The sequence below is a fragment of the Larkinella ripae genome (genome assembly GCF_054780775.1).
Genome location: NZ_BAAGVR010000022.1, coordinates 806085 through 863755, shown reverse-complemented (window position 1 = coordinate 863755; position 57671 = coordinate 806085). Strand labels below are relative to the sequence as shown.

General features: G+C 55.1%; 50 protein-coding genes (2 of these 50 cut by a window edge). 33 read left to right on the top strand and 17 right to left on the bottom strand.

The window, feature by feature from the left end; translation table 11 throughout:
- From ACYVHX_RS16550 to ACYVHX_RS16535, 4 genes are all read left to right on the top strand, one after another.
- A protein-coding gene (locus tag ACYVHX_RS16550) for an MgtC/SapB family protein (protein WP_460672774.1) crosses the window boundary here: on the top strand, window positions 1-323 show its 3' portion. It extends 307 nt beyond the left edge of the window; the window shows 323 of its 630 coding nt (coding positions 308-630); its start codon lies beyond the left edge, outside the window; its stop codon occupies window positions 321-323.
- A 77-nt stretch (window positions 324-400) separates the two neighbouring features.
- The gene (locus ACYVHX_RS16545) at window positions 401-1042 is read left to right on the top strand and encodes a hypothetical protein (RefSeq protein WP_460672773.1); all 642 of its coding nucleotides are present in this window, start codon (window positions 401-403) and stop codon (window positions 1040-1042) included.
- 93 nt (window positions 1043-1135) lie between these two features.
- Window positions 1136-2155 (top strand): FecR domain-containing protein, encoded by a 1020-nt coding sequence (locus ACYVHX_RS16540; RefSeq protein WP_460672772.1) that lies wholly within the window; start codon window positions 1136-1138, stop codon window positions 2153-2155.
- A gap of 80 nt (window positions 2156-2235) precedes the next feature.
- Window positions 2236-3444: a sialidase family protein gene (locus tag ACYVHX_RS16535; RefSeq protein WP_460672771.1), complete on the top strand. Its 1209-nt coding sequence runs from the start codon at window positions 2236-2238 to the stop codon at window positions 3442-3444.
- On the opposite strand, the gene ACYVHX_RS16530 is transcribed toward ACYVHX_RS16535, so the two are convergent.
- Entirely contained in the window at window positions 3439-3810 is a 372-nt protein-coding gene (locus ACYVHX_RS16530) for a hypothetical protein (protein WP_460672770.1), read from the bottom strand. The genes ACYVHX_RS16535 and ACYVHX_RS16530 overlap by 6 nt on opposite strands.
- 120 nt (window positions 3811-3930) lie before the next feature.
- Here ACYVHX_RS16530 and ACYVHX_RS16525 point away from each other — a divergent pair, with 120 nt between their 5' ends.
- Complete coding sequence (locus ACYVHX_RS16525; RefSeq protein WP_460672769.1) at window positions 3931-4731, top strand: SMP-30/gluconolactonase/LRE family protein; 801 nt, start codon at window positions 3931-3933, stop codon at window positions 4729-4731.
- Window positions 4732-4763: 32 nt separating this feature from the next.
- On the opposite strand, the gene ACYVHX_RS16520 is transcribed toward ACYVHX_RS16525, so the two are convergent.
- Complete coding sequence (locus tag ACYVHX_RS16520; protein WP_460672768.1) at window positions 4764-5054, bottom strand: hypothetical protein; 291 nt, start codon at window positions 5052-5054, stop codon at window positions 4764-4766.
- Window positions 5055-5071: 17 nt separating this feature from the next.
- Window positions 5072-6307 (bottom strand): hypothetical protein, encoded by a 1236-nt coding sequence (locus ACYVHX_RS16515; RefSeq protein WP_460672767.1) that lies wholly within the window; start codon window positions 6305-6307, stop codon window positions 5072-5074.
- Window positions 6308-6604: 297 nt separating this feature from the next.
- Here ACYVHX_RS16515 and ACYVHX_RS16510 point away from each other — a divergent pair, with 297 nt between their 5' ends.
- From ACYVHX_RS16510 to ACYVHX_RS16480, 7 genes are all read left to right on the top strand, one after another.
- Entirely contained in the window at window positions 6605-7150 is a 546-nt protein-coding gene (locus ACYVHX_RS16510) for an RNA polymerase sigma factor (RefSeq protein ID WP_460672766.1), read from the top strand.
- 57 nt (window positions 7151-7207) lie between these two features.
- Window positions 7208-7810 carry a hypothetical protein gene (locus ACYVHX_RS16505; RefSeq protein ID WP_460672765.1) on the top strand — a complete coding sequence of 201 codons (603 nt, stop codon included), beginning with the start codon at window positions 7208-7210 and terminating at the stop codon, window positions 7808-7810.
- The gene (locus ACYVHX_RS16500; RefSeq protein WP_460672764.1) at window positions 7807-8703 is read left to right on the top strand and encodes a DUF4097 family beta strand repeat-containing protein; all 897 of its coding nucleotides are present in this window, start codon (window positions 7807-7809) and stop codon (window positions 8701-8703) included. Before ACYVHX_RS16505 ends, ACYVHX_RS16500 begins: the two co-directional genes overlap by 4 nt.
- A gap of 46 nt (window positions 8704-8749) precedes the next feature.
- Complete coding sequence (locus tag ACYVHX_RS16495; protein WP_460672763.1) at window positions 8750-9463, top strand: hypothetical protein; 714 nt, start codon at window positions 8750-8752, stop codon at window positions 9461-9463.
- Between the two features lie 34 nt (window positions 9464-9497).
- Entirely contained in the window at window positions 9498-10286 is a 789-nt protein-coding gene (locus ACYVHX_RS16490; RefSeq protein ID WP_460672762.1) for a hypothetical protein, read from the top strand.
- A gap of 113 nt (window positions 10287-10399) precedes the next feature.
- Entirely contained in the window at window positions 10400-10825 is a 426-nt protein-coding gene (locus ACYVHX_RS16485) for an ABA4-like family protein (RefSeq protein ID WP_460672761.1), read from the top strand.
- 16 nt (window positions 10826-10841) lie between these two features.
- A complete protein-coding gene (locus ACYVHX_RS16480) occupies window positions 10842-11696 on the top strand; it encodes a TraB/GumN family protein (RefSeq protein WP_460672760.1) in 855 nt (284 codons plus the stop codon).
- On the opposite strand, the gene ACYVHX_RS16475 is transcribed toward ACYVHX_RS16480, so the two are convergent.
- Complete coding sequence (locus ACYVHX_RS16475) at window positions 11697-12902, bottom strand: hypothetical protein (RefSeq protein ID WP_460672759.1); 1206 nt, start codon at window positions 12900-12902, stop codon at window positions 11697-11699.
- A gap of 210 nt (window positions 12903-13112) precedes the next feature.
- On the opposite strand from ACYVHX_RS16475, the gene ACYVHX_RS16470 reads away from it, so the two are divergent.
- The 4 genes from ACYVHX_RS16470 to ACYVHX_RS16455 are packed head-to-tail and all read left to right on the top strand — an operon-like array spanning window position 13113 to window position 17655.
- Complete coding sequence (locus ACYVHX_RS16470) at window positions 13113-13751, top strand: thymidine kinase (protein WP_460672758.1); 639 nt, start codon at window positions 13113-13115, stop codon at window positions 13749-13751.
- On the top strand, window positions 13748-16015 hold the full coding sequence (gene porZ, locus ACYVHX_RS16465) for a type IX secretion system anionic LPS delivery protein PorZ (RefSeq protein WP_460672757.1): 2268 nt from the start codon (window positions 13748-13750) through the stop codon (window positions 16013-16015). The genes ACYVHX_RS16470 and porZ overlap by 4 nt, the downstream gene beginning before the upstream one ends.
- A gap of 29 nt (window positions 16016-16044) precedes the next feature.
- Window positions 16045-16695 (top strand): uridine kinase family protein, encoded by a 651-nt coding sequence (locus ACYVHX_RS16460; RefSeq protein WP_460672756.1) that lies wholly within the window; start codon window positions 16045-16047, stop codon window positions 16693-16695.
- A 30-nt stretch (window positions 16696-16725) separates the two neighbouring features.
- Entirely contained in the window at window positions 16726-17655 is a 930-nt protein-coding gene (locus ACYVHX_RS16455) for an alpha/beta hydrolase (RefSeq protein ID WP_460672755.1), read from the top strand.
- Between the two features lie 115 nt (window positions 17656-17770).
- Here ACYVHX_RS16455 and ACYVHX_RS16450 read toward each other — a convergent pair whose 3' ends face one another.
- The 4 genes from ACYVHX_RS16450 to nuoL form a co-directional block, all read right to left on the bottom strand.
- Window positions 17771-18925: an acyltransferase family protein gene (locus ACYVHX_RS16450; RefSeq protein WP_460672754.1), complete on the bottom strand. Its 1155-nt coding sequence runs from the start codon at window positions 18923-18925 to the stop codon at window positions 17771-17773.
- Between the two features lie 88 nt (window positions 18926-19013).
- Window positions 19014-19919 (bottom strand): prohibitin family protein, encoded by a 906-nt coding sequence (locus tag ACYVHX_RS16445; RefSeq protein WP_460672753.1) that lies wholly within the window; start codon window positions 19917-19919, stop codon window positions 19014-19016.
- 213 nt (window positions 19920-20132) lie between these two features.
- Entirely contained in the window at window positions 20133-21794 is a 1662-nt protein-coding gene (locus tag ACYVHX_RS16440) for a complex I subunit 4 family protein (protein WP_460672752.1), read from the bottom strand.
- Window positions 21795-21825: 31 nt separating this feature from the next.
- A complete protein-coding gene (gene nuoL / locus ACYVHX_RS16435; protein WP_460672751.1) occupies window positions 21826-23739 on the bottom strand; it encodes an NADH-quinone oxidoreductase subunit L in 1914 nt (637 codons plus the stop codon).
- Between the two features lie 151 nt (window positions 23740-23890).
- Between nuoL and ACYVHX_RS16430 the strand changes: the two genes are divergently transcribed.
- From ACYVHX_RS16430 to ACYVHX_RS16410, 5 genes are all read left to right on the top strand, one after another.
- Window positions 23891-24874 (top strand): phytanoyl-CoA dioxygenase family protein, encoded by a 984-nt coding sequence (locus tag ACYVHX_RS16430; protein ID WP_460672750.1) that lies wholly within the window; start codon window positions 23891-23893, stop codon window positions 24872-24874.
- A 151-nt stretch (window positions 24875-25025) separates the two neighbouring features.
- Entirely contained in the window at window positions 25026-25628 is a 603-nt protein-coding gene (locus ACYVHX_RS16425; RefSeq protein WP_460672749.1) for an RNA polymerase sigma factor, read from the top strand.
- Between the two features lie 483 nt (window positions 25629-26111).
- Complete coding sequence (locus ACYVHX_RS16420) at window positions 26112-29228, top strand: SusC/RagA family TonB-linked outer membrane protein (protein ID WP_460672748.1); 3117 nt, start codon at window positions 26112-26114, stop codon at window positions 29226-29228.
- A gap of 24 nt (window positions 29229-29252) precedes the next feature.
- Entirely contained in the window at window positions 29253-30776 is a 1524-nt protein-coding gene (locus ACYVHX_RS16415) for a RagB/SusD family nutrient uptake outer membrane protein (protein WP_460672747.1), read from the top strand.
- A gap of 69 nt (window positions 30777-30845) precedes the next feature.
- Window positions 30846-32075 (top strand): sialidase family protein, encoded by a 1230-nt coding sequence (locus tag ACYVHX_RS16410; RefSeq protein ID WP_460672746.1) that lies wholly within the window; start codon window positions 30846-30848, stop codon window positions 32073-32075.
- 321 nt (window positions 32076-32396) lie between these two features.
- Here ACYVHX_RS16410 and ACYVHX_RS16405 read toward each other — a convergent pair whose 3' ends face one another.
- Window positions 32397-32891 carry an anthrone oxygenase family protein gene (locus ACYVHX_RS16405; RefSeq protein WP_460672745.1) on the bottom strand — a complete coding sequence of 165 codons (495 nt, stop codon included), beginning with the start codon at window positions 32889-32891 and terminating at the stop codon, window positions 32397-32399.
- A gap of 287 nt (window positions 32892-33178) precedes the next feature.
- Here ACYVHX_RS16405 and ACYVHX_RS16400 point away from each other — a divergent pair, with 287 nt between their 5' ends.
- From ACYVHX_RS16400 to ACYVHX_RS16350, 11 genes are all read left to right on the top strand, one after another.
- Complete coding sequence (locus tag ACYVHX_RS16400) at window positions 33179-34258, top strand: FecR family protein (RefSeq protein WP_460672744.1); 1080 nt, start codon at window positions 33179-33181, stop codon at window positions 34256-34258.
- A 34-nt stretch (window positions 34259-34292) separates the two neighbouring features.
- The gene (locus ACYVHX_RS16395; RefSeq protein WP_460672743.1) at window positions 34293-37781 is read left to right on the top strand and encodes a TonB-dependent receptor; all 3489 of its coding nucleotides are present in this window, start codon (window positions 34293-34295) and stop codon (window positions 37779-37781) included.
- A 15-nt stretch (window positions 37782-37796) separates the two neighbouring features.
- Entirely contained in the window at window positions 37797-39305 is a 1509-nt protein-coding gene (locus ACYVHX_RS16390) for a RagB/SusD family nutrient uptake outer membrane protein (RefSeq protein WP_460672742.1), read from the top strand.
- A 41-nt stretch (window positions 39306-39346) separates the two neighbouring features.
- Window positions 39347-40414, top strand: coding sequence for a LamG domain-containing protein (locus tag ACYVHX_RS16385; RefSeq protein WP_460672741.1), 1068 nt, complete (start codon window positions 39347-39349; stop codon window positions 40412-40414).
- Window positions 40415-40548: 134 nt separating this feature from the next.
- Window positions 40549-41844 carry an extracellular solute-binding protein gene (locus ACYVHX_RS16380; RefSeq protein WP_460672740.1) on the top strand — a complete coding sequence of 432 codons (1296 nt, stop codon included), beginning with the start codon at window positions 40549-40551 and terminating at the stop codon, window positions 41842-41844.
- Window positions 41845-41931: 87 nt separating this feature from the next.
- Window positions 41932-42792 carry a carbohydrate ABC transporter permease gene (locus ACYVHX_RS16375; RefSeq protein ID WP_460672739.1) on the top strand — a complete coding sequence of 287 codons (861 nt, stop codon included), beginning with the start codon at window positions 41932-41934 and terminating at the stop codon, window positions 42790-42792.
- Window positions 42793-42795: 3 nt separating this feature from the next.
- Complete coding sequence (locus tag ACYVHX_RS16370) at window positions 42796-43608, top strand: carbohydrate ABC transporter permease (protein WP_460672738.1); 813 nt, start codon at window positions 42796-42798, stop codon at window positions 43606-43608.
- A 33-nt stretch (window positions 43609-43641) separates the two neighbouring features.
- Entirely contained in the window at window positions 43642-44943 is a 1302-nt protein-coding gene (locus tag ACYVHX_RS16365) for a hypothetical protein (RefSeq protein WP_460672737.1), read from the top strand.
- A gap of 5 nt (window positions 44944-44948) precedes the next feature.
- Window positions 44949-46052 carry an ABC transporter ATP-binding protein gene (locus tag ACYVHX_RS16360; RefSeq protein WP_460672736.1) on the top strand — a complete coding sequence of 368 codons (1104 nt, stop codon included), beginning with the start codon at window positions 44949-44951 and terminating at the stop codon, window positions 46050-46052.
- A gap of 120 nt (window positions 46053-46172) precedes the next feature.
- Window positions 46173-46583 carry a type II RES/Xre toxin-antitoxin system antitoxin gene (gene parS / locus ACYVHX_RS16355; RefSeq protein WP_460672735.1) on the top strand — a complete coding sequence of 137 codons (411 nt, stop codon included), beginning with the start codon at window positions 46173-46175 and terminating at the stop codon, window positions 46581-46583.
- Between the two features lie 3 nt (window positions 46584-46586).
- Window positions 46587-47060, top strand: a complete 474-nt coding sequence (locus ACYVHX_RS16350; protein ID WP_460672734.1) for an RES family NAD+ phosphorylase — start codon at window positions 46587-46589, stop codon at window positions 47058-47060.
- Between the two features lie 17 nt (window positions 47061-47077).
- Here ACYVHX_RS16350 and ACYVHX_RS16345 read toward each other — a convergent pair whose 3' ends face one another.
- From ACYVHX_RS16345 to ACYVHX_RS16335, 3 genes are all read right to left on the bottom strand, one after another.
- Window positions 47078-47413: a hypothetical protein gene (locus ACYVHX_RS16345; protein WP_460672733.1), complete on the bottom strand. Its 336-nt coding sequence runs from the start codon at window positions 47411-47413 to the stop codon at window positions 47078-47080.
- 152 nt (window positions 47414-47565) lie between these two features.
- Window positions 47566-49038 carry an IMP dehydrogenase gene (gene guaB, locus ACYVHX_RS16340; protein ID WP_460672732.1) on the bottom strand — a complete coding sequence of 491 codons (1473 nt, stop codon included), beginning with the start codon at window positions 49036-49038 and terminating at the stop codon, window positions 47566-47568.
- A 57-nt stretch (window positions 49039-49095) separates the two neighbouring features.
- Window positions 49096-49506: a DUF2141 domain-containing protein gene (locus ACYVHX_RS16335; protein ID WP_460672731.1), complete on the bottom strand. Its 411-nt coding sequence runs from the start codon at window positions 49504-49506 to the stop codon at window positions 49096-49098.
- A 268-nt stretch (window positions 49507-49774) separates the two neighbouring features.
- Here ACYVHX_RS16335 and ACYVHX_RS16330 point away from each other — a divergent pair, with 268 nt between their 5' ends.
- Window positions 49775-50374, top strand: coding sequence for a Crp/Fnr family transcriptional regulator (locus tag ACYVHX_RS16330; RefSeq protein ID WP_460672730.1), 600 nt, complete (start codon window positions 49775-49777; stop codon window positions 50372-50374).
- Window positions 50375-50784: 410 nt separating this feature from the next.
- Here ACYVHX_RS16330 and ACYVHX_RS16325 read toward each other — a convergent pair whose 3' ends face one another.
- The 5 genes from ACYVHX_RS16325 to ACYVHX_RS16305 form a co-directional block, all read right to left on the bottom strand.
- Window positions 50785-53859 (bottom strand): efflux RND transporter permease subunit, encoded by a 3075-nt coding sequence (locus tag ACYVHX_RS16325; protein WP_460672729.1) that lies wholly within the window; start codon window positions 53857-53859, stop codon window positions 50785-50787.
- A gap of 111 nt (window positions 53860-53970) precedes the next feature.
- Window positions 53971-55047: an efflux RND transporter periplasmic adaptor subunit gene (locus tag ACYVHX_RS16320; RefSeq protein ID WP_460672728.1), complete on the bottom strand. Its 1077-nt coding sequence runs from the start codon at window positions 55045-55047 to the stop codon at window positions 53971-53973.
- A gap of 65 nt (window positions 55048-55112) precedes the next feature.
- On the bottom strand, window positions 55113-56498 hold the full coding sequence (locus tag ACYVHX_RS16315; protein ID WP_460672727.1) for a TolC family protein: 1386 nt from the start codon (window positions 56496-56498) through the stop codon (window positions 55113-55115).
- Window positions 56499-56539: 41 nt separating this feature from the next.
- Window positions 56540-57157, bottom strand: coding sequence for a TetR/AcrR family transcriptional regulator (locus tag ACYVHX_RS16310; RefSeq protein ID WP_460672726.1), 618 nt, complete (start codon window positions 57155-57157; stop codon window positions 56540-56542).
- Between the two features lie 206 nt (window positions 57158-57363).
- Window positions 57364-57671, bottom strand: the 3' portion of a protein-coding gene (locus ACYVHX_RS16305; RefSeq protein WP_460672725.1) for an adenylate/guanylate cyclase domain-containing protein. 739 nt of this gene lie beyond the right edge of the window; only the last 308 of its 1047 coding nucleotides appear in the window; the start codon falls outside the window, past its right edge; it ends in the stop codon at window positions 57364-57366.

Sequence of the window (57671 nt, the reverse complement as noted above, 5' to 3'; positions counted from 1 at the left end):
TCGGGGGCGGCTTTTATGACCTGGCCGTGGGCGGTTTTGGCGTTATTGGCACTACCTTGCTGGCCTTGCCGGTGCTGGCCTCGCGCATCGCCCGCGTCAACCAGGCCCGGCAGTACCGCATTGTGACGGCTTTTAAACACCAGACCCTGGCGGAGTACGAAAAACTTTTTGAAGAATGCGGTTTGCACCCGCAACGGCAGAATCAGCAGCGCATTGGCAGCAACATCATCGGACGCTGGCGGGTGAACGGGCCGGAAAAATGCCACGAGCACTGCATTCAGCGCTTGCTGAACGATCCGGACGTAAAAGAGGTTGAATTCTGAGCGGAATTGTACTTACTAAAATCCTTGTTTTTTCGTTAAATATACTGAGTATCCATTTTTGTTCATTAATCAACTCTATGAATCTCATACAGAAAGGCTTACTGGCAATCATGCTGGTGAGCAGCAGTGTCGCCTTCGGGCAGCTTACCGAAGATCCGGAAGACCGGCGCGGGGCGGGAAAAGATCCATTGAAAACCAAAACGCCGGAAGGCGATCCGCTGCCCTTCACGCAACGCCTGCGGTTTGGGGGCGGCATCAGCAATGTGTCCATCGGCAACCCGTTCAGCATCGGATTGTCGCCCGTGGTGGCCTACCAGGCTTCGGAACGCGCTATTTTAGGCGTCGGCGTCAACTACGTTTACTACCGGGCCAAGTTGTATTACCAGGGCGGAGCAACCGAAATCTACCGGGCGAATCAGTATGGCGGCCGGGTTTTCGGGATGTATGAAGTAATTCCCAGTGTTGTCAAGAACCTGTACCTGCACGGTGAATTTGAAAACACCAACGTGGGCTATACGAACTACAACATCATTCCGTACGAAACGCAGCGTCGCTGGGTCAGTGCCGGTTTGGTGGGTTTGACGTATTCGCAGCCGATCAGTCGTAGGTTTGGGATTAATTTAACCGCTCTGTACAACCTGAGTTACAAGGCCAACCCGATCTATTCGTCGTTTGTCTACGGCGGTAGCCCCTGGGTAATTCGGGTGTCGTTCTTCTAAACCAGTTCGGAACCGGGATTCCACGAATCCCGGTTCCGATTGGTATGAAATTTTTGCTTACTTCGGGTACGTTTCCCTAACCGAATCAAAGCCTTGCTGACTGAACGGCAACCCGACCCTGTTCTGTGGACCGCCCTGAAAAACGGCGACCGGCGGGCTTTTGCCGACCTTTACCAACGCTACTACCGCGCCCTCTACCAGGACGGCTATCAATTGCTGCCCGATGCGGTTTTGGTCGCGGATGCCATCCAGGATTTGTTCGTCGATCTCTGGCGAACCCGGCAAAACCTGGCCGACTCGGCATCGGCCAGGTTTTATTTGTTTCAGGCTTTGCACCGGGAAATTCACCGCCTGAGCGGGAAAGAAAACCGGTTTCGCTCCGTCGATGATGCGGCTTCCCCATTTCCGGTTGACACGAGGCCGGAGCAGCAACTCACAGACCCGCAGGGCATCCGGATGTGGGCCGCTATCGAGCAGCGAACCGCCGGACTTTTGGGCGACGACCAGCAACCGGAGGAAGAAACCGCCGGGCCGTGGAGCTGGCCGAAAGTCGAACGCCCAAACTGGTGGCAACTGGCCGCTGCGGTGGTGCTGCTGGCCGGAATTGGGTGGTGGTTTTCGCTGCGCACCAAACTCGCGGAGCGGCCGGAAACCTACGCGGCTCTGGTGGCCCGGTCGAAAATGGATCGGATCGAGAAAATCAACAATACCGTCCAGCCGCTGACGGTCCCCTTTGCCGACGGCAGTGCGGTGGTGCTGCAACCGAATAGCCGGGTGAGTTATCCGGCGGTTTTTGCCGACAAAAACCGGGACGTCTACCTGTCGGGGGAAGGCTTTTTTGAGGTGTCCAGAAATCCCGAAAAACCATTTCTGGTGTACGCCAATGGGCTGGTTGCCAAAGCCGTCGAGACCCGCTTTACGGTGAAGGCGCCGGAGAAAACCGGCCGGGTAACGGTCATCGTCCGGAGCGGGGAAGTAGCGGTTTTTTCGCTTAAATCGCTGGATGGGGCGCTATCCGAAACCGGGCTGCCGAAAGAAGCCTTCCTGCTGACGGCCAACCAGCGGGCTTTTTTTGATACCGGCAACGGCCGGCTAACCCGCCAAACGGAGTAAGCGCCTGGCCTGCGTAACGGAATATCCCCGAAACTACGCCGGTGTTGAGTAAATAAAAGGCGGTTTTTTCTTCCTGTCATATGACGTTCGGAAGCCTCAAATTCCTGTTTTTATACGGTATTCTTTTCCTTTCGTCGCTTGGGAACGGAGTGGGGCAAACGCCCGACTTCTCCCGGGTGCCGGGAGTGCTGGTTGCCCACAGCCCGGCCTCGTCGGGCCTGTACATCGGTTCGCCGAGCCTGTGCGTGTTGCCCAACGGCGATTACTTGGCGTCGCACGATTTGTTCGGACCGAAATCCAACGAGTTTGTGCGGCCCAACTCGCGCATTTACCGCTCCACCAACAAGGGCAAAACCTGGACGCAGATTGCCGAAATCAACGGGCAGTTCTGGTCGAAACTCTACGTTCACCGCAACGGACTGTATTTTTTCGGTACCGACAAACACCACGGCAACACAATCATCCGGAAATCCGACGATGGCGGTGTGACCTGGACCAACCCGGCCGATGGTGAAACCGGTTTACTGCTGGCGGGCGAATACCACTGCGCCCCGGTGCCCTTTCTCGAACACGACGGGCGGCTCTGGCGGGCGATGGAAGACGCGATGGGAACGGTCAAACAGTGGGGCAAGCGCTACGGTGCGTTTATGCTGTCGATGCCGCTCGACGCCGACCCGATGAAAGCCGCCAGCTGGACGAGCAGCAACGTGCTGCGGTACGATTCGACGTATTTGAACAACGGTTTTGGCGGCTGGATTGAAGGCAATGCGGTGTTGAGTCCAGGTGGCGAAATGCTGGACATTCTGCGCGTGGATCACAAGAAATCGCTGGACGAAAAAGCGGCTTTTGTGCGGATCAGTCCGGATGGAAAAACCGCCAGTTTCGACGTGAACACCGGTTTTGTGCCGTTTCCCGGGGGCAGCAAGAAGTTCACGATTCGCTACGATCCGAAGTCGAAACTTTACTGGACGCTGACCAATTACATCCCGCAGGCGTTTAAACAGGCGAATGCTGGCCGGAATCCGGCCAGTTTGCGAAACACGCAGGCCCTGTGCAGCTCCGCTGATCTCATCCACTGGGATTTGCGCCAGGTGGTGCTGCAACACCCCGACGTGGCCAAACACGGTTTTCAGTATGTGGATTGGTTGTTTGAAGGCAAGCACCTGATTCTGCTGTCCCGCACGGCCTACAACGACGGACTGGGGGGAGCGCACAACAACCACGACGCCAACTTCCTGACGTTTCACCGGATCAAAAATTTCCGCAAAAAACCGGTCCGCGACTTATAGCGACGCCACATTCTGAAGCGTCTTTCTGCGGCCGCTGAAAATCCGGCTGTCGAGCGTTTCGCCGTAAAACGTTTCCGTCACCGCAACCGCCTGGTTGTTCGCCACCGACGTTTGCATCGTTTCCTGCCGGCAGGTGATCACATTGCCCTCCGGAACGGCCTCCTGTTCCGTTTTGCTGTACAGGCGATAAACCCGGCCTTTTTTGTTGCGGTAGCCCCAGATTTCGTTCCGGGGCAGCTTCTCGCGGTGGCCGTCGGAATACCAAATCAGCGCATTCCGTTCATTGACTAGAATCGCTTCCACGGCTTTGATGGGCGCTCCGGACTCGATCTGTGAAATGACAAATGTTGACTGGAAAAGTATCATTTGCGCCAGCACTTTTACATTCGGTGTTTGTCATTTTACATTCGATATTTACTTTTTCCCTAACCGCCCTGCCTCTTTTCTTGTTTAGCAGCTACGAACTTCATGAACAAACGACCAATTATGAAAAACATCGATGTGATTGCAACGGATTTACGGTTTCCGGAAGGACCGGCTTTTACGTCGGATGGTACGCTCTGGTGCGTTGAGCAGGAGGGTGCCAGTTTGTTCTGGCTCAAACCCGACGGAACCAGCGGTCGCATTCACGTTGGCATTGGCAGCCGCCCCAACGGCCTTTGCATCGACGATCTCGACCGGCTCTGGTTCTGCGATTCGGGTATGCACGCCATTCGCTGCATCAGTTATCCCGATCAGGAACCCGAAACCATTGTCGATCACGTGGGCGATGAACCGCTTAGCTGGCCCAACGACCTGACGTTCGATTCGGAAGGAAACCTGCTTTTTACCTGTCCCGGTTCGCCGGACGAAGACGAACCGGGTTATGTTTGCGTGTGCAGCACCGTGGGTGAAGTGAAAAAAATTTCGGAAGGCCTGTTTTATCCCAACGGCATCACGTTTCTGCCGAATGCCCGCACCCTGCTCGTGGCCGAAACCCACCGCAAACGCATCTGGGCCGGGCGCTGGGATAGCACCGGCCTGAACTGGATCAGGCCGGCGGTTTGGGCCGAAACCGGAAAAGACGGTTTTGGTCCCGACGGCCTGACGCTCGGACCGGATAGCCGGATCTACGCGGCTATTTACGGCGGGAGTTGCCTGCAGGTATACAAGCCCACCGGAACGCTGTCGGACACGCTGAAACTGCCCGGCGAAAATCCCACCAACTGCGCCTTCGATCCCACGGGGCGGTTGGGGCTGGTCGTGACCGAAACTCAAAAAGGGCAGCTTCTTTCCTGGAAAGAATAGCCAATCCCTGAAACCGGGAACGGATCGACCGCTTACGGCGCTTCCTCCACCTTCCAGATCGCCAGGCCGTTCGCGCAGGCATCGTCGATCTGGGTCCAGGTGACGTCGGCTTTGCGCATCTTGTTCCGCTCCAGTCCGCATTCGGAACCGACGCTGCCGCTGGGCCCTTTTTTGAAATAGATAAACTTTTTTTTCTCTTCCAGGCTGTTGCAAAAAAAGAAAAAGCCCTGCGGAGCCGCACCCGCGCCCCGCGTCGCTTCCCGGGCTCCGGGTTTGAACAGCCGGGAGTTACGGAAGGTATAGTCACTTTTTGGAGGAGGCATCGTCTTGTCAATTGAGGTTATAGCGTATCCGGTTCTTCCCGCTGATCGAAAAAGGCGAAGGCAAAACCGACTTTAAAATGCCACAGGCTTTGGTTGAAATAGATGTTGTAGTTGTCGGAACCGTAATAACCGGCCTGCGCGAACAGGGCCGCGTGTTTCGACTGCCCCAGCACCCGGTATAAGGTAAGCCAGAGATTGAGCCGCCGTTTGGCGTTAAACGGCCCCACTTTCTCCCGATTCAGGGTGTTTCCCCGGTAATAGTTCCCGTCAAGAATGTAGTTGAGATTGGCGGTCAGCCGCCACTGTTCCGCGTTTCGCTCCGGAGCCACCGAACACCATTTGTTCTGGTCGCCGAGCAGGGTCCACAGGCGCGGCATCGCCAGCAACCCGGCCCGGACGTTGATGCGGTGCCGCCCCATCATGCGCAGCGAATCGAAAACCGCATTCGAGAATTTCCGGGGGTGCCATTCGTAGCTCAGTTTGTAATAAAAATCGCTCCGGTTGCCCATATTGAGCCGGATCTGCTTGCCTTGCTGGCGGTTGCTGACCTTCTTTTTGTTTCGGGAATTGAAGGGATTAAACGCAATGGTTCCGTTGTGCCGTTGCCCGAAAATGAACTCGAAAACGATGTCCTCGCTGAAGTTACCGTTGTAAATATTGACTTCACCCGGGTTGAGCGGGTCGATTTCGGGGCCGTCCTGTCCGTTGGAATGGTGATAGGCATACAGCCCGACAAAGGTGATCGATGAACCGTCGGCCGGCAGCAGGCGCCGGAAGGCGTGGTAATACGCAATGCCCGGCATCGCACTCGGGGTTCGGACGGGAAGCGACTGGTCGCCGTTTGGTCCGAACGGCACCCGCGGATCGTTCTGGAAAATGCGGAACTGGAAGCGCGGAATAACCTGAATTTCATTTAAACCAAACCGTTTTCCGCCAAACGAAATCGGAATCTGGAGATCGGCGTCGAGCACAAAATTCTTCTTGTCGAACCCCAGGTTGTTGAACGTCCAGGTCGCCAGGCTGGTCAGCGTGGAGGGTCCCTGAATGATCTGCATGGTGTTGTGAAAGTCGAAGTTTTGCTGCCTTCGGATCAATTGCGCCCTTAATTCCGACGAAATCGGGGCTTTTTCCGGGCAGCAGGATTCGATTCGCGCCGTTTGCAGCGGATTATCGTAGCACGTCACACACGGTTCGGTTTGGGCGAAACCAGCAACCGAAAGGCCGGTAAGCAGCAGCAGGAGAACGTGTTTCATGTTGGAACCGGAAAAACAGGCGTGGAGCGGGGCCGTCAAAAGTGCGCATCAACAGCGGTTTTCTGGCGGATGGAAAAGTAATCAGATTCTCCATTCAAGCGCGAAACTATTTCGTAAGCGGCTGTCTTTGAGTGATTAAGTTTGGTTTCGGGAAAAATCGGAAGCTGAAAACCGGCGGCTCGTACGGCGTTTCAGTGCGCGTCGAATCCAAGAGCGGTTTTTAAATTTTTCGCCTTTCTTCCAACCCTTCTTCCGCTTTTCTGCACTTTAGAGGGAACGTTCAACGAAGCCTTCCACTTGACCCTGACGCCCGATCTAACGGAACACGAACTGGTCGCCCGCTGTCTGCAGCCGGATCGGCCGGCGGATCGGCGCATGGCGCAGCGGCTGCTGTTTGAGCGGTATAAACGGGCCATGTTTTCGGTGGCTTTTCGGATGCTGAATGATTCCGATCACGCCAACGATGCGTTGCAGGATGCGTTTGTGGACGTGTTCCGGCAGCTGGATTCGTTCCGGTTTCAGTCGACGCTGGGCGTCTGGATCAAGACGATCGTGGTGCGGCAGGCGCTGCGGAAGCGACAACTGGAATGGCGGTTTGAAACCCTGGATGAGCAGCTTCATGACCGTTCGGTGGAGGTGCCGGACAACCTGACGGGCGAGATGCTGGATGCCGCCATTCGGTCCTTGCCCGACGGGGCGCGGACGGTTTTTGTGCTGGCCGAAGTGGAAGGCTACAAACACCAGGAAATTGCCGAAATGCTGAACATTTCGGAAGGAACGTCCAAATCGCAGGTTAGTTACGCCCGAAAATTACTGCGCAGGAAGCTGTCGGAACTGTCTTAAACCCGGATTACGCGGATCAAACCGGACCGCCGGAGCGGGATTAAAAGAATTTACCGAATGGATTTTACGAAGGCCATACACCAGTTACCCGAACACGAACCCCGGGCTGATCTCTGGGACCGGATCGAGGCCGATCTGCGGGCCGATGATGCCATCGACCGGCTGCTGCCGGACGACCTGCCGGTCTTGGAACCGAAGACCGATGCCTGGGAGCAGCTTGCCGGACGGTTGGAAAAACCGGTCGTTCGCCCTTTGTGGCGGTCTTCGGTCCGGTGGGGGGCTGCGGCTGCCGTCGCGGTGCTGGTGGGTGGCGTTTGGCTGGTCTGGCAACCGGTTTCGAACGAAAAAGTGACGATTGCCTACGCCACCGAAACCGTGGAAGCGGAGACGCTGGGCGCCGAAAAACCGGGTTTGTCGGTGGCGGATCGGAAAGCCGAAATTTTTATTGAGGAACAATGCGGGCAGCAAACCGTGGTGTGTCAGAAACCGGAAATAAAGGAATTGAAACAGCAACTCGATCAACTGAATAACCGAAAAGCCAATCTGGAAGAAGAACTGGCGGTATTTGGCAACGATCCGGGCCTGGTGCAGGCGCAAATCAAAATTGAAAACGAACGGGCTGAGGTGACCAAAGAACTCGTCCGGATTTTAACGATATGAAACCACTGCTTTTTCTACTGACGTTCGTGACGATTTCCGCCATCGGCCAGACCCGGCTTCAGGTGGTCACGAAAACCGTGGAAAAAGAGCTGGCGTACAGTGGAGGCCAGCGCCTGAGTCTGACGGCCCAGAAAGCCGATATTACAATCAAAGGCTGGAATAAATCAACGGTGCTGGTGCGCCTGAAACTGATTGCCAAACATCCGGAGCGCGAAACCGCCGAGCGCGAACTGGAATTTCTGAAACATGACATTCAGGTACAAAACAACGTCATCGAACTGTCGAATCGGTTCACCATTCCGCAGCGGGCGGGGGCGGTCAAAGGCAACCTGAAGGCGGTGTATGAAGTCTGGCTGCCCACGCGCTGCCCGGTTTCGGTCAACAACACGTTCGGCGATGTCAGCCTGAGTGATCTGGCGGCTGAAACGACGGTGAACCTGGAATTCGGGAAGCTGTCGCTGGTGAACCTGAGCGGAAAAACCGCCGTCACCTCGGACTACGGCGACATCGACGCCAGCGAATTAGGCGGTACGTTCACGATCAAGGCCGAAAAAGCCGAAATTGTGCTCCGCGAACTGGTCGGAAACGGGCTTATTCAAAGCCACTACGGTAAACTGTCCGTCCTGCCAGCGGCCAGCCTGACGGCTCTGACCGTGCAGGCCGTCCGTACGGAAGTCTTGCTGCATCCCAAACGCCTGGAAGATTTTCAGTATGCGATCGAGACCCCCTATTCGACCATTCACGTGCCGGAGGGCTATGGCGACTACCTGAAACCCAATAAACGCCGGTTTCGTTACCAGGCCGCGTCGCAAAAACCGGCTATTTCGGTCACGAATCAGTATAGTCCGGTGGTGATTCAACCGATCGCACACGGTGTAACACTGGCGAAATAAGCGGTTTTTTGCAGTTATTCTGTGTTCCTAAATCAGTAAAATACCTATGAATCGCTTGTCTTTTTTCGGTTTTGTGTGGCTCTGTTCGTCCGGCGTGCTGGCTCAGAGCCGTGATTCCGTCCGAATCGAGTATTCGGTTGAAAACCCGGATACGACCCGGCGAAAGATCAAGGAAGCGTTCCGGTATCTGACGCGGGCCACGGTGGAGGAAAAAACGCTCGTAAAACTGGGCGTCGTTGTTCCGCTTCCCCTGCTGGGCGGTTATTATGCTTCCTACGGCTACGGAATCGGGGTGGGTGTGGAGCAAAAGATAACCGCCGGTTTTTCCATCCAGGCCCACCTCATCGGAAGGTATTACCGGACCGGGACCATCATTAACACGAAAGTGCTGGAAATGCCGGTTTCGGGCCGGTACTATTATTCCCTGAAAAAGCGAATGCGGAAAGGCTTGAGTGCCAATAATTTCTCCAATAATTACGTCGGTATCCGGATCGAAAACACGCTTTACGGCACCGGCCGCTATTACTCCACCGTCACCTCGGGCAGCCAGACGGTCATTTATTCCGAAAGAAACGTGAACCGCCGTTTTGCCATGGGGCAGGCGATTTCTGTGCAATGGGGCATTCAGCGCCGACTCGGCACGAAAGGCTACCTGGATTCCAGCCTGTCCTTGGCCGCTCTTCCGGTATTGACGAAAAACCGGGTGCCGGATTTTGTAGCGCCCATTCAAATTAATTTTAACCTGGGTTTGGGCTGGTAATGTCAACTAAAAAGCAGTTAAGGGTATGAAAAGCATGGTTATACTTGTCGGATTCCTGGTGGTGGCATCGTCGCTTCACGCTCAGCAAACGACCTATTCGCAGGAAGACAGCTCGGTGACGACCAGCGAGCTAAAGCGGGTTTACCGGTACATTACGCGGGCGAATGTGGAAGAAAAAACACTTTTTAAACTGGGCTTCTGGCCCAACGCCGGGGATCGGGACTATACAGGACGGCCTAATTTCCGAATCGGTTTGAACGCGGATGTGTCGGTTGAACGAAAAATTACGCCCTCCTTTTCGGTGCTGGCCGGTTTTGATTTGATGCTTCGGTATAACCGGTATAACCAATTCAAGGTACCCTTCAATAGCCACGGTAATAGCTATGAAGACACTGACAAAATTTTTCGGGGATTCGTTTACGCGAAAATAGGCACCCGGTTTTACTATGGTATGACGAAACAGATTCGGCAGGGCAAATCGGCCAACAATTTTTCGGGGAATTATGTCGGGCTTCAAGTTACCAAAGCGATTTCCGTTCGGATGATTCAGCATATTTATGATACCAAAACCGGCCAGTCTGTGCGTACGGAAGACTATGATGTTGCAGGTGCGTATAACGCTCCGCTGGTTTCGGCCCTGTGGGGTCTGCAACGGCGGTTGGGCCGTCGGGGTTTTGTTGATATTAATGCCGGGCCGGAAGTGGCCATTCCAAGACGAGTAAAAGAGCCGTTTCTTTTAGGATCCTATTTCGAGTTTTACAAGAATAACTACCAGCCCAGCCTAACCCTGCGCGTCAACGCGGTCATTGGTTTGGGCTGGTAAGCAGCCCAGACAATAGCTTGGCTAAATAACGACAAGGCCGGGTGGCCGATGGTGCGGGTTTTTGTTGCGAATCAATTACTTTGTGGTACTTTGTTCTACGCAACGCTCTAACCATGACCCCCGACACCGCTTTTCAAGTCCTTAACGCGCTTGTGCTGCCGCAGTGGCTGCTGATGATTGTGGCGCCCCGCTGGAAGCCGACCGAATTTCTCGCCAAATCCCTCCTGATTCCGGCCGTTCTGGCGCTTTTTTACATTTACTACCTTTTTTTCGGCAAGGGTGGCCTGGATATGCAATCGTTCAGTACGCTGGCGGGTGTAAAAACGTTATTTAGTCAGAGCGATGCGCTACTGGCGGGCTGGATTCACTACCTGGCGTTCGATCTGGCGGTGGGAAGCTGGCTGCTACGCAACGGCCAACGCCGGAATGTGCCGCACCTCTGGCTGGTTCCCTGTCTGATCGGGTCCTTTCTGTTCGGTCCGGTGGGCCTGTTGTTGTACCTGCTGGGCCGGTCCGTGAAGCAGCAGAAAATTTACTAAGATGCCTTTTGTCGCAATGAAAAATCTTTCCTTTTTACTTCTCCTCGTTTCGATCCCGGCTTTTTCGCAGTCGCTGCTGTGGAAAGTATCGGGCAACGGCCTGAAACAACCGTCGTATCTGTTTGGTACCTACCACATTCTGCGCGACAGTTACCTGAACCAGCACCCCAACATCAAAACCGCCTACGAAGCCGCCGAGGGCGTGGTGGTCGAAACCGAAATCGATTCGTCGGCGATGCTGTCGATGATGATGCGCGGCATGATGCTCGACAACAGCCTGACCAAACTGCTCTCCGAACCGGATTACAAGCTGGTGGCTGAGGAGTTTAAACGGGCCACGGGTTTTGATCTGGGCATGTTCAATCAGATGAAGCCGATCATTACGGCCACGATGCTCGGCCTGTCGTACGCCCAGAAAGAATCCGATACGCTCAGCAGTTTTACGGGGATGCCCATCGACCTGTATTTTGCCAGCGATGGCCGGAAACGCCAGAAAAAGGTCAATTCGCTCGAGACCATGGAAGAGCAGATCTCGTTTCTGTATGACCACGACCCCGTCGAAAAACAGGCCCAGCAACTCGTGGAAATGGTCAAGGGGAAAGCCGATATGCACGAATTGGGCAAGTCGGTGACCCAGCTTTACCTGAAACAGGATTTGCAGGGCATGTGGAAACTAAACGAAAAATACGGCAGCTCCTTCGGCGATATGAGCTACCTGATCGACGAGCGTAACCACAACTGGATGAAACGCTTACCCGGTTTAATGGCGGTCCGGCCCACGTTTGTGGCCGTCGGGGCGCTCCATTTGCCGGGGCCCAACGGACTGATTGAGTTACTGAAAAAAGAAGGTTACAAGGTTGAGCCGCAGTAGTTACGAAAACCGCCGTTTCAGAATGTCGATGAGCATGGCCACTTCATCGCTGCTCATGTCCCACAAATACTGAGCGGCATAGCGGTACGACACCAGATCGCGGGCCTGATCGTAGCTCGTCGCCCGGTTGAGTTCTTCAATGGCTTCGTTGTAGGAAGCCGCATTGCCGTTGAACAACTGGTTGATAAACATGAACTTCTGGTTGAGCGAAATGCTTTTGCTGATGCTCTCGATGGGCGCGCGGTAAAACGTTTCGCCAATGGTGATCGGGCCGGTGGCATCTTCCTCGGTTTTCGGACTGATTTCGACCATCGAGACGTCGCTGGCGTGCGCCGTTGCCTGGCTGGGCTGCATCGACGGCGCCGTTGGCTCGGATGACGGTCCCGAATCATCCAGAAAGAGCGGCCGCACGGAGGTGTCCGCATCCGGTACGGGGCTGCCATCCACCTCGGGTTCGGCCTCGTGGGCGATTGGGGCCGCCAGCGGAGGAGCCGGCGTCATCGTGTTGTCGACTTCGGTATCAAAAAACGATTTGTTGGGTGTCGAAACCGGTTGCGGGGGCGAAAAGTCGTACGACGATTTGCGCAGCAGAATGCCCGGGTCGAGGAGCACTTTTTCCGAAAACAACGGAATGTATTTCTCCGGTTTTTCCAGTTCGCGGTTTCGCTGCATCAGCGTCTCGTCGAGCCAGTTCAGCGCCTGATTCACGTAAACCGCACTTTTTCCTTTCATGCGTTCCTCCAGCGCCACCGGAACGAATTTATTGATCTGCGTATACCGGGTGATCTGGTGAGCCGCATCGGCCGACAGGGAGAAATCGGGTTGATTCCGCAGCGCTTCGTCGAAATAATGCCGGGGATCGAACAGCAGGATCAGCGTTCGGCGGGTGGCTTCGGCCAGCAGCGGTTCCAGGTGCTCCCGGCGCACCGAAATATGCTGCGAGACGGTATTCATAAACACCTGCATGGCCTGGCGGACATCCGGGTGCTCAAAGTCAAAAAACGGGCTGCGAAACCGCTCGGCGTCGCTGCGCCATTTTTCGGATAAACTGCTGACGACGAACAAATTAACCTGACTGACGGCGCTTAGTTTCAACAAGTCCTGCCCCCCAATGACGGTGTGATGGGCAAAAAAATCACCCGCCACTTTTCGGGCATAGGATTTACAATATTCGGTGAGCGAAGAGGCATTGAACTTGTTCGACATATCAAAATATCTTTGCTTTGTAAAGATATGGGTTTCGCTTAGAAAATTCCGTTCAGACATTGGTGAAATTATTGGACAGCCGCTTTTTTGCCAGTACAAGAAGAATGCCAGATTGTGAAACGGAGGATGCGGCCAGATGACCGGGCAAACGGCGTCTGACTTTTCCCGGTATCCACGGACAATTATTCGTTAATTCAACGTTACGAACGCATGTTTATTGAACCAACCCGCCGACGTGAACCGCCCCATCAGCGTACGGGTTGGATTGAAGTGATTTGCGGCTCGATGTTTTCCGGAAAAACCGAAGAGCTGATCCGGCGCATCAACCGGGCCGTCATCGCCCGGCTTAAGGTTGTCATTTTCAAACCCTTGATCGATACGCGCTACCACGAAGAGAACATTGTGTCGCACAATGCCAACGCGATTCATTCGCAGCCCGTGCAGTCGGCCCGGGAGATTCTGGACCACGCCGGCGACAGCGAAGTGGTGGGGATTGACGAAGCGCAGTTTTTCGACGACAAAGAGCTGCTCGAAGTCTGCAACCAGCTGGCCAACGAAGGCAAGCGGGTGATTCTGGCCGGGCTCGACATGGATTTTGAAGGAAAACCGTTCGGCTGCATGCCGCAGCTGATGGCGATTGCCGAATACGTGACGAAAGTACACGCCATCTGCGTGATTTGTGGCGACATTGCCAGCTATTCCTACCGACTGGTTCGTTCCAGAGAAAAAGTGCTGCTCGGCGAAACCGACAGCTACGAAGCCCGCTGCCGCCGGTGCTACAACCTGGGCAGCGAAGTCGTGAGCAAAGAGTGGGTGTATGAGACGGTGGAGCGGAACGATGAATTATGAATGATGCAGTAAGGCCGGTATGCCTAACGGTGAAAAGATGGAGCCGGGCTTTTTGGGGAAAAAGACTCTGTTTCTTTCTTTTTTTAATTCATCACGCATCGTTCATCACGCATCCTTCTCTCGCCCAACCCGGCACCTGGCGGCTGCATCCGAGTTATCGGTCGGCCCAAACCGTAGCGGCTGTGCAAAACCGGATCTACTGCGCGTCGGAGAACGGTTTTTTCGCCTACGACCCCGCGGCCAATGAAGCCACGCGCCTGAGTCCCGGCGACGGTTTTAGCGAAACCGGGGTCAGCCAGCTGGCGTACTTCGCCGACCAGAAACGCCTGCTGATCGGGTACCGCAGCGGCACCATTGACTTCCTTTCCGTCACCGATACCGGCGAACCGGCCAGCCTGAGCACGATCACCCTTATACGCGATGCGGCCCAGATTCCGGGCAGCAAACGGATCAACCACCTTTCCCGCGTGGGCAACGACGCCTACCTGGCCTGCGATTTTGGCATTGTCGTGCTGGATCTGGCGCGCTCCGAAATCCGCGACACCTACCGCAACATCGGCCCCAACGGCACGCCCGTAGTCGTTTATGCCACCGCTTTGGCCAACGATTCCATCTATGCCGCCACCTCGCGGGGATTGTTGGCAGCCCGGTTTGCGCCAACCGTCAATCTGGCTTTTTTCGGCAACTGGAAAACCGTACCGCTGCCCGACCGCGGATCGGTGCGCTCGGTCGTGGGGGTTGAAAACCGGCTTTATGCCGCTCTGCCGGGACAGGGCGTTGCGGAGCGGCAGGGTGGCCGCTGGGTCGTTGTCAAACCGCTGCCCACCATTACCGGCTTGCTGGCGACGGCCACGGAATGGATTGCCATGGCGCCCGATCAGTTGCAGCGGTCGTCGGGTGTTTTGCTGCAAAACGCGCTGATCGGTGAACCCCGCGAAATCGTGGAAGCCGCCGGAAATTTCTGGGTGGCCGATTCGCTGTCCGGTTTGCTGCGGATCAGCGGCACCGTGGTGCAATCCGTTAGTCCCGATGGTCCCGCTTCGGATGTGTTTCAGCGGCTGGTGGCGGCCGGCCCGGCCGGTTCGATTCTGGCCTTGCCGGGCGGTTTTTCGGATGATTTCAAGCCCTTACGCCGTCGGCGCGGTTTTGACCAGTTTCAGCAGAACCGCTGGCAAACGTTTCTGGCGTCGTCTCTCCCGACGGATTTCGTCACGGCGGCTTACAATCCGGCCGATCAGCGCACGTATCTGGGCAGTTTTGGCGGAGGGCTCTGGGCCGCCGGTGAACAAACCGCCCCGGAGGTGGTCAACCGGGTGCTGGCGAACATCAGCAGTGTCGCCGTTGATCCGAACGGCGAAACCTGGCTGGCGACACCAAATCTGAATTTGGGCCAGACGACGTTCCAGGTTCGGCGGAAAAACGGCCAGTTTGAGTCGTTTACCCCGGTTTGGGGAAATGCCGAGCAATTCGTCATTGACGACAGCGGTTTTTTGTGGATGACCCTGAATTTCTTCACCGGCGGGGGCATGCAGGTGTTCGATCCGGCCACGAACCGTGCCCGCTTCCTGCAGGAACAGTTGGGCGAAGGCGGTTTGCCGCACCGGAGCGTTCGGGCGCTGGCGAAAGACCGCGACGGGCTGATCTGGGTCGGAACCGACAACGGGGTGGCGGTTTTTGATAATCCGTCGGCGGTTTTTACGGGAACCGTGAATGCCTACCGGCCGGTTTTTGAGCGGCAGCGGCTGTTGAGTGGCGAGGTGGTCACGGCGCTGGCCGTCGATGGCGGCAACCGGAAATGGATCGGGACCACCAACGGCTTGTACCTGTTCAACGAGGACGGCACGGTTTTGATCGACCAGTTTACGAATCAGAACAGTCCCCTGCCTGCCGCGTCCATCACCGCCCTGGCCATTGAACCCGCGAGTGGCGAAGTGTTTGTTGCGACCGCAAACGGACTGGTTTCCTACGGCGGTTCGGCCAGCGAACCTGCCCCGGTTTTTGCCGGAATCACGATTTTTCCGAACCCGGTGCGGCCCGATTTCGGCGGTCTGGTGAGCATCAAAGGGCTGGTCGAAAATACCGTGGTGAAAATCATGGATGCGGGCGGCCAACTCGTTTACGAAACCCGCTCGCAGGGCGGCACCGCCACCTGGAACCTGCGCGATTACCGGGGCCGGTTGGCCGAAACCGGCATTTACGTGGTGTTTGCGGTTACGGCGGACGGCAAAGAAGGAATGGCCGGGAAATTGGCGGTGGTGCGGTAATTGTGCTTTCAATGGTTTATTTTTGTACCATGAAACCATACATTGTCGGCATCACGGGCGGGAGTGCCTCCGGAAAAACATCGTTTTTGAAAGGATTGATTTCTGCTTTTTCGGAGAATGAAATCTGTCTGATTTCGCAGGATATGTACTACAAACCGCTCGATCAGATTCCGCGCGACGACATTGGTGTTCACAACTTCGATTTGCCCCAGACCATCGATCACCTCCGGTTTGCCGAGCACATCCGGCAACTGCACGAAGGTGAAACCATTGAGATGAAGGAATACACCTTTAATAACCCCAGCGTGGTGCCTAAGATGCTGACTTTCAGGCCAACGCCCATCATGGTGGTCGAAGGTATTTTTGCCTTTCATTTTGAAGAAGTGGCCGGGCAGCTTGATTTGAAGATTTTTATCGACGCTAAAAACAAGATTAAATACGAACGACGAATGGTGCGCGATCAGGCCGAACGGGCCCTTTCGCCGGAGATGATCAAGCACCAGTGGGATTACCACGTTCGCCCGACGTACGAGGAGTTTATCAAACCCCACAAAGCCATCGCGGACATTGTCATTCCCAATAACGTTCATTACCAGAAAGGGCTGGACGTGGTGATTGGGTTTTTGAAAGGAAAAGTCGCTAATTTGGCCGCACACGAACAAAAACCGGCTGCCGACTGATTCGGCGGCATTTTATCTCCTGAACCCTCTATGAACGTTACCCTCCCCCTGCTTGCTGCCGCTTTGCTGCTGGCAACTTCCCTTATGGCTCAAAAACCGGAAACCCTGGATCTGTGGCCCGCCAACCAAATTCCGAACGCCGTTGTGAACGAGGCCGTTCAGGAAAAATCGGAGCTGGGCAAAGACGGTATTTTACGCATCAGTGATGTGAAGGTGCCTACGTTAACGGCTTTTCTGCCGCCCAAAAACAAAGCGACCGGAGCCGCGATTCTGGTGATTCCCGGCGGTGGGTACAGCATTCTGGCCTACGGACACGAAGGCGAAGAAATGGCCAAATGGTTTAACGAGCGCGGCATTGCGGCTTTTATTCTGAAACACCGCCTGCCCGACGACCGGACGCAGACGAACAAACACGAGGTGCCGCTGGCCGACGCCATGCAGGGCATGAAGCTGATTCGCCAGAACGCGGCCAAATGGAACGTGGACGGGAACCGGCTGGGGGTCATCGGTTTCTCGGCGGGCGGTCACCTGGCTTCGACCTTATCGACGCACTACCACCGGGGCGCGGGGGCCAGCGAGGAAGCCAAACCGAACTTTGCGATTTTGATGTATCCGGTCGTGACGTTTGGGGCGAAAGCGCACAGCGGTTCCCGCGACAAGCTGCTGGGCAAAGACGCCAGTCCGGAGCAGGTGGCCTATTATTCCAACGAGTTGCAGGTGGATGCCAAAACGCCACCGACTTTTCTGGTCCACGCCGAAGACGACAAGGGCGTACCGGTGGAAAACAGCATTGATTATTACCTGGCGCTGAAGAAGTTCAATATTCCGGCCGAAATGCACCTGTATCCGACGGGCGGCCACGGCTACGCGCTCCGGGTCCAGGGCAAAGGCTCGCTCGAAGGCTGGCCTGCTGCCTGTGAAAACTGGCTGAAGTCGCTGGGGCTTCTGGAGAAGAAATGAGTTAAGAACGTTGTTTCGCAGCGTTAAGCAGAGTAAAAAAGAGTTAAGCGGAGGAATTTACTTTCTCTGCGTAACTCCCTTTCCTCCGCTTAACGCTGCGAAATACCTTAACTCGCTACACCCGCAGGAACACCTTCTTCTTGTACAGAAAATACAGAAACGCCCATTTCACGGCCAGGAGGGCCAAAACCGCCCCGGTCGCCCGGACGGGTTCGGAAAAGAAGCTCAGCAGACCACCGAAGAAAAATTTAGCGGCATAGTCGAAGTCGATAAACTCCCCGGCAATGTAAATCAGGATGGAGTTCATGCCGATCACGGTAAAGAAAAACGCCCAGCCGCCCGCCTTTTTGACGTCGATAATCCAGTAGAACAGGGCCAGCATCAACACGCTCCAGCCACCCGCCACCAGCACGAACGAGCTGGTCCAGAGGTTTTTGTTGATCGGGAAAATCCAGCCCCAGCTATATCCCAGAATCAGGCAGGAAATACCGCCCAGCACCAGCCACAGCGTTTTCTGATCGCGGTGGGCCATGCGTCCGTCGCTGCGCAGCAATTGCCCCGAAAAAATACCGAGTAAAGCCGTGCCGATGGCCGGCAGGGTGGAGAACAAGCCTTCCGGATCGTGCACTTTCAGGTATAAACGGCCCGGCATAACCGAGCGGTCGATGTAGCCCGCCAGGCTGCAATCCAGCGTTAAGACGCCCGCTCCGCAACCCGGCACCGGAATGAGGGTCATCAGCGCCCAGTAGCCCAGCAATAAACCGGCAAACCAGCCGTACTGCGCTTTCGGATTCGGGAAATAAAGGTAGATCAACTGCCCGAACATGCCCGCCAGCCCGATGCGGCCCAGGACGCTGCCGAACCGCATATCGCTGATGGGCTTGGTAAACAGGCCGTTGTTGTAAATGATGCCCAGCAAAACCAGAATCAAACCGCGCGTGATGATCTTCCGGGCCAGCTCGCTTTTCGAAATTCCGCGTTCCAGGCGACTCCCCACCGCAAACGGGGTCGAAACGCCCGCCATGAACAGGAAAAGCGGGAAAATGCAATCGTAAGGCCGAAAACCGTTCCATTCGACGTGGGTGAATTGCTCGGCCATGAAGAACGCCCACGCCCAGCCGGTGGTTTTGGCCAGCACATGGAAAATTTCTTCCCCGCCCGCGATCCAGAACATATCGAAACCCCGCAACGCATCCAGCGACATCAGGCGTCGGACGGGGGCGGGTTGGGCCAGCGCGGGCTCGGTAGTAGCTGTAGAAGTTGATTGCATACCGGTTCGTAGTAATGACTGGGTATAGTACTATTTCGGGATGGAAACGGGCTATCGGTTTTTGAATAGTATTTCCAGTTGTACCCCTTTATTTATCCGTCAGCATCAGCGGGACGTTGCTGCGACCACCCAGCACCACAATCTTGGTGTTGGGCGAAGCCGCCAGTTCGCGCTGGGCCTTGATTTGTTCGTACTGCAACTGCCGATCCGACAAACCGGTGGCCAGAATTTTCTGGTAATCCGCAATCCCCTGCGCTTCGACGCGCTTCCGTTCGGCTTCCTGCCGTTCTTTTTGCAGCACAAACTGCATTTTCTGGGCTTCCTGCTCGGCATTGATTTTTGATTCGATGGTAGTCTTGACCGAAGCGGGCAGGTTGATGTTCCGGATCAGCAACTGTTCGAGCATAATGCCGCGCTTGCGCAAATCCGATTCGATGGTCTTGTAAATCCGGTTTTGAAACTCGTCGCGTTTGGTGGAATAAAGCGAAACCGCATCGTAGTAAACCGCATTGTCGCGGATGCGCGTGCGGGTAATGGGCCGAACCACCTTGTTGGAGTAATCGGACCCGATGCTGCGGTAGATGTTGGGCGTTGCGGTCGGGATGACGCTGTACAAAACCGTCAGGTCGATCACCACCTCGAGTCCGTCGGCGGTCAACACCCGGATGGCGTCGTCGCCCAGCTGCCCGCTTTCGTCGTGGGCGCCCGACATGGTGTAGTTCTGGGTTTTGATGTCAAATTCCGTGACGGCCACCAGCGGATTGACCCAGTTCAGGCCGCTTTCCAGAATGTTCTCCTGAACGCTGCCGAACAGGCTCTGGACCCCCACCGTTCCGGCGTCGATCTGGCGAATGGAGGACGATGCCAGCCCAAAAATAATCAGAATAAGGCCGACAACCTTCAACGGCCGGGAGAAGCGGGAGAAGGCTAACGAGGGCGTATTGGTGGCAAAACCGATGATCAGCGCCAGAATGCCAAGGACCAGGAAGAACATTTTATGGGGTGTGAGTTTAGTGGGTTTGTCGGCAAACCGCCGGAAGCAGCGTTTGCCACAGGTAATAATACAAACTTTTACCCACAGACCCAATCGGCCAACCAAGCAAGTTCAACAAAGCGTCGACGGCTCACTCCGCTACTCCACAGCGAATGCCCTGGATAACTCCGTACGCAGTGCGGGGCCTGGAGAGATCGGGCGGAACGGGCCTGCTTACTCGACCGTAAACCGCTGAATCCATTCCGCCACGGTCGCGTTGGTCAGGTTGAACAGCAGGTTGGGAAACAGCCCGAGCAGCAGGGCCAGGGCCGCCAGCGGAATGAGCATGAGCCGTTCGCGGGCGTCGAGGTCGGGGAGAGGTCCGATGGTTTCCGTGCGGGTCCAGAGCGGGCCGAAAAACATGCGCTGAAGCGTCCAGAGAAAATACGCAGCCGCCAGAATGATGCCCAGCGTGGCCACCGCCGTCATCCAGCCGGGCAGCCAGAGGGATTGAAAACTGCCCATCAGCGTAAACAGTTCGCCGACAAAACCGGAAAAACCGGGTAGCCCCAGCGAAGCAAAAAAGGCAATGGCGGTCAGGGCCGTATAACCCGGCATGGCGCTGGCGAGTCCGCGGTAATTGTCGATGCGCCGGTCGTGGGTGCGGTCGTAGATAACCCCGGTCAGCAAAAACAGCATGGCCGACAAAACGCCGTGACTAGCCATCTGATACACCGCGCCGTTGATGCCTTCCGAGGTCAGCGAGGCAATGCCCAGCAAGACAAACCCCATGTGCGAAACCGACGAATAAGCGATCATTTTTTTCAAATCCACCTGCGCCAGGGCGTTAAAACCGCCGTAGACAATCGAAATGACGCCCAGGGCGGCCAGCAGCAACGCGTATTCGGCGGCCCCGTCGGGAAACAGGCCCCAGCCGATCCGCAGAAAACCGTATCCGCCAATTTTCAGCAAAACGCCCGCCAGCACCACCGAGACCGGCGTTGGCGCTTCGACGTGGGCGTCGGGGAGCCAGGTATGCACGGGCACGACGGGTAATTTGATGGCAAAACCCAGGAAAACGCAAAGGAAAGCCAGCATCCGCGACGGAATCCCAAACAGCACGACTTCACCCGCCGGGCCTAAAAACGAATTCGGCAGGTAATTGCCCCCGTGGGCCATGTAACGCAGATCGAACGTGTGGACGATCTGCTGCGCCGGAAGTTTGTAGTCGGCCAGTAAGTACTGAACCTGCCGAATCAGTTCGTCGGTAGCCTCGGACCGGTCGCTGATCAGGCCGGCCTGGAGGGCGGTTTCGACCGGATCCATCACCGACAGATACAGGCTGATCATCACCAGCAGAATAAAGACCGAGCCGGCCAGCGTATACAGAAAAAACTTGATGGACGCGTATTCCCGGCGCGGACCACCCCATAAACCGATGAGAAAATACATCGGCAGCAGCATGAATTCAAAGAACAGGAAAAACAGGAAAAAGTCGAGCGCCAGGAAACAGCCGATGACGGTGGCCGTCAGCAGCAGATACAGCGCGTGGTAGGCCTTCAGTCGTTGGTCAATTGTCCAGGAAGAAATGGCGCCGACCAGCATCACCGCCCCCGACAACAGCACCAGCGGCAGACTGATTCCGTCGATACCGACCAGGTAATCAATCGAAACCCGGCCGAGCGACCCCAGCGACAGGCTGATCCAATCGGCGCGTTCGAGCAGTTGGTAACCGGCCTGCGTGGGGTCAAAAGCCGCATAAACCGCCCCGCAGACCAGCAATTCGAAACCGCAAACCGCCAGCGTAATCCATTTATAACTCTTTTTCAGGCTGTCGGGTAACAGAACCACCAGCAGCGAACCCAGCAATGGAAAAAAAATGAGTGATGACAGCATAGTAGGGTGTCGGTGCCGGCAAGGGCACCAACTAGATCAAAAACCAAAGAATTAATAACAAACCGACCACCGCGCTGGCTATGTACGACTGCACCCGCCCATTCTGCACCGAACGGGTCAGGTTGCCCAGCCGCCGGGCGAGCCACGACGCCCCGTTGACCAGCCCATCGATCAATGCCCGATCGACCCAGGCGATGATGTGGGCCAGCACCACGTTTCCCATCGCCATCCGGTCCACCTGCTTGTCGATAACGTTCCGGTCGAAGCGGTAGGAAAACCGGGAAAACTGCACGAACGGCCAGACAATGAACCGCTTGTAAAAACCGTCGAGGTACCAGTTATACACCGATAACCGGCTCAGGGAAGTTGATTCCGTTAAAACCGGCAGACGCCAGCCCAGCCCGATGCCGACCGCAGCGACGCTGACGGACAAAACCGCAATCCAGAGGTGTTCTTCGGGTTCGCCCGGCGGAGGGAAGACGCGGAAAAACCAGCTATGCCCGGCGGAAAACGGATTGCCGGCAAACACAAAACCGATGGACAAAACCGCCAGCAGCAAAATGGGGCCAGTCATCAGTCCGCCGGATTCGTGGACGGCCGGGTGCGCGGGCTCAGTCGTGCGGGGGTCGCCGAAGAAAACCAGCTTTCCCTGCCGGGCCATGTAACAGGCCGTCAGACCGGACGATAAAACCGCCAGAACCGGGATCAGATACGCCCAACCGCCCTGTTGTCCGGCCCAGCCGAACGCACCGGTCAGGATGGCTTCTTTGGACAGAAAACCGGAGAACAGGGGCAAACCCGCCAGCGCAGCCGCGCAGACCGCCCAGCCCGCAAACGTCAGCGGCATGGCTTTTCGCAAACCGCCCATCCGGCGCATGTCCTGCGTATGGACGCCGTGAATGACCGAACCGGCCGCCAGAAACAAACCGGCTTTGAAAAACGCGTGGGTCGTCAGGTGAAAAAGCGCGCCGGTTGCGTTGCCGGTTCCCATGCCCACCACCATCAGGCCGAGCTGCGAAACCGTCGAATACGCCAGCACTTTTTTGATATCCGTTTGAAACAAGGCCGAATAAGCCGCCATCCCCATCGTGACGGTGCCGATGAGCGTAATGATCAGCAGGGCGTCGGGGGTCAGCAGGAAGTGGATGCGGGCCAGCAGGAAAATCCCGGCCGCTACCATCGTGGCGGCATGAATCAGGGCCGAAACCGGGGTGGGGCCTTCCATCGCGTCGGGAAGCCAGGTCGTGAGCGGAAACTGCGCCGATTTGCCGATGCAGCCGCAAAACAGGCAGAAACCGGTCAGCGTGGCCAGCGGGCCGTTGGCTACAAACAAGTCCGGGAGTTCGGAAAAGTCGGTCGTTCCGGATTGAAAGAGCAGGAGAAAAATGCCGAGCAGAAAACCGGCGTCGCCGATGCGATTCATGATGAACGCCTTTTTGGCGGCCGCGGCCGCTTCCGGTTTTCGGAACCAGAAACCAATCAGCAGGTAGGACGACAGCCCTACCAGTTCCCAGAACGCGTACAGGATAATGAGGTTTCCGGCCAGCACAATGCCGAGCATGGAGCCGATGAACAGACTCAGAAAACCGAAATACCGGTAGCGGTCGCGTTCGTCGTGGAGGTAAGAAATCGAGTAAAGCTGCACCAGCAGGGCGATGAAATGCACAATGACGAGCATCAGCACCGTCAGGGCGTCGATGCGGAACGTGACGGGCACCGAGCGCCCCGGAATCACGAGCCATTCCGTGCGGAAGGTCAGGATTTCGGAGCCGGTTTGGGCGGCCAGCCAGCCCGACACACCCAGCCCGACCAGCGTCAAAACCGCGGCCGCTCCCCCCACCCAGCCGTTGCTGCGCCGACCGGCCAACAGCCACGCACTGCCGCTTAAAAAAGGCAGCAGCAGGAGAAGCCAGAGGAGGTTTTGGACGGTATTTTCGTCAAGCATCGCGCAAGATACGTGTGGATGGTCGGCGGGGCAAATATCCTGAATAAACCGGCCAATAAAAATAATTGGTTACTTTTATGGGTCGTTAGTCGAGCTACTAATGGTCAGGTTTTTATAAATTTGATTCGGTTTCACTTACTCTCATATTCCCATGGCTGTTGCAACCACCCAATCAACTGAAAATTACAGCATGAATCTTCCGTGGACGGAGTCGCCTTTTTTTCGTCAGGAATTGAAAAAAGCGAATTTAAACCCGGAGTTGGAACGCATCGTTACGCAGTTTGCCGAAAATGGGTTTGTCGTCTTCAATCCCGAAATCGACGGAGCGGTTCTGGACAAGGCGCTGGAACTGCTGGAGCCGAAGCACGTAGCCGTGAAGGACGACCGCATTCAGGATGCCTGGAAAGAAATTGAGGCCGTAAAGCATATTGCCACTGCTCCAAGGGTGCTGGAGGTGCTGCGCGTTCTTTACCGCCGGGAACCGATTCCGTTTCAGACGCTGAATTTTAAGTTGGGAACCCAGCAGCGAACGCACAGTGATTCGATGCACTTTCACTCGATTCCGCAACGGTTTATGTGTGGGGTGTGGGTGGCGCTGGAAGACGTCCGCAACGACAACGGCCCGCTGCATTATTTCCCCGGAAGCCACAAACTGCCTTTCTATGACTTGTCGGACATCGGCATCCGGGCAACCTCGGCCAAAAGCCTGAACGAAGCGTACGATAAAACGTATCCGAAATACGCTGATTTTCTGGAAGATCTGATTGAAGCGCAGAGTCTGAAAAAAGAGATTCTGAACATGAAAAAAGGCATGGCGCTCATCTGGGCCGCGAATTTGCTGCACGGGGGCGAAAAAATCCTGACGGCCGGCTCGACCCGCTACAGCCAAGTGTCCCACTACTTTTTTGAAGACTGCGTCTACTACACGCCCCTGCAATCGGATATGCCGCTGGACAAATTGTACCTGCGCCAGATCACAAACATCCGGACCGGTGAGAAGGTCGTCAATAAATACATCGACGAATACATCAACCAGGAGAGCGAAGGCTACGCGATGCGCGTGACCATTCCTTCGGCCGTCCGGCGGATTGGCGGAATGCTGCTGAAGCCGTTCCGGAAATTGCTGGGAAAATAAGGCGGTTTTTGTAACCGTTCTTTTCCGGTAAAAACATCCGGCTGGAAGCGGCCGGTTTTTGTCGCGATTGTGTGCAAAATATTAAAACTATTTTCATAGAATATTGTAGTTTTAATACGTTTTATAAAGAGTACCGCACACACCATCAACATTGGAAGATCGCTTCACGCATACCGACGAAATTTACTGGCAAGCGATTCGGATGGGGGATAAGGCCGCACTGGGAGCGCTTGCGACCCGGCACTATCGCCCGTTGTTCCATTATTGTACCCGGTTTACCACCAATCACGCGCTGATCGAAGACTGCCTGCAGGATCTGTTTCTGGATTTGTGGGAAAAGAAAAGCACGCTGACGGCCGTCCGCTCGGTCAAGGCCTATCTTTTCACGGCCATCCGGCACAACATGCTCCACCGCGTCCGGCGCGACCATCTCTTTACGACGCTCGAAGAAACGAACGAATCCGAAGACCCGGTTTTTAATCCCGAAAACCGGCTGCTGACCCACGAATACGAACAAACGCAGAACGACCTCCTGAAACAGTCGCTGGACCGGCTGCCCCGCCGGCAACGCGAAGCCATTTACCTGCGCTATTACGAAGAACTTTCCTACGAGGAGATCGCGTCCGTGATGGGCCTGACCCGGCAAGTCGTTGCCAATTACCTCCAGCACGCTCTGGAGACGCTCCGAAAATACTGCCGGAATGTATTGCTAACGGGTCTAACCGGTATGCTGATGGCGGTTTTGGTCAACTGAAACCGCTTCGTTTGTCGGCCCCCGTTCGCGGTTTTGGGCCTGCCGGCCAAAATTCATTTTATGGAAATAGAAATCGACTGAGCGGGCGTTCGCCTGATCGTTCAGCCTTTTCGGTTCTATAAATGCAAATATGATTTATTTTTTATAATTCTCTTCTGCTGTACCAAAGTATTGAACTACAGGGATTTAAACTAGATTTTTGGCGCTATTAAGCCTCTTGTTCCGGCCGCTGCCTCTTCATTTTGAACAATCCCAAGACATTTTCGTACTAAAACCGTTTAAGGCAGACAGCCCGGACTGTTGCCCGGCGAATGCTGCTCCCTGCGCCTGAATCCGAGCTTTAAATTTTCCTTAACCAGTCGCCTATGACAAAAAACCGCATGTGAAAAAGAAAGGCCGGTTGACGCTGGGTGCCCCTGCAAATCAGCGCAGCAAGGTGTGAAAACCGGTCGGGCTGTTGAAAATCATTTATCCGATTTCCCTATGAAGACTACTTTATGGATTTGTCGCCGTCGGCGGACCCCTGTGTCGGCTCTGCGGTTCGTAAGCCAGCCTTTTCTGGCTATTTTACTCTTTTTTGCCGCGCTACCATTCGGCGTAACCGCCCAGTCGCAAGCCGTCACCGGGCGGGTTCTTGATGAAAAGGGCCAATCGTTGCCAGGTGTAACGGTTTTACTAAAAGGCACCAGTACCGGCGCCACTACCAACGCGGAGGGCAACTACACGATCAGCGTGCCCGGCGGAGATGCGGTTTTGACGTTCTCCTTTATTGGGTATGCCTCGCAGGACGTGGCCGTCAACAACCGCAGCACGGTCGACGTTACGCTGGCGCCAACGGCAACGGCCCTGGACGAGGTGGTGGTCATTGGTTACCAAACCGTGCGGAGACGTGATGTAACCGGAGCCAATGCCGTGGTGAATCCAACCGACGCCAGCAAAGTGACGGCCCAGTCGCTGGCCGAATCGATTCAGGGCCTGTCGCCGGGCGTAACCGTGCGCAACACCGGCGTGCCGGGTCAGCAGGCTTCCATCCAGATCCGGGGCGTTGCCAGTTTTCTCAATACCGACCCGCTTTACGTCATCGACGGAATGATTGCCGATGCGAACCCGACCATCAACACCGACGACATCGAATCGATTCAGGTGTTGAAAGATGCCTCGGCTGCGGCCATTTACGGCTCGCGGGCGGCCAACGGCGTCATTATCATAACCACCAAACAGGGCAAGGAAGGTCCCATCCGGGTTTCATTTTCGGGAAAATACGGGGTGCAGCAGGTTTATAAACGCTGGGATGTGATGGATGCCGCCGGTTTTGCCGCGCTCCAGCGGCTGCAATACCAGAATTCGGGCAAGACGCCCCCGGCCAGCGTGGCAACCGGCACGTTCAACCCGAATATCGACACCGACTGGCAGGATCAGGTGCTGCGTACCGGCAATTTGCAGGACTACAACCTGACGCTTTCGGGCGGCACCAAAGCCGGAACCTACCTGATTTCGGGCAGTTATTTCAACAACGCCGGCTTCGTCCGGGGCAGTGATTTCAGCCGGGCCAGTCTGCGGATCAACACCCGCAGCGAGTTCGGGCGGTTTACGTTCGGCGAAAACCTGGTGCTGACCAACTCGAACGGCAACAACATTCCGGGCGGCATCAACCCGATTTACGACATGGCGAGCAATCTGCCCGTTATTCCGGTGCAGGACCCCCGGTTTGTGAGTGCGGCCAATCCCGGCGGCTACGGCATCGGGACCTACCCCGACGCGGTTACGTACGCTTTCAATCCGGTGGCGGCCCGCAATCTGGCCACCAACAAATCGAATTTTGCCAAGCTAGTCGGGAACGGTTTTCTGGATTTCAAATTCACCGACTGGCTGACCTACCGCTTCAATGCCGGGCTCGAAGTCAGCTTCGATTACATTCAGAACCTGCGCCGGATCGGCACCTTCCAATACAATTCGGCGCCGGTGCCCAGCTCGGTTTCCGAAGATCGTTCCCGGTATCTGAGTCTGCTGTTCGAACACACCCTGAATTTTAACCGGACGTTCGGGTTACACAACCTCAACGGGGTGCTGGGAATCAGCCAGCAGACGACCCGGCGCGACGTAACGACGGGCGGACGCACCAATCTGGCTTTTGCGGGTGGTCAGTATTTCAACACAATCAGCTCGGCAACGGGCGTTTCGACCTCGGCCGGCGGCACGCCCGACGATTACCGGATTCTGGGCTACCTAGGGCGGATCAATTACACCTACAACGACAAATACCTGGTGACGCTGACGGGCCGGGTGGATCAGGATTCGCGGTTTGGGGCCAACTACCGAACCGGTTTTTTTCCGTCAGTGGCGGCTGCCTGGCGGATCAATCAGGAGGAATTTTTTCAGGCCGACTGGGTGAGCGAACTCAAACTGAGTGCGTCGTACGGAAAGCTGGGCATTGTGGTGCCGGCCCTGGGTTCGTTTCCCTACACGGCGTTTATCAACACCAACCCGCGCGCCATTTTTGGCGTCGACCAGACCGAAAGTGTGGGGGCGTATCAGGCCCAGCTGGCCAATCCCGACCTGCGCTGGGAAGAACGCGTTCAGCAGAACTACGGGCTGACGGCCGGTTTTTTCCGCAACCGCCTGACGGCCGAGATCAACGTGTACAACTCGCTGTCGTCGGATGCCATCCTGAACCTGACGGTGCCGGGTTACCTGGGCAACCTGCGCGGCAACCCCTACGTCAACACGGCCTCGATCCGCAACCGGGGCATCGAGTTTTCGGCCACCTACCGCAACAGCGAAAACGCGCTGAAGTGGGATGTGTCCGGGAATTTCACGACCATCAAAAACCGGGTTGAAAACGTCGGCAATCAGGGCCAGAGCATCAACTACATCATCAGCGGCAACACCCGTTCGCAGGTTGGCAATCCGGTTGGGCAGTGGTTTTTGCTGAAAACGAACGGGTTGTTCCAGAGTCAGGAAGAAATCAATAATTACAAGGGTCCGGACGGGAAGCTGGTTCAACCCGACGCCAAACCGGGTGATATTCGGTACGAAGACATCAACAACGACGGGCGCATCGACGCCAACGACCGCCAGTTTGTTTCGTCGCCCTGGCCAACGCTGCAGGCGGGTGCGCAGTTCAACGCGTCCTACAAACAGTTTACGCTGAACATCCAGTTGGTGGGCGTCTTTGGCTATACGGTTTACAACGACGTTCGGCGCGGGCTGGACAGCTACCAGTTGACCAACTTCCGGGCCGATGTTAATCCGTGGTCGACGACCAATACCGGCACGGACGATCCGCGCATCGGGGTGGCCGAGGGTGATCAGGGTATTATTTCCAATAACCTGGGCTACAGCGATCGCTGGCTGGAAGATGCTTCTTACGCCCGCGTGCGGAACGTGGAAATCGGCTATACGCTGCCGCGGGCGCTGCTCAGCCGGGCCAAAATCCGGAGCGCACGGGTGTATGTCAGCGGCCAGAACCTGTTCACGGTGACGAACTACTCGGGCCTGGACCCCGATATAACCGGCGCAAACATTCAGGAACGGGGTGTCGATAACGGCCACTGGCCGACGCCCCGCGTGGTATCGGTCGGTGTGAACCTCGATTTTTAAGCCAGCCCCATGAAGAAACGTATCATGAAAAATAGCCTTATTTCCTTCGCCGTGGTTGCGGCTCTGACGCTGGCTGGTTGCAGCCGGAATCTGGACATTGTCAATCCCAATCAGGTCACGACCGAATCGTTCTGGAAAACCGCCGACGATGCGCTGGCGGGTGTCAATGCGGTGTATAGCACGACCCACCGGGGCGGTATTTCGCGCTGGATGCCGTTTTATTACATCATTCGCTCCGACGAAGGCCGGAGCCTGAGCCCCGCAACGGACATTGTCAATAACATGGATCAGTTTCTGATCACGGACTACAATTACGGCAACGCCTACGGGGTCTGGAACGACAATTACATCGGCATCAACCGCGCTAATCAGATGATTGCCAACGTGCCGGGCATCGCGATGGATGAAACCCTGAAACAGCGGTACCTGGGCGAAGCCAAGTTCCTGCGGGCCATGTATTATTTTCACCTGGCGACCTTGTGGGGCAATGTGCCCCTGGTTTTAGAACCGGCGGTGGTGGGCGACCGGCCCGCCAGTGCGACGCTGGCGCAGGTTTGGGCGCAGATTGAAAAGGACCTGACCGAAGCCGCGACCGGTTTGCCAACCACCTACGGCCCGGCGGATCTGGGTCGGGCAACGAAAGGAGCCGCGTATGCTTTACTGGCCCGGGCTCAGCTGCAACAGCGGAAATACACCGAAGCGCTGGTGCCCCTGCAGTGGCTGACCGAAGGCGAAGGCAAGGGCATCTACGCCCTGGTGCCGAATTACCGCGACAATTTCCTGATCACCACGGAAAACAACAGGGAGTCGGTTTTTGAGTGGCAGTTTGAACTGAATCCGGCCGAATATACCGACGACGATACCGAAACGCCCAACCAGAATTACGGTACCTCGCTCGCGCAGTTTTTCGGTCCCAGCGGCATCGGCTGGTCCGACGGCGAAGCCCAGCGCTGGGTGACGCGGGAGTTTAATGAGAAAACAACCGCCGGAGCGCGTGATCCGCGGCTGGAAGCCTCGTTCCTGTACGATTCCACCGACGTGCGCGGGCCGGCTTTTACGGCGATTTACGGACAAACCTTTTTGCAGCGCTACGGGACCAACAACCAGCGCGTGTGGTTTCGCAAGTTTCAGAACGATCACTGGAAAGACGAAGAAGGCTACCGCTCGCCCAACAACTGGCGCTACATCCGGTACGCCGATGTGTTGCTGATGTATGCCGAAGCCCTGAACGCGACCGGAAAAACCGCCCAGGCCTATCCCTTCGTCGATCAGGTGCGGCAGCGGGCGGGACTGGCCCGGCTTTCCACCGCAAAACCGGGTCTGACGCAGGAACAGTTTCTGGCGCAACTCAAGCACGAGCGGATTACCGAACTGGCGGGCGAAGGCCACCGCTGGAACGACCTGGCCCGCTGGGGCGACCTCGGTCCGCAGCTGGCCCCCCGCGATCAGGCTTTTTCGACCTTTGTCAAAGGCAAGAGCGAGCTGCTGCCGATTCCGCAGACCGACCGGGATCTGAATCCCAACCTGACGCAAAATCCCAATTATTAAGCAAGCGTTCGATGGAAACCACCGGTTTTTTCGTTTTAAAAAAACCGGTGGTTTCTGACTTGACGGGTTATGGAAAAACAACGATTTCGCCTTTTAAACCCAAACCGCCTGCTCTGGCTGGCTGGGTTGCTGCTTTTTTTTCAGTGCAAAAATGAACCCGGCGGTTCGCCCGCGCCCGTCGATCCGGTCGATTCCACCACCGTAGCGGCCAACGACCAACCGCCCGCCGATCCAACCGTTCCGGCGCTTTCCATTACCTGGGACAACACCGCCCGGAAGCTTTCGCACGATGTTCCTTTTGCCGAGTACGGCCGGGTTCACCGCGTCAAAGGCGATACGCTGCTGCTGACGTACCACTGCGGAGATCGGGAAAACTACTGGGACAACATCGCCATCCGGCGCAGCACCGACGGCGGCACCACCTGGTCGGCGGCCGAAATTCTGATGGCCGACACCGATCCGAATTACTACGGTTTTGCCAATCCGGAACTGCTGGTGTTGCAAAACGGCGATGTGATGCTGGCCTTTACGGGCCGGGGAAAACCGGACGACAACGCCCACGGCAACATTCAGATCCGGATGAGCACCGACCGGGGCTGGACCTTCGGCGCCCCGCGCATCGTCGCCACGGGTCGTTCCTGGGAACCCGCCATGGTGCAGTTGCCCGACGGAGAAATTGAGCTGTTCTATTCGAGCGAAGCCGCCTGGTGGCCCAGCGCGAATCCGCAGCAGGAAATTCTGATGGTGCACTCCACCAACAACGGCCAGTCGTGGACGGCTCCGGCGCATGTGGCCTATACCGAGGGCATGCGGGATGGAATGCCGGTGCCGCTGGTGCTGAAAGAGAACAAAGGAATTGTGTTTGCCATCGAGTCGGTCAACAACACGCAGTCGCCCTGGGTGATCTGGTCGTCGGTGGCCGCTAAATGGAAGTACGCGGGCTTCGGCACGGTTGCCAACAACCGCCGTTGGCTGGCGACATCCGGGCGGATTTGGGGGGGCGCTCCGTACCTGGTCCAGTTGTCAAACGGCTTGACGTTGCTTTCCACGCAGGATGCGGGCGGACGAACCATCAGCAGCGACTGGCGGAAAAACACGATGCTGGTGCTGGTGGGCAACAGCGTGGCCAAAAATTTCACCGCCGTTTCGTATCCCTGGCCGAACCTGCCGGTTACTGAGGGGGCGTATTATAGCGCCCTGTTCCTGAAAAATGAAACCACGCCGGTGCTGATCACCACCCGCAACTTTGCCGACGGCCACAGTGAGATTTACTGGAAAGAAGGGCATATTACAAACTAAGGCAGGAGCTTTGTTCATCCATAAAAAACGCCGGTTTTGCCGGCGTTTTTTATGCGTCGGTTGTTTGATTTGCAACCCAATTGATGAGGTTTTCGGCTTCCTGAAGACCGTCCATTGCCACACGGGCTAACGGATTTCCATCGAAGGACATTGACAGATGGCTTCCTCTACCGTGCTCATGCCTCATTAACACTGGCTGATCCTTTTAATTCCACTTGCTGCATCCGAAAGGCGGATTTCTCTAGCGGAATGCAAGCAGTTTACAAAGTTGCCTATACCCATAAAAATAAAAAATTTCAGGTAGGGGATTTGAACAGTTTACTAATCGGCCGGGCTCAGGAACGCCAGCATCACCAGCACAACGGCCAGCGTGGACGCCAGGGTGCGAACGGTATTCAGCCGGTTCCACGGAGCTTCAAACTGCGTCCGGTGCCGGGCAATTTCGTCGGCGGAAGCGGACAGCATCTGCACCGAATCGAGTTGGTTGTTCAGCGGAATATTGCCAAAAACCGTCACCCCGAACGTGCCCACGAGATACACCAGCGAAGCCGCCACCAGCCACCAGAACCGCATCGAGCGGGCTTGGTTGTAGTGCAGCCCGGCGCTGAGAGGCAGCAACAGGGGCGCGCCAAAGAACGCCAGGAAAAAAACCGGGTTCTGAATGGCCCGGTTGATGGACTGAAAAGCGGCTACGTATGCGGCATCGGACAAGCGGCCCAGTCCCAGATTGACCGAGCACGAATACGCGTAGAAAAGTCCGGCCATCAACGCCGTCGAGGTGCCGGCCAGGACCAGAATCAGGTTTGCCAGTTTCATTGGTTTTGCGGTTTGTTCGTGACAAAACTAGGGCGGTTTTTCAGCGCGAAATAGAACGAAACCGACAACCGCCTACGAAACGTGCGGTTTTGCTGATTAAAACCGGGATCAAATGACGGTTTGCTGGATCAGTGTAATGCGCTATGGATCAGTATTTTATTGTCCGCTTTAAATTTTATCACTTTTTTCTGAAAAAATTTTACAAAACCACGGTTACTTTTTCCTGACTTCTTCCTCATCGTCGTAACAACGGCCTACCGCCGGTTTTTCAGACCAATCGCAACGACGTGCAACCGCAGGATTTAATCGAAAATGAATCATTTCGACGCTGGGTTTTCCGCCCTACCGAAACCGATGCGGTTTATTGGGGCACCTGGATTACGGCGCATCCTGATAATGGGGTGAACGCCGATCTGGCCCGCCAGTTTCTGCTGAGCGCCCGGGGCGATTTGCCCGGCTTGTCCGACCAAACCGTCGCGAATAACGTGCGCTGGATGCTGTCGGCGGTCCTCAAACAGGAAGAAGAAAGTGGAATTGCGCCGTTGGCTCCGCCGTTTTGGAACCGGCGCTGGGTGCTAACGGGCGCAGCGGCTTCGGTGCTGCTGGCGCTGCTGGGCGGTTTCTGGTATATGAAAAATGCCAATCGATTAACAACCGAAGCCGAAACCGTAGTGCAGCGACCGGTGGTTCGCATGATCGAAATCGTCAATGAAAAACCGCAGGACCGGCTGGTGCGGCTCTCCGATGGGAGTCTGGTGCGGCTGCAACCCCAGGCCCGGATTCGGTTTCCAGAAGTGTTTGCGGCCCAAAACCGGGAAGTGGCGTTGAGCGGAACCGCTTTTTTCGAGGTTGTGAAAAATCCGGCAAAACCGTTTCTGGTTCACGCTAACGCGTTGACTACCCGCGTGGTGGGCACCAGTTTTACGATCTACGCGCCGAAGCAGGGAACCGCCACCCGCGTCGTGGTCCGAACGGGCCGCGTGGCGGTTTATCCGCGTCAACCGGCAGCCGCTCCGCAGACGCCCACGGCATCGACGGTTTTGCTGACGGCCAACCAGCAGGCGGTTTATCACCCGGGCGACGCCCGACCCGCCAGGGAAGAAGTTGCCCGGGCCGAACGGATTGCCGTCAGCCGGTTTTCGTTTCGGCGCACACCATTGGTTCGGGTATTTCAAAACCTGGAGCAAACGTACGGAATCCGCGTGCAATACGATGCCAGTGCCCTGGCGCACTGCACGTTGACCGCGCAACTCGACGACCAGTCGCTCTTTGAGAAACTGGATGTTATTACGGCCAGTACGGGAACCCGCTATGAATTGACGCCCGACGGAACGATCCGGATTCGGTCCGGCAGCGGCTGTCAGTAACGGAAAACGATTGCCTACAACCACACAGGATACCATGAAAAAAAGGATACTTCCCGTACGCAGATTTCCGGAACAATGGCTGAAAACCGGGCTGACGGCCCTTTTTCTGCTGATGCTGGTCCATACCGGAATGAGCCGCCCCGCGACCCGCGAAAATCCGCTGAAACGCCCGATTACGCTGGCGATTTCGAATCAGTCGATGGAAACCGTGTTGCAGCAGGTGGAAAAAGCGGCCGACGTCACGTTTGCCTACAGCTACGAAATCATCCGCGCCGACCGGCGGGTGAGCCTGACCGTTCGGAATGAGCGGCTGGGAACCATTCTGAGTACGCTGCTCGATCCGATCAACATCAGCTACGAAGTGGTGGGGAACCGAATGATCGTGCTTAAAAAGAAACTGGCCGAACCGGAAGGCGTCAAATCCGGCAGTGCCAACACGGCGCTGGACCGGCCGGAACCGCTGCCCACCGAACCGGCGGAACCGCAGGCCGTCGACAAAACGGTTTCGGGTCAGGTTGTCGATGAAAAAAACGAGCCCATGCCGGGCGTTAACGTGGTGCTGAAAGGCACGACCTCCGGCGGCACCACCGACGGCGACGGCAACTACCGGGTCACGGTGCCCGACAACGGCGGTACGCTGCAATTTTCGTTTATCGGGTATCTGACGCAGGAAACCGTCATCGGCAACCGCACCACGGTGAACATCAAGCTGGTGGTGGACGACAAAACGCTGTCGGAAGTGGTGGTTGTGGGGTACGGTACGCAGAAAAAAACCGACCTGACGGGGGCGGTTTCGACCATTTCGTCCAAAGACATCGACCGTCTGCCGGTGGCCGGGATCGACCAGGCTTTGCAGGGAAAAGCGGCCGGTGTGCGCGTAACCCAATCGACCGGGGCGCCGGGCGAGGGCGTGGCCGTCCGGATTCGCGGGGTCGGGACCATCAACGACAACTCTCCGCTGTTCATCATCGACGGGGTTCCGACCAAAGATGCCTTCAACGTCCTGAATCCGACGGATATTGAAAGCATGTCGGTGTTGAAAGACGCTTCCTCCTCGGCGATTTACGGCGCGCGGGCGGCCAACGGCGTGATTGTTGTGACGACCAAACGCGGTAAGAGCGGAGCGCCCCGCATTGCGTTCAACAGCTACACGGGGGTTCAGCAACACGGCCGGCTGATTCCGATGGCGAATACGGCCGATTACGTCCGGATTTTTAACGAATCGGTGGTCAATGACAACGTGGGGGTGGATAACCCCAGCCTGCAACGACGGCCAATTCCGGCGGATGCGCAACTGGCCGATACGGATTGGCAGGAAGCCATTTTTCGGCCGGCCATGATCCAGAATTACCAGTTGTCGATCAGCGGGGGTAACGAAAAGTCGCGCTACCTGTTGTCGGGCAATTACTTCGACCAAAAAGGGATTGTTCTCAATTCGGCGTACAAGCGCTACGGGTTGCGCACCAGCGTCGATACCGATATAGCGGGAAAGGTAAAAGTCGGCACCAACCTGAACCTGACCTTCTCGGATCGCGACATCATCGGCAGTTCGGGCGACGGCTACGGCGGCAACGGCGGGAGCATTGTCCGGTACGCGCTGTTTCGCTCACCCGCCATTCCGGTTTACGACCCAAACGGTAATTATTCGGATTTGCCGTCCAATCCGGCGCTCTACGGCGATGGCTACAACCCGGTGGGACTGGCGGAAAAACAGGACAACAAAGAACGCCAGTACAGGGCGTTTGGGAATCTGTACGGCGAGTGGCAGGTGCTCAAAAATCTACGGTTTCGGTCGGATGGCGGAATGGACATCAACATCATCAACCGGAAAACCTTCAACGAGAACTGGGGGACCAACAACCGCATCAACAGCCCGGCTTCGCTGGTGAATCAGGTCGCCCTGATCAGTACGCTGAACTGGAACAACACGTTGACCTACAACCGCATCTTCAGCGATGTGCACGATCTGTCGGTGTTGGTCGGAACGGAAGCCATTCGCAACGTCAGCCGGACGATCGGCGGCTCCGACCGCAACTACATCGATCAGGTCGAAAACCTGCGCTACCTCGGCCGGGGCATCGACCCGACGGGCAAAACCAGTTTTGAAGGCGACTCGCGCTGGGCCTTGTTCTCGCTCTTCGGGCGGGTCAATTACACCTACAACAGCAAATACCTGTTCTCGGCCAACATCCGGCGCGATGGTTCGTCCCGGTTTTCGGCGCAAAACCGCTACGGTACCTTTTTCTCCGGTTCGGCGGGCTGGAACATCGACCAGGAGGAGTTTTTCAAGCCTTTATCTGATGTGGTTTCCCAGTTGAAACTGCGGGCCAGCATCGGACAGCTGGGCAACCAGGACATTGGTAATTACCCCTTTGCTTCGATTGTGGCGGGTGGGTATAACTATCCGCTGGGCGATCCGGCCCTGACCCAGCCGGGCTACACGATCGTCAGCCGGGGGAACACGAACGTGAAATGGGAGTCGTCGACGCAAACCGACATTGGGCTCGAAGCCGGTTTCTGGTCGAACAAGATTCAGTTGAACGCTGATTATTTCGTCAAAACAACTTCCGATATGCTGATTCCGGTGCCGGTTCCGAAGTCGGGCGGGGCCGCCGGAGCGCCTTATGTCAACGCCGGGAAAGTAGAAAACCGGGGCGTCGAGCTGGACCTGACCTACCAGGACAAAAAGGGGGCTTTCAATTATGATTTCACGGCCAACGTTTCGTTCATCCGAAACAAACTGCTCTCGCTCAGCGACGGGCGGCCCATTCCGGGCGGGCGGATCGACAACGGCGTGTTTGCCACGCTGACCGAGCCGGGTTATCCGATCGGCTCGTTTTACCTGCTGCAACAGGAGGGAATCTTTCAGTCGGAAGCCGACATTTTTACCAGTGCCTACCAGGGCAATACGATTCGTCCCGGCGACGTGAAATTCAAAGACATCAACGGCGACGGCATCATTAACCAGCAGGATCGTTCGCACGTTGGCAGCCCGATTCCGACCCTGCTATACGGTTTGACGGCCAATCTGGAGTGGAAAGGTTTTGATTTGACGGCGTTCTTTCAGGGCGTTTCGGGCAACAAGATTTACTACCAGGTGGCCACCGACACCGAAGGCTTTTACCGGGCATTCAACATCACCCAGCGCGTGGTCGACGACCATTGGACCGGACCGGGCACCAGCAACACCCAGCCGCGCGTGTCGTGGAAGGGCTCGGCCAACAACAAACAACCGTCGACCCGGTTTTTGGAAGACGGCGCCTACACCCGGCTGAAAAACCTGCAAATTGGCTACACGCTGCCCGCCAAAGTCAGCAAGCGGTTTGGCTCATCCAGCGCGCGGGTGTATCTGAGCGGCCAGAACCTGCTGACGTTCACGAAGTATCCCGGTCTGGACCCCGAAATGCAGACGAGCAACAACGTGAACAACGAAGCCTTCAAGGGCGACATAGCCGTCGGCATCGACTGGGGAACGTACCCCTCGGCCAAAATTTACATGATCGGTTTAAACGTAAACTTTTAACGACCGGAAAACCGTATGAAACGCATTCAAATTCTGATCATAGCGGCTGTTTTTCTGGGGGTTACCAGCAGTTGCCGCGATTTCCTGAACGAAGAAGTCCGGGCGGATTATCCCGAATCGGCGTTCTACCAGACGCAGGCCCAGGCGGTTCTGGCGATCAATGCCGCTTACGTGCCGCTGACCTTTTCGAGCGACCGGAACCGGCTCTGGGTCTTTGGTGACGTAGCCTCCGACGATGCCGCCAAGGGCGGTGATCCGGGTGATCAGGCCGACATTGGGCTGGTCGATGAGTTCCAGATTTTTCCGAGCAACGGGCCGGTCGAATCGCAGTGGGGTGAGTGGTACGAGGGCATCAGCCGGTGCAACATCGTATTGCAGAAAGTGCCCCCCATCAATATGAGCGCGGATATTAAAACCCGGATTCTGGGCGAAGCGCGGTTTTTGCGGGCTTTGTATTATTTCTACCTGGTCAATACGTACGGGCCGGTGCCGGTTTTGCTCGAACCGAAAAATCCGGACGAACTCCAGATTGCGCAGTCGCCGGTAGAGGACATTTACACCCGCGTCATTGAAGCCGACCTGGCCGAAGCCATCAAGAATCTACCAGCCACCCATTCGGGTTCGGACATCGGCCGGGCCACGAAAGGAGCGGCTACGGCCTTGCTGGCGAAAGCGTATCTGTACCAGAAAAAATGGCAGCAGGCTGCCGAAACAGCCGCCCAGGTGAAAACCGTCGGCGGCTATGAACTGCTGCCGGTTTACAGTCAGAACTTCGATCAGGATTTCAAGAACAACAAGGAATCCATTTTCTCCGTTCAGCACCTGACCAACCAGGTGCCGTTTGCGGGCAACCGCCTGAACCAGTGGTTTGCGCCCCGGCAGACCGAGAACGGTTATTTTTTCGACGCGCCAACCCCCGGTTTTGTGGCCGAATTTGAGAAAACCAGCGCGGGCGTGGTCGATCCGCGGCTGGACTATACCGTGGCCCGCGAAGGCAAACCGTGGCTTGACGGAACGCCCTACGACCCCACCTGGTCGTCGACGGGGTACCTCAACAAAAAACACCTGCAACCGCTGTCGGAAGTGGCCAAAAGCACGAAAGCCGACGGCAACCTGAACTACGTGATGATTCGCTACGCCGACGTGCTGCTGTGGCAGGCCGAAGCCCTGAACGAACTGGGCCGCTCCGCCGAAGCGCTGACGTTTCTGAATCAGGTGCGAAAACGGGCGCGGGAAAGCTATCTGCACGATTCGACGCTGGATTCGGCGGCCACCGCAGCGGTTCCGGCGGGTTTGCTGCCGAACATAGCCATCACCAACCAGTCGGCCCTGCGCGAAGCCATTTACCACGAACGGCGCGTCGAGCTGGGCTTTGAGTTTCACCGGTTTTATGACCTGATGCGCTGGGGAAAGACCTACGCCGAAACCGCCCTGAAAGATAAAACCTCGTTTAAATACGAAACCAACCGGTATTTCCCGATTCCGCAGAGCGAGCGGGATACCAACAAGGCCCTAAAACTTTAGCTTTTACCTGTTTATTAAACCAAATCAGTAACCTATTTCTTATGAAAAAGAACGCATTTTCAATCAGCAAGTTACTCTGGGGGCTGGCCGCTCTCCTAATGGTACTTACCTTAGCCCAATCCTGTACGAAAGACGATGAGCCCGATGCCATTCCGGTGGACAAAACCAGGTTGAAAGCCCGACTCGACAGTGCGAATGCCGGGTATGCCCTGGCCGTTGAGGGAACCGCCGTCGGTCAGTTTGAAGCCGGTTCCAAAGCCACCTTTAAAACCGCCATCGATGCGGCTACGACGGTGAATAATGATGCGGCTGCCACGCAAACGGCGGTGAACAATGCCTACGTGAATCTGGGACAAGCCGCGACCACCTTCCTGGGCAAAATGGTGCAGGAAATCGCCCCCGCGAACCTGGTGGCCTACTACAAGTTTGACGGAAACGCGAACGATGCGTCCGGCAAGAACAACAACGGTACTATAAAAACCGGTGGCGCTCAATGGGGGGCCGGCACGGTTACACCCGCGAAAGACCGGTTTGGGGCGGATGCCAAGGCGTACCACTTCGACAAAGGGGGCAATATTGAAGTGCCGTATAATCCCGTTCTGAATCCGTCGAAAGAGATTGCCATCAGCATGTGGATTAAGTACGATTCCTCGCGCGCCAGTAACTACCTGCTGGCTCTGAACCGCTGGAACGGCTATAAAGTCCAGTTGCAGGAAGCCAACAAGGTGTTCTTTACGGTAAAAACGACCGCCGGTGCCAAAGACAAGGATGACGAAACCGTCACGCTCGACAAAGGCAAGTGGTACCACATTGCGGTGACCTACAAATCGGGCGATATGAGTTTCTACATCGACGGAACGCTGGTGAAAAGCTGGACGGATGTGACGGGTGATCTGGCTCCGGTTAAAAACACCATTAATATGACCATCGGGCAGGATCTGCCGACCAGTCTCTACAACAAAAACGAGAAAGATGATGCCGACGGCAACAACTTTAACGGGCCCTGGGGTGGCTATTTCACCGGCGACATGGACGACATCCGGATGTATAACGTAGCCCTGAGCAGCACGCAGATCAAGTCGATCTACACGGCGGAAAAAGGGAAATAAAGTGGGTTGTTTCGCGGAGTTGAGCAGACGGTGCCGCCCGAGCGGTTTAAAAGGAGGTAAGCGGAGTTTTACTAAACTATTCTCTGCTTAACTCTGCGAAACCTCGCTTAACTCCGCGAAATAATTTTTATCGCATGAAAACCGCCCGGCTACTCCTCCTTTTACTACCCTTTCTCTTCAGCAGTTGCGAAAACCGCCGGACCGAGCGGTCGCTGGTCTTCTGGTGCTCGAACAATGCCGGAGAGATTACGTTTGCAAAGGAGTTTACAGAACGCTGGCGGCAGGCGCGGCCCGACAAACCGCTGCGTTACCAGCCGATTCCGGAGGGGCAGTCGAGCGAGGAGATTATTCTGGCGTCGGTGGTGGGCAAAACCACGCCCGACATTTACGCCAACATGTGGCAGGGCAGTGTGGAGATGTACGCCAAAGCCGGGGTGCTGGTGCCGCTCGACACCCTGAAAGGATTTCGGGAGTTTCTGAAGACGCGCTGCGACAGCGCCATGATTGCCGAAATCACCTCGTCGGACGGCCACATTTACCAGGTGCCGTGGAAGGTCAACCCGATCATGACCATCTGCAACACCCGGGCGCTGGCGCAATGGAACGCGGCCGAACCGCCCTTCACGTATTCGACCTACCTCAAAGCCGGTCAGCAGTTTAAGCAGGACAAAAACAAGGACGGGTATACGGACCAATGGCTGGGTTACACGGAAGTAAAACCGATCTGGTACCAGCGGTTATTCAATTTTTACCCGCTGTATCTGGCGGCTTCCAACGGGGCTCCCCTGATTGCCACGACCGGAGGACGTCCAGCCCGGGCGGTTTTTAATAATCCGTCCGCGGTGGCGGTTTTCCGGTTTTTGCAGGATTTGTACAAGTACGATTATTTTGCGCGGGAACGGCTGTCGGCGACCCGCGATCCGTTTCTGGCGCAAACCATTGCCACGCAGTTTACGGGCCCGTGGACGGTTTCGTTTCTGGAGAAATTCAAAGATCCCGGTTTTGCGTACGGCACCTTTGCGATGCCCGTGCCGGATAACCACCGGGGACCGGTTTACACGTACGGCGACCCCAAAAACATTGTTATTTTCAACACCTGCCGCGATCCGCAGGCGGCCTGGGAGTTTGTCCGGACGCTCGTCGACCGGCCCGGCGATTTGCGGCTGATGGAGCTGACGGGCCAGTTTCCGCGCCGGAAAAGCCTGGATTCGGATTCCTACTTTGCCGGTTTTTTAAAGCAGAATCCCCTGCTGCTGCCGTTTGCCCAGCAAACCCGCTACATCAAGGGGGTGGACAACAGTGAGGTGATTGTGGAAGTGTTCGACATTATTTCGCAGGAATACGAAGCCTGCGTGATTTATAACAAAAAAACGCCCGAAGACGCGATCCGCGACGCGGCCCGGGCGGTGGATGTGTTGCTGGGAAATTGAGATTTTAAAGTTGTTTCGCAGCGTTGAGCGAGTTTCAATATTTTCTCTGTGTAACGCTGCCAATCTCCGCGAAACAACATATTGAGTATGACTCGAAAAGACAAATGGATTCCGTATGGCCTGGTGGCGCCTTATGTGCTGCATTTTGCGGTGTTTGTGGCGTTTCCGGTGGTGTTTTCGGTGGTACTGACGTTTCATAGCTGGAACATCATCTCGCCGATGGAGTTCGTGGGTCTGGCCAATTACACCCGCCTGTTCAAAGACCGGCAGTTCTGGCAGGCGATTTACAACACCCTGCGGTTTTTGCTGATTCACATCCCGTTGCAGATTGTTATTGCGCTGGCGCTGGCCGAGCTGTTGAACCGGACAATCCGGGGGGCGGCTTTTTTTCGGGCGGCTTTTTTTCTGCCGGTCATCGTATCGGGTGTGGTCGTAACCATTTTGTGGCAGCAACTGCTGGGCTACAACCTCGGCATGCTGAACCGGATGCTGACGGCCATCAGCCTGCCGCGCGTCGCCTGGCTCGATGACCCCAGCGTGGCCATGTATTCGATTGCGGTCATGGTGACCTGGAAAAACGTCGGGCTGTACGTCATTCTGTTTCTGGTCGGTTTGCAAACCGTGCCGGTTCAATACTACGAAGCGGCCGATCTGGAAGGGGCCACGACCTGGCAGAAATTCCGGCACATTACGCTGCCGATGATCAATCCGACCATCTTTACGGTGGTGGTTTTATCGACCATTGGCGGTTTTTCACTTTTTATCGAACCGTACATCATGACCGAGGGCGGCCCCATGAACAGCACGCTTTCGGCGGTGATGTACATTTACCGGCAGGCGTTTCAGTATTACCACATGGGCTATTCGGCCACGCTGGGTTTCTTTTTTGCCCTGCTGATCCTGCTGGTTGTTGCGATTCAAAAGCGCTATGTTGAACAGGAAGTGTAAGCCATGATCGCCCGACTAACCCGATATCTGCTCTTGCTGCTGGCGGCCGTATCGTTCATTTATCCGTTTGTCTGGATGGTGAGCGCGTCGCTGTCGTCGGAGCGGGGGCTGAGTACGCTGACGGTTTTTCCAGTGGAGTTCACCTGGAATAGCTACGTAATGGTTTTTTCGAAAATACCGCTGGGCCGGGCGTTCCTGAACTCGGTGCTGGTCGCCGTTGTCACCACCACTTTGGTCCTGATTTCGGGCGCGATGGCGGGCTACGCACTGGCGCGGCTGCGGTTTCGGGGGCGCAGCCTGATTTTTTACCTGATCATTTTTACGATGACGCTGCCGTTCCAGATTACGTTGATTCCCAACTACATCACGATGGTGAAACTGGGCTGGGTCGATACGTATTTTGCGCTCATCGTGCCGTTCGCACTCAATTCGTTATCCATTCTGCTCTTTCGGCAGGCGTTTACCGGATTGCCGCAGGCTCTCATCGATGCGGCCCGGCTGGATGGTTGCGGGGAGCTGCGCATCATTTTTCAGATCTTGTTTCCGAATATTTTGCCGACGGTTTTGACCATCACCATCCTGACGTTCATGGGGTTGTGGAACGAAGCGCTCTGGCCGCTGATCGTGATTCGTGACGAGCCGACGATGACCATGCCGCAACTCGTCACGCTGTTTTCCGTGGGGGGGCGGGCCGAGGGGCAGTTGGGGGTAAAGATTGCGGCTGCGGTGATGCTGGCCGTGCCGATTGTGATTTTGTATCTGTTTTTCCAGCGGCATTTTATCCGCAGCATGGCGTCGTCGGGGCTGAAAGACTGAGTTTTGAAAATCGTTTAAACCAAAAAAGTGACAATGATAAAACGGCACCTGACTTTTGGACTGCTGCTGGTGCAATGCCTGCTGCTGGCGTTTTCCTGCAAAAAATCGCCTGTTTCGGAGCCGGCCCCGGCAAATCGCCGGGTTAGTCTGGCTCATCTCGAGCACCTTTACCAGACCTTTAAATTGCCGAACGGAGCGGAAGTCGGGACCATTGCCATTTACAGCAACGCGCCCAATTACGAACTGATCGGGGATGAGGATGAAGGCTTTACCTGCATCGACGACGTGGCCCGGGCGGCTTTGTTTGTCCTGCACGAACCGGATCTGGCCACGCAAACCGGCAAGCAGGATAAGCTGCGGAAAATGACCGAGTTTGTGCTCCAGATGCAATCGGACAACGGGTATTACTACAACTTTTTATGGCCGGACCGAACCATCAACAAAACCTTCCAGACGAGCGTAAACCAACCGAACTGGTGGTCCTGGCGGGCGTTGTGGTTTTTGTCCGAAGCCTACCCGTATTACCAGAAAGCCGATGCGGCCCTGGCTACCCGCATCCAAACGGCCAACCAGAAGCTGGTCGCGAACATGATCCGCGACTTTGGAAACAAACCGATGGAAATGAATTTCATTCAGGGCCTGAAAGTGCCGAAGTGGCTGCCCTACGGTTCGGGCACCGACCAGGCTGCCATCATGATGCTGGGTTTGTCGAATTACCAGGCGCAAACCCCCGACGCCCAGGCCGTTAAACTGATTGAGTTGCTGGGCGAAGGTATTCTTTCGATGCAGCAGGGCAACGCCCAGAAGTTTCCGTTCGGCGCCATTCTGAGTTTTGAAAATACCTGGCATGCCTACGGCAGCGATCAGGCGTATGCCTTGCTGAAAGTCGGGAAAGCGCTGAACAAAACCGCCTGGATCGACGCGGCCCGACGCGAAATTGACACTTTTTATCCGTATGTCGTAAAGCAGGGGTTTATGGAGTCGTTCGAAGTGGCGTTGCAGGGAACCGAACTCGTGGCTACCAAAACGTCCCGGTTTGCGCAGATTGCTTACGGGGTTCGCCCGATGGTCTGGGCGGCACTGGAAGCTTACGAGCAGACGAAAGAAAACCGCTATGTGGAGTTGGCCGCCCAACTGACGGGCTGGTTTCTGGGGGCTAATCCGGCCAACGTGAAGATGTACGACGCGACGACGGGCCGCTGTTTCGACGGGATTTCGTCGGCCACGGACGTCAACCGGAATTCCGGGGCTGAATCGACCATTGAAGCCCTGTGGGCCTTCCAGCGCATCGAAAAATACCCGGAAGCCGGGCAATTACTGGACAAATACAAGTAACGGCCATGGCAGAAGTCCGCTTAGAACACATCGCCAAAGCCTATACGGCCGATTTGCGCGTGATTCGGAATGTTACTATTGAGGTCAAAGACAAGGAATTTGTGGTGCTGGTGGGTCCGTCGGGATGCGGAAAATCGACCCTGCTGCGGATGATTGCGGGTTTGGAAACCATCACCGACGGTGAGCTGTTCATCGGCAACCGGCGCATGAACGACGTGCCGGCCAGTGAACGCGATATTGCGATGGTGTTCCAGAACTACGCGCTGTATCCGCACATGACGGTTTTTGAGAACATGGCCTTCGGTCTGAAACTGCGCGGTTTGCCCAAAGACCAGATTCGGGAGCGGGTAACGAAAGCCGCCCGGATGCTCGAAATCGAAAGCCTGCTGGATCGCAAACCGAAAGATATGTCGGGCGGCCAGCGGCAGCGGGTAGCCATTGGGCGGGCCATCGTCCGCAATCCGCAGGTGTTTCTGTTCGACGAACCGCTCAGTAATCTGGATGCCAAATTGCGGGGCCAAACCCGGATTGAGTTGCAGAAGCTGCACCGCGAATTGCAGGCCACCATGATTTACGTGACGCACGATCAGGTCGAAGCCATGACGCTGGGCGACCGGATTGTGGTGTTGCGAAATGGCGATGTGCTGCAATACGACACGCCCCTGAATCTATACAATCATCCGGTTAATCAGTTTGTGGCCGGTTTTATCGGCACTCCGCCGATGAATTTTCTGTCGGGCCGGCTTCCGGACGATGGGCCGTTGCGGTTTGAAAGTCCAAACCGGCAGGTTGTGGTGAATCTGGCCGATACGGCTCCTGCGGAGGCTCTAAAACCGTATCGCGGAAAAACCGTGGTGCTGGGCATCCGGGCCGAATCGATCACCCATCAAGCCGCTGCGGACCGCGCTTTCCACCGGCAGATTGCCACCATCGAAGCCGTCGAGAACATGGGGAGCGAAACCCTGGCTTATTTTTCGATGGAGAACCAGCGGTTTGTCGCCCGGCTCTCGGCAGATCAAAGTCCGGCTTTTGGCCAGGCTGTCGAGCTGTTCTGGGAGGCTGACAAATGCCATTTTTTTGATGCCGCAACCGAGCAGGCAATTCGCTGATGAGTGGAAGGTTTAGCTAAAGTGAGGTTACAATCCCGTTTATTTTCTTCGGCAGGACTTGTAAAACTGAACCCGGTGTGCCATATTGCGGTTATCATAGTGAAATAATGCATTGGTCGCATGGCGTACGAATCATTTCCTTTTCCTCCTGCTGTTTACGAGCCTTATGCCGTCATCGACCGATCCCGACAGGGGATGCTTCGTGCGGAGGCTGACCGGGTTGCCGGGATGGCAGCCCTGACGGATATTGAGATGGCGCGTATTCTGAACATGTCGGTTCGCAACCTGCACCGCTTAAAACCGGACGATAAGCTGGCACGTGATGCCTCGGAACGGTTGCTGCTGTTAACGAATTTGTTGCAACACGGGCTGAATGTCTTTGATAATGACGCGGCCACGCTCTCCGACTGGCTGCGCTCACCCATTCGGGAACTGAATAGCCAGTCTCCCCTGCATCTGTTGGACACCACTACTGGTTTTGGCTTGGTGGATGATGTGTTGGGGCGTATTGAGCACGGTATTGTCGGATAAAGGATGCTGACTGCGTACCGAACTGTAAAAGCAAATTATCTGCGTGAGCCATTGTCCACCGAAGGTGCCCGCTTGTTTGGCGGTCGCTGGAATCCCAAAGGATATCCACTTCTTTACACCACCTCGTCGCCCGCGCTTGCCCTGGTCGAATCCCTGGGTCACCAACCCCGGGTTAAGTACGAGAAATTACCCAGCCTCTTTCTGATCACGCTGGAAATTCCGGGTGATGTTACGCGGTATTTGTCGCAAAATTTACCGGACTACTGGAATGAAGAAAGCTACGAACGCACCCAGTGGATTTTGCGCGCTTGGTTGACCGAACCGGCAACGCTGATTGCGGCCGTACCTTCCGTGGTGATACCCATGTCGGACAATTACTTACTTCATCCGGCTCATCCGGATTTTGATAAGATTCGGGTCGTTAAGCAGGAACCGTTCCCGATCGAACGCCGACTTTGGCGCGAAGGTGATCTATAATTCGCTGATGGGTGAGATTACTTCTTGCGGGTCGGGTCGGCCGGTTTTTCGTCAATGCCCATCGTCGTTAAAACCGGGTTCAGGGTTTGCGGAACAATCCGGATGCGGAAGACTTTCGCACCGGCTACGTCGAAATCGCACTGATAGCTGCCGCGTTGCTTCAGGCTGCGGTACACCGCCGTGTAGTTCACTTTGATCGGCCAGCCATTCAGGGCCAGTTGACCAATGATCGTCTCAACGGCTTTTTTTAGATTCGAGAAAAAAACAATGAAAGGTTCGCGCTGACGCAGCGCATTGAGCGAGCCGATGGACTGAACCGTGACTTCGTAGATGGTCTGGGACTGTTTCCTCATAACGGGCAAACCCGGTTTTTATTGCCTGCCTCGAAAAACTGCGGGATTATATTTCACAAAAATAAATGGACCGCTGGACTTTAGTCCGTGTTTTTTCCCGTTCAGCTGAAAAGCAAAGGAAAACCACGAACCAAAGTCCACCGGTCCGGTACTTACCGGGATGAATAATTGGGGGCTTCTTTCTGGATCTGAATATCGTGGGGGTGGCTTTCACGAACCCCGGCTGAGGTGATTTTAACAAACTTGGCGTCTTGCAGCGTTTCGATGTTGCCGGCCCCACAGTATCCCATACCGGCTTTCAAACCGCCCACCAGCTGGTAGATGATCTCGGCAACGCGTCCTTTAATGGGAACCCGGCCAACGATACCTTCCGGCACCAATTTCTTGATATCGTCTTCGGCATCCTGAAAATACCGGTCTTTCGAGCCTTCTTCCATCGCTTCCACGGAGCCCATGCCGCGGTAGGTTTTAAACCGGCGACCTTCGTAGAGCACCACTTCGCCCGGAGCTTCCTCGGTTCCGGCCAGCAGCGAACCGACCATCACCGTGTGGGCGCCACCGGCGATGGCTTTTGTGATATCACCCGAGAAGCGAATTCCACCATCGGCGATAACCGGTACGCCCGTGCCTTTCAGGGCTTTTGCCGATTCGTAAACCGCCGTCAACTGCGGCATTCCGATTCCGGCAATGATCCGGGTTGTACAGATGCTGCCGGGGCCAACGCCCACTTTCACGGCATCGGCACCGGCATCGGCTAAGGCTTTGGCGCCTTCGCCCGTTGCTACGTTGCCGGCAATCACGTCCAGATTCGGAAACCGTGCTTTGATGCCTTTCACCGCATCGATAACGCCCTGTGAATGGCCGTGAGCCGTATCCACGCTGATGACATCGACACCGGCTTTTACCAGGGCTTCAATGCGCCGGTGAAGATCAGGCGTTACGCCCACGGCGGCTCCTACGCGCAGACGGCCCAGATCGTCTTTGCAGGCGTTGGGGTGGCTTTTTTTCTTTAGAATATCCTTGTACGTAATCAGCCCGACCAGGTGATTCTGATCGTCGATGATCGGCAGCTTTTCAATTTTATATTGTTGCAGAATGCTTTCGGCTTCTTCGAGCGTGATGCGTTCGCGGGCCGTGATCAGATTGGTGCGGGTCATGATATCCGTCACGGGCTTCGAGAGTTCGGTCTGGAAGCGCAGATCGCGGTTGGTCAGAATGCCGATCAGTTTGTTGGAGGCATCGACAACCGGGATGCCACCAATTTTCGATTCCCGCATAATCTGGTGGGCGTCGGCCAGGGTGGCGCCTTCGGTGAGCGTGATGGGATCGATAATCATTCCGCTTTCCGAGCGTTTGACTTTCCGAACCTGTTCGGCCTGAGCCTCGATGCTCATGTTTTTGTGGATGATTCCGATGCCGCCCTCCTGCGCCATGGCGATGGCCAGTTCGGATTCCGTGACGGTATCCATAGCCGCCGAAATCAGCGGAATGTTCAGCCGGATGTTGCGGGTCAATTGGGTGTTTGTCTGAGTATCGCGGGGCAGAACCTCCGAAAAGGCAGGCAAAAGCAGGACGTCGTCGTAAGTAAGCGCTTCGTAGAGAAATTTGGAGGAATCTAAGCTCATGGCAAATAAACAGGATATGTTATTTGCCGGGCAAAGGTACTAAAAAAACTTCTCAGTTCAGATTAATTTTATCGAAATCGTTTTTCCTGACGCGCTGACCCGGACCCGGCAATCGTCAAAAGTGGGGCCCGACAGACGCGGACGGAAGTTATTGCTAAAACCGTACGGTTCTTTCGGAATACCAAACATTTTTTTATCCAACTCGCCATTTCGGTTTACGTCGTGGAAAAGCGCCACGGCATAGTCACCCGGTTTTACGTTGAAAGTGATACGGACAGAAGTTTTGGTTACATCAACCACCTGACTTTCAATCGGTTTACATCCTGTTGGGAAGTTTTCGCAGGGTTTGTACAGCCCGATGCGAATTTGGCCGGTTGGCTGTTTAACATTTTCAATATTAACCAAGAACGTCGGCTCATTGTAAGTAAAAATGTGCAGGGCGAGTTGCCAGAAAAGAAGGGATAGCATCTAAATCAAAGGGTGTTTTCCTTAAGAACCCGTTTTGACGGTGGATGTTTTTGGTCTGTTCTGGCCAGCGCAGAAGTTGTGATTTTTTAATCGGATCAGTAAATCCAAGGCATTAGTAATTGGGGATAGAAGTTTGTACTCTATAAAATCTGGATTAAAAACGACCGAATGGTATTAAAATAGGATGTAAAGAGGTGACTTTATTCGGTTGAGAGCGTCTATTTTTTATCTGCGTAACTTATACTTTGATGATCGATTTCCTACTCCTATGAAAGAGAAATTATACGCTCAATTTCTGGATACATTGCGTGAACTCTGTCCGATAAATGGAGAAATTGAAAAAGTAATCAATGAGTATGTCGTTGTTCAGAAATCACCGAAAGGGGCACATTTGGTAACAATAGGGGACGTGGCCGACCGGTTTTTTTATATTGGCACCGGGTTGGTTCGGAGTTACTATTACATAGATGGAAAAGAGGTAACATCCTGGATCGCGGCAGAGTCGGATTTTGCCGTTTCAACGCAGAGTTTTTTGAAACAGGAACCCTCTTTGGAAGGCATTGAACTGTTGGAAGACTCGCAATTGCTGTACATATCGTATCCGGATTTACAGCGGATTTACCGAAATTACCCCGCAACAAATTTGATTGGAAGAGCCCTCAGTGAAAAATACCTGCTTGTTTTCGACGAACGCATTCGTTCGCTAAGAATGCTCACTGCGGAAGAAAGATATTATCGCTTTTGTCAGCAACACCCCGGAATCGGTGAGAGAGTCCCCTTAAAACACATCGCTTCCTACCTGGGCTTGTCCCGGTTTACGTTAAGCCGATTGAGAGGACAAAAAATAAAAGTTAACTTAATTCAATAGAGGCTTACCTGATTGCCTTTTAGCACCCTACAATTGCTTTATGTCAACCTTCATCAACACCTAATAATGTACTATTGCTAATCCTTTTCAAACCTGTGTACAGCTTGTTCACCCGTTTGATTTAGGTGTTATTAAGTATATAACTACAGCTACTATAAAGGCTATTGCAATCTGGCGATAGCCTTTATTTTTTACCAAAATGTCTTGAAATAGTTCTGTTGGTGCAATCACTAAGGGTCATTTAGGAAGCTATAAGGGAACGTGAAACTAGTTTCACACTATAAAGGTGGTTTAGCAAAAATGAAATGACTTCGTTTATGCTGGATAAAAGGAGGCAATATAAAACGGATATTCGGTACCTTTTTAAAACCGAATATCCGTTTAAATGGACAGGACAGAAATGGTATTTTTTAGATTAATTCCAGTTCTGGTTCAACGACGGATTCCTTTAGTTCGACGCGCGGAGGTAATAATTTATACAAAACTGGCGTAACGATTCGCGAAAGAAGCGTTGAACTGATTAATCCGCCGATTAATACCAGTGCCAGGGGCGAATACAACGGATTGCCTTCAATCGCCAGCGGGATTAGACCGCCAATGGCCGTCAGTGAGGTCAGCACGATGGGGACAAAGCGAATTTCGCCGGCCTGCTCAATGGCTTCAATCAGCGGCATTCCCTGCTGGCGCAGTTGGTTGGTAAAATCAACCAGCAAAATGGAGTTTTTAACCTCAATACCAATCAGGGCAATCAAACCAATCACGGCCACGAATGAAAACGGGTTGCCCGATAGCAGCAGCGCAGCAATGGCCCCGATGATGCCCAGCGGAATGACCGACAGGACGATCAGCGTACTTTTGAACGTGCCGAACTCCAGAATCAAAACGGCCAGGAAACCAAAAACCGTAATCAGGATAATCGTGCCTAATCCGCCGAACGACTTTTCCCGGCTTTCCAGTTCTCCGGCGGCTTTGTAGCGGAAATCCTGCGGGAATTTCAGCGCGTCGAGTTTCTGAATCACGTCGTTGTAAACGTTATCCACTAAATAACCGCTTTTCACAAAACCGGTAATGGTAACATACCGGTCTTTGTCGTAGTGCCGGATCTGGTTGGTGGTCGTCTCGAACTGCAAATCGGCAATTTGCCGCAAGGGAACCGAACCGCCCGCCAGCGTATTGACGTACAGATTGTTAAGAACACGAAGGTCGGCGGTTTTTCCTTTTGGCAGCGTGACATTGAGCAGGTAATCGTCTCCCTTCTGGTCTTTGAACATGCCCACGTTCAAACCGGCGATGGCCAGGCGGATTGTGCGGTTAATATCCGCCACCGACATGCCCAGCATCCCGGCTTTTTCCTTGTTGATCTTAACGCGCAGGTCGGTTTTTCGCGTTGCCAGCGGGTTGTTGACATAAATCAGACCGGGCGTGGTTTTCAACACGGTTTCAACATTGGCGGCCACGGTGCGGAGCGTATCCAGGTTCTCGCCGAACACCCGAATCGCCACGGGCGCTTCCTGATCGGGCCCCTGTTCAAAATCCTTCACCTCAATCTTGGCGTTGGGATAGTGCTTGAACGTATCCCGCAGGTTGTCAATCATTTGCCGCTTCTGGGCGGGCGGCATGTCGTGCAACTGCACAAAAAACTGCGAAAAATTGGTAGCCTCATTCCGCTGAATGATGTTGTAATAAATCTGCGGATTGCCTTTGCCGACGTTGGTCGTAAAGTACTTCACATCCGGTTCGTTGCCCAATCGGCTTTCGACGTAGCGGGCCACGCGATTGGTTTCCTGCAAACTGGTGCCTTCGGGGGTTTCGATGTTGATCAGAAATTGCGGTTTTTCCGAAGCCGGGAACAGGGCGAAGCCGACTTTCGGCACCAGCGCCAGAGCGCCGATAAAAATGGCCAGAGCGCCCAGCAAGGTAAAAACCGGATGCCGCAGGGCCACGTGTAACAGACGGCTGTACGATCCGCTGATGAGTCGTTTCAGCGACCGCATGAAAATATTGCCTTCCGGGTTGTGTTCTTCTTTCAGAATCCGGCTGGATAAGAACGGCACGATGGTCAGCGAAACCAGCAACGACGCCAGGATCGTGGTCACCACGGCGGTAGGCAGCGAGCGGATGAAATCGCCGGACGCTTCGGGCAGAAACATCAGCGGCAGAAAGGCCAGAATCAGGGTCACCGTACAGCCGATAACCGCCAGCGTAATCTGCTTCGTCGCTTTAATGGCAGCGTCGCGTTTGGAAAAACCGTCCCGCAAATACCGCTCGATGTTTTCAACGACCACAATCGAATCATCAACCAGAATACCGAGGGCCACAATCAGACCGACAATGCTTAACTGATTGATACTGAATCCAAACATATTCAGCAGCGAAAGCCCGATGGACAACGAAAGCGGGATGGAAATCATGACGACGATGGCCGCCCGAATGCCGAGCGGGAGAAGCGTCAGGGCGACCAGCAGAATGGCAATTCCGAAATCTTTGGCAAACCGGCTCAGCCGGGCATTGACGCTGGCAGCCTGGTCGAAGTTCTTGACGAGTTTGATGTGGGGCGGCAGCGTTTTGGCAAAATCATCAATAACCGGGTTGATCTGCTCCCCGACTTTTGCGATGTTTTCGCCGAGCTTCTGGCTGGCCGTTACCAGCACGGCCCGGTGTCCGTTTAGGCGGGTAAGGTGGGTTTCATCTTCGTAATTAAAATCCACCTGCGCGACGTCGCGCAGGTAAATGATCTTCTGGCCGTTGGTCGAAACAACCGTGTTTCGGATTTCGTCGAGCGACTGGTAATCACCGCTGGTTTTGACGTTGAATTTCCGGGTTCCGGCCTGGATGCTACCGCCCGGAATGGTCAGGTTTTCGGCCTGTAAAGCCCCGATCAGCCGGTTGACCGGAATGCCTTCCTGCGCCATGCGTTCGATGTTCAGCGAAATGCGGACGGTGCTGGCCGGATAGCCCCAGTCTTTGACCCCTTTCAGGCTTTTTACTTTCTCCAGCCGTTCTTTCAGGTCATCGGCGTAGTCGCCCAGCTGTTTGTTGGAAGCCACTTCCGACTGCAAAGCGACCTGCACAATGCTGACGTCGGTGGGGGAGAATTTTTTGATTTCGATGTTGAAAATATCCGTCGGCAACTGCGCCCGGAGGGCGTTGACTTCCCGCACCATTTCCTGGTATTTTTCGTCGGGATCGGAGCTGTAATCGTATTCAACGCGCAAAACCGCCAGTCCATCGTCGATGGTCGTGATGACATGGCTGATGTCGTCCAGTGCATTGAAACGAGCTTCGGCCGGGTCGACGACGAGTTCTTCCATGTCCTGGGCATCCGTACCGGGATACACAATAATTACGGCAAACGAAGGCATCGTAAATTCAGGGTCTTCGCCCCGGGGCATATTGAACAGCGAGTTGACGCCCAGCGCGACGACGGCGATGAAAACAACCAGCATAAACTGCCAGTTTTTGACGGAAAATTCGGAGAGGTTCATGGCGAGAGTCGTTGCTCCGCTTAACTCTGCGGTCCTCTGCTTACTTCCGCGAAATGGCTTTAAAATTGTTTCGCGGAGGTGAACAGAGAGAAATAGAGTTTAGCGGAGAGATTATTTGAGAAGGACCGTTGAGGTTTCAGTGAGGTAGGCAGAACCGGCCGTAACAATGGTGGAGATGCCGGCCAAACCATTCGTCAGCAAGACTTTTTCGTTGTCGATGAAACCGATCTGAACCGGAATTTTGCGGACGTGCAACGGTCCGGCGCCCCGGTGGTCGTCGGAGAGCACGAATACAAAACCGTCTTTACCATCGCCTTCCACAATGGCCTCAATCGGCACCAGCGCGTACCTGCGGTTTTGGGCGGGTTGCAGCGTCACTTTGGCAAACAAACCGGGGGCAAGCTTCACCGCACCGGGATTAATGCGAATTTCCACATCGTAGAGTTTATTGCCGGGATCGGCGGCCTGGGCCAGCTCGCTAACGGTTCCGGTAAACGTTTGACCGGGGTAGGCGTCCAGGGTGATGGTGGCCCGGTTTCCGGTTTTTAACCGCGCCCAATCCTTATCGGAAACGCCCACCCGAACAATCCAGTCGTTTTTTCGGGTCGACGAAATCATAAAAACCGTTCCGCCCGCGCTCGCCAGTTCGCCTTCGTTCATCAGCCGGCGCGTCACCGTGCCATCGACGGTCGAGCGGATTTGGGCGTAATTCTGGTTGAAGCGGGCGATGGTCAGATTCTGTTTGGCCAGGTCGTGGCCCGTGGTGGCATTTTGCAGTTGCTCGAGCGTGGCGGCCGTGTCCGCATACAAGGCTTTGACGCGGTTGAAATCGCGCTCGGCTTTTTCGTTGGCAAACTGCGCCTGGCTCACCTGCGCATTGATTTCGGTGAGGTTCAGGGTTGCCAGCAACTGACCTTTCCGAACCGCCTGCCCTTCGTCGACGTACAGCTTCTCAAGAATACCGCCCACTTTAAAAGACAACTTGGCTTCTTCCGACGACGACACCAGCCCGGAGGCAATGACCGGTTCCGAGCGAACGACGGATTCCACGTTCGTTAGTTTAACGGGAATCGAGGTGTCATCGCTTTGTTCCACCGGTTTCTTTCCCCGGCTTTCTTCGGCTTTTGTTCCGCAGGCCCACATGCCGCCGGTCAGAACAAAAATAAGGATAAATTGTAACGCTTTCATTGTAGTAACTAGTTGATAAACAGTTCGGTGTTGTTAGTTGGAATCTGTTAAAAAACCGGTGGAGTTTACGGAATCGCCGTCACCCGATCGAGCGCGGCCCGCTTCGTCAGCAGCTCGTAGCGCGTCACCACCTGCTGAATCTGGGCCGTCAGCCGGTCGTTCTGGTAGCGCAGGTACTCAACCAGCAGCGCCTGCCCGTTGCGGTATTTGCTGTCGATCAGCCGGAAGCTCTGTTCGGCATTGACGAGGCCGGTCTGGGTTGCCAGCAGACTTTCGTTGGCCGCATCCAGTTCGTAGTAAGCCTGCAAAACCTGCAACTGAATCTGTTTTTCGACCTCCGTCAATTTGGTCTGGACGAGTTCGGTCTGGATTTTGGCCTGCTGCACTTTCGAGCGTTTCTCGTAGCCTTTAAACAAATCCCAGGATAACCCCACCTGCCCCACCACATACGCCTGATTGGTAAACGTGTAACCAAATCCCTGAAAACCGGCATTGCCGCCGACGTAAACGTTGGGGAGTCTGATGGACGCTTCGTTCAGTTTGACGGCATTTTGCGACGCCCGCAGCGAACCGCCGAGTTGCTTCAGTTCCTGGCGGCCTTGCAGGGCGGTTTGTTGCAGATCCGCGAGCGCGGGCGGGGTTGCGGGCAGCGTTCGGGTCAGCAGCGAGTCCACCTGAATGTCGGCGGTCAGGTCGCGGTTGAGCAGAAAATTGAAATAAGTCCGGGCGGTTTGGCGGTTTTTATCGGCCCCGGCCAGTTGCTGATCGAGCTGACTGATTTCGTAGCGGGTCGATGTAACCACTTCTTTGGTCGCTACATTGTTGCTGACCAGCTTTTCGTTCAGCCGGGCCAGTTCGCGCAGGACGTTCCGCGCGTTTTCGTAAATCCGAACGGCTTCCAGGGTTTGCAGGTATTGGTAATAAGCCGTGGCAATGGTATACCGCAGTTCGTTTTCGACCACGCGCTTGCGGGCGGCCTGAGCCGACAGTAAATCTTTTTGAATCAGATAGTTGTATTGAATATCGCTGTTAAAAACCGCATACTGAATGCTCAGTTTGGTGTCGTGGAAATTGTTGGGGGCCAGCAACTCGTTGACGTTGGGGATGTTGGTCGGAAAGCGATCCGAACCAGCCAGTTGATTGAGCGTAGCATAAACCGGGTTAAGCATATCACCCACCGGAAATTGTAACCGCCGGCCACCAGCCGCCAGCGAATAGGTCGGGTTGAACGTCAGACGGGGATAAAACAGCGCTTTGGCCTGATTGATCGACTCCGAAACGCGGCTGATTTCGAGGGTTTCCTGCCGGAGCGCCAGGTTGCTGCGTAAGCCTTCCTGAACGTACGCATCCAGAATCGTGGAAGGTACCTCGGCGGATTGCGCAGAACTAAATTGCGGGATGATTTCCAGCATAAGAATCAGCAAGTAGCTGATTTTTAGTTTTGTAATCATAAGTCATAAAATAAACAGTGTTCACTAATAGGCAAAATTTTTTAGAGTCCGCGACGAATGGTCTCTATGAACAGTTTGAACGCTTCATCCATCAATTCTTTTCGGCGGTTTTCCTCGAACATTTCCAGACGTTTCCGGAGAAACAGGGCCGTATAACCGTGTACGGCGCTCCAGATCATCATGGCCGCTACTTCAGCATCCCGGGTTTTGAACACGCCGGTATCAATGCACTCCTGGACGCAGAAAACCAGCAAATTAAAAGCCGCTTTACCTTCGTCCCAGATGTCATCTTTGCAGGCCAGCGCATCCATCGGGGCCGTCATGATGAACATCAGGTCAAACAATTCCGGGTTGTCAAAGGCGAACTGAAAATACCGGCGGCCCATGTCTACCAGACGATCAAACGGCATCTCCAGGGCCAGCGCGCCCTGAAACTCATCCACCATTTTTTGGAAACCGATCTGGTGCAGCGCATACAACAGATCTTTTTTATCCTTGTAATACAGGTAAATAGTCGCCGGACTGTACTCAATGGCGTCGGCAATGTTCCGGATGCTCACCTTTTCAAAACCGTTCTCCAGAAATAGCTTTTGGGCTGCTTCCAGAATCAGTTTCCGCATTTCCTCTTTCTCGCGCTCTTTTCGCTCAACAATTCCCATGTGTGTTAATTAACGATACAAATATACTGAACACTGTTTAGTAAACAAGTGCTGTTTAGTTTTCGGCGTGAAAAAAGAGGACGAACGGTCAAGATCAACGGATCAACCGTCGAAAAAAGAGAATGAAAAATGGCGGACATCCTGAAGGTTTTGCTCAATCAAAAGGAGAAACAGGGGTCACTTTGCTGCCCGAATCGTACAAAAACTTATTCCAGCACCGCATAAATCGCCACCGGATTGGCTTTGTTTTTCAGCAACGTTTCACCCAGTGACTGGCACTTGAAGGAATCTTTGACCTGTTGATAAGCCGCATCGCTGATGATGATCTGGCCTTCCTGCGCCACGGACTGTAGTCGTTGGGCCGTGTTGACCACATCGCCGATGACCGTATAATCCAGCCGCCGGAGCGTGGCCGAGCCGATATTGCCCGAAATCACCTCGCCGGTGTTGATCCCGATGGCCACTTTGGGCGTGTAAACCGGCTCGCCCGGTACGGTTTTTTCCAGTTGCTCAA

Bases quoted from the DNA above. Each gene is read 5' to 3' on its own strand.
- ACYVHX_RS16385 (WP_460672741.1), top strand. From the start codon at position 39,347: ATGAAAAAGAACGCATTTTCAATCAGCAAGTTACTCTGGGGGCTGGCC.
- ACYVHX_RS16415 (WP_460672747.1), top strand. From the start codon at position 29,253: ATGAAAAATAGCCTTATTTCCTTCGCCGTGGTTGCGGCTCTGACGCTG.
- ACYVHX_RS16440 (WP_460672752.1), bottom strand. From the start codon at position 21,794: ATGCTGTCATCACTCATTTTTTTTCCATTGCTGGGTTCGCTGCTGGTG.
- nuoL (WP_460672751.1), bottom strand. From the start codon at position 23,739: ATGCTTGACGAAAATACCGTCCAAAACCTCCTCTGGCTTCTCCTGCTG.
- ACYVHX_RS16475 (WP_460672759.1), bottom strand. From the start codon at position 12,902: ATGTCGAACAAGTTCAATGCCTCTTCGCTCACCGAATATTGTAAATCC.
- ACYVHX_RS16420 (WP_460672748.1), top strand. From the start codon at position 26,112: ATGAAGACTACTTTATGGATTTGTCGCCGTCGGCGGACCCCTGTGTCG.
- ACYVHX_RS16445 (WP_460672753.1), bottom strand. From the start codon at position 19,919: ATGTTCTTCCTGGTCCTTGGCATTCTGGCGCTGATCATCGGTTTTGCC.
- ACYVHX_RS16490 (WP_460672762.1), top strand. From the start codon at position 9,498: ATGGTTATACTTGTCGGATTCCTGGTGGTGGCATCGTCGCTTCACGCT.
- ACYVHX_RS16395 (WP_460672743.1), top strand. From the start codon at position 34,293: ATGAAAAAAAGGATACTTCCCGTACGCAGATTTCCGGAACAATGGCTG.
- ACYVHX_RS16515 (WP_460672767.1), bottom strand. From the start codon at position 6,307: ATGAAACACGTTCTCCTGCTGCTGCTTACCGGCCTTTCGGTTGCTGGT.
- ACYVHX_RS16495 (WP_460672763.1), top strand. From the start codon at position 8,750: ATGAATCGCTTGTCTTTTTTCGGTTTTGTGTGGCTCTGTTCGTCCGGC.
- ACYVHX_RS16390 (WP_460672742.1), top strand. From the start codon at position 37,797: ATGAAACGCATTCAAATTCTGATCATAGCGGCTGTTTTTCTGGGGGTT.
- ACYVHX_RS16335 (WP_460672731.1), bottom strand. From the start codon at position 49,506: ATGCTATCCCTTCTTTTCTGGCAACTCGCCCTGCACATTTTTACTTAC.
- ACYVHX_RS16545 (WP_460672773.1), top strand. From the start codon at position 401: ATGAATCTCATACAGAAAGGCTTACTGGCAATCATGCTGGTGAGCAGC.
- ACYVHX_RS16410 (WP_460672746.1), top strand. From the start codon at position 30,846: ATGGAAAAACAACGATTTCGCCTTTTAAACCCAAACCGCCTGCTCTGG.
- ACYVHX_RS16310 (WP_460672726.1), bottom strand. From the start codon at position 57,157: ATGGGAATTGTTGAGCGAAAAGAGCGCGAGAAAGAGGAAATGCGGAAA.
- ACYVHX_RS16405 (WP_460672745.1), bottom strand. From the start codon at position 32,891: ATGAAACTGGCAAACCTGATTCTGGTCCTGGCCGGCACCTCGACGGCG.
- ACYVHX_RS16375 (WP_460672739.1), top strand. From the start codon at position 41,932: ATGACTCGAAAAGACAAATGGATTCCGTATGGCCTGGTGGCGCCTTAT.
- ACYVHX_RS16530 (WP_460672770.1), bottom strand. From the start codon at position 3,810: ATGATACTTTTCCAGTCAACATTTGTCATTTCACAGATCGAGTCCGGA.
- ACYVHX_RS16455 (WP_460672755.1), top strand. From the start codon at position 16,726: ATGAACGTTACCCTCCCCCTGCTTGCTGCCGCTTTGCTGCTGGCAACT.
- ACYVHX_RS16330 (WP_460672730.1), top strand. From the start codon at position 49,775: ATGAAAGAGAAATTATACGCTCAATTTCTGGATACATTGCGTGAACTC.
- ACYVHX_RS16450 (WP_460672754.1), bottom strand. From the start codon at position 18,925: ATGCAATCAACTTCTACAGCTACTACCGAGCCCGCGCTGGCCCAACCC.
- ACYVHX_RS16345 (WP_460672733.1), bottom strand. From the start codon at position 47,413: ATGAGGAAACAGTCCCAGACCATCTACGAAGTCACGGTTCAGTCCATC.
- ACYVHX_RS16430 (WP_460672750.1), top strand. From the start codon at position 23,891: ATGGCTGTTGCAACCACCCAATCAACTGAAAATTACAGCATGAATCTT.
- porZ (WP_460672757.1), top strand. From the start codon at position 13,748: ATGAATGATGCAGTAAGGCCGGTATGCCTAACGGTGAAAAGATGGAGC.
- ACYVHX_RS16380 (WP_460672740.1), top strand. From the start codon at position 40,549: ATGAAAACCGCCCGGCTACTCCTCCTTTTACTACCCTTTCTCTTCAGC.
- ACYVHX_RS16470 (WP_460672758.1), top strand. From the start codon at position 13,113: ATGTTTATTGAACCAACCCGCCGACGTGAACCGCCCCATCAGCGTACG.
- ACYVHX_RS16535 (WP_460672771.1), top strand. From the start codon at position 2,236: ATGACGTTCGGAAGCCTCAAATTCCTGTTTTTATACGGTATTCTTTTC.
- ACYVHX_RS16525 (WP_460672769.1), top strand. From the start codon at position 3,931: ATGAAAAACATCGATGTGATTGCAACGGATTTACGGTTTCCGGAAGGA.
- ACYVHX_RS16370 (WP_460672738.1), top strand. From the start codon at position 42,796: ATGATCGCCCGACTAACCCGATATCTGCTCTTGCTGCTGGCGGCCGTA.
- ACYVHX_RS16505 (WP_460672765.1), top strand. From the start codon at position 7,208: ATGGATTTTACGAAGGCCATACACCAGTTACCCGAACACGAACCCCGG.
- ACYVHX_RS16500 (WP_460672764.1), top strand. From the start codon at position 7,807: ATGAAACCACTGCTTTTTCTACTGACGTTCGTGACGATTTCCGCCATC.
- ACYVHX_RS16520 (WP_460672768.1), bottom strand. From the start codon at position 5,054: ATGCCTCCTCCAAAAAGTGACTATACCTTCCGTAACTCCCGGCTGTTC.
- parS (WP_460672735.1), top strand. From the start codon at position 46,173: ATGGCGTACGAATCATTTCCTTTTCCTCCTGCTGTTTACGAGCCTTAT.
- ACYVHX_RS16320 (WP_460672728.1), bottom strand. From the start codon at position 55,047: ATGAAAGCGTTACAATTTATCCTTATTTTTGTTCTGACCGGCGGCATG.
- ACYVHX_RS16460 (WP_460672756.1), top strand. From the start codon at position 16,045: ATGAAACCATACATTGTCGGCATCACGGGCGGGAGTGCCTCCGGAAAA.
- ACYVHX_RS16325 (WP_460672729.1), bottom strand. From the start codon at position 53,859: ATGAACCTCTCCGAATTTTCCGTCAAAAACTGGCAGTTTATGCTGGTT.
- ACYVHX_RS16350 (WP_460672734.1), top strand. From the start codon at position 46,587: ATGCTGACTGCGTACCGAACTGTAAAAGCAAATTATCTGCGTGAGCCA.
- ACYVHX_RS16365 (WP_460672737.1), top strand. From the start codon at position 43,642: ATGATAAAACGGCACCTGACTTTTGGACTGCTGCTGGTGCAATGCCTG.
- guaB (WP_460672732.1), bottom strand. From the start codon at position 49,038: ATGAGCTTAGATTCCTCCAAATTTCTCTACGAAGCGCTTACTTACGAC.
- ACYVHX_RS16360 (WP_460672736.1), top strand. From the start codon at position 44,949: ATGGCAGAAGTCCGCTTAGAACACATCGCCAAAGCCTATACGGCCGAT.
- ACYVHX_RS16315 (WP_460672727.1), bottom strand. From the start codon at position 56,498: ATGATTACAAAACTAAAAATCAGCTACTTGCTGATTCTTATGCTGGAA.
- ACYVHX_RS16485 (WP_460672761.1), top strand. From the start codon at position 10,400: ATGACCCCCGACACCGCTTTTCAAGTCCTTAACGCGCTTGTGCTGCCG.
- ACYVHX_RS16480 (WP_460672760.1), top strand. From the start codon at position 10,842: ATGAAAAATCTTTCCTTTTTACTTCTCCTCGTTTCGATCCCGGCTTTT.